Source organism: Halomonas sp. SS10-MC5 (assembly GCF_015992245.1).
GTDB classification, from domain to species: Bacteria; Pseudomonadota; Gammaproteobacteria; order Pseudomonadales; family Halomonadaceae; genus Halomonas; species Halomonas sulfidoxydans.
Genome location: NZ_CP065435.1, coordinates 1575911 through 1632857 on the forward strand (window position 1 = coordinate 1575911; position 56947 = coordinate 1632857).

The following is a 56947-nucleotide window of genomic DNA, read 5'->3' on the forward strand; positions in this document are numbered from 1 at the left end:
AAATTTCGATGACCTTGCCCATGGGCGAGGACAATCGCGTTTTTCCTGTGCCAGGCTTGAAAAACCCCTTCGCGCCCTAATCTCTTGAACTCGCTTTTTCATCCCAACGCAAGGATGTCCCATGGCCGAACCGGCGCTGTCGATCCGTGGCCTGACCAAGGTCTACGGCAACGGCTTCCACGCCCTGAAGGGCATCGATCTCGACGTCGAGCAGGGCGACTTCTTCGCCCTGCTGGGCCCCAACGGGGCCGGCAAGTCCACCACCCTGGGGGTGGTCTGTTCACTGGTGCAGAAGACCGCCGGGCAGGTCTCGATCTTCGGCATCGACATCGACCGCGACTTCGCCCGTGCGAAGTACCACCTGGGCGTGGTGCCCCAGGAGTTCAACTTCAACCAGTTCGAGAAGGTGCTCGACATCGTGCTGGCCCAGGCGGGCTACTACGGCATGCCGCGGCGCGAGGCCCTGCCGCGTGCCGAGCGGCTGCTGAAGGACCTCGGCCTGTGGGACAAGCGGGGCGGCAGCGCGCGCATGCTCTCCGGCGGCATGAAGCGCCGCTTGATGATCGCCCGCGCGCTGATGCACCGGCCCAGGCTGCTGATCCTCGACGAGCCCACCGCCGGGGTCGACATCGAGCTGCGCCGCAGCATGTGGGAGTACATGCGCCGCATCAACCGCGAGGAGGGCACCACCATCATCCTCACCACCCACTACCTCGAGGAGGCCGAGAGCCTCTGTCGCAACGTGGCGATCATCAATCACGGCGAGATCGTGCGGAACACCAGCGTGCGCGGCCTGCTCGCCGAGCTCGACACCGAGACCTTCCTGCTCGACCTGGCACACCCGGTGGAACGAGCTCCCCACGTCGAGGGCTTCGAGGTGCGCCAAGTGGAGGCCGCCCAGCTCGCCGTGGTGGTGCACCGCGGCCAGCGCTTGAACGACGTCTTCGGCGCCCTGGGCGAGCAGGGCATCGAGGTGGTCTCGATGCGCAACCGCGCCAACCGGCTGGAGGAGATGTTCGTGTCGATGGTGGAGCAGGGCAGCGAGGAGCGCCTCCAGGCCGAACAGGCGGAGGCGGGCAAATGAACGCTAGCCAGATCGCCATCGCCCTCTGGACCCTGGTGGTCAAGGAGATCAAGCGCTTCACGCGCATCTGGCCGCAGACCCTGCTGCCGCCGTCGATCACCATGGCGATGTACTTCATCATCTTCGGCAGCCTGATCGGCTCGCGCATCGGCGAGATGGACGGCTTCAGCTACATGGACTTCATCGTCCCGGGGCTGATCATGATGGCGGTGATCACCAACAGCTACTCCAACGTGGCGTCTTCCTTCTTCTCCAACAAGTTCCAGCGCAGTGTGGAGGAGATGATGGTCTCGCCGATGCCCAACTGGGTGATCCTTTCCGGGTTCGTGCTGGGCGGCATGGCGCGCGGCCTGGGCGTGGGACTGATCGTGACCCTGGTATCGCTGTTCTTCACCCGCATCAGCGTGGCGCACCCGCTGCTGACCGTCGGCGTGGTGGTGCTCACCGCGGCGCTCTTTTCCATCGGCGGCTTCATCAACGCGCTGCTGGCCAACAAGTTCGACGACGTCTCCATCGTGCCGACCTTCGTGCTGACGCCGCTGACCTACCTGGGCGGGGTGTTCTACTCGATCTCGCTGCTGCCGACCTTCTGGCAGAACGCCTCGCTGCTCAACCCGATCCTCTACATGGTCAACGTCTTCCGCCACGGTTTCCTCGGTGTCTCCGACATTCCGGTAGGCTGGGCGCTGGCCGCCATCGTCGCCTTCATCGTCGTGCTCTTCACCGTCGCCTTGTGGATGCTCGAGCGCGGCAAGGGGATACGTTCATGACACATCGCCCCGATACGCTCGAGCACGCCCCGCTGGGGCGCGAGTCGGCCTACCCGGAGCACTACAATGCCGGACTGCTCTATCCCATTCCCCGCGCCGCCAATCGCGCGCCGCTGGGTATCGAGGAGGGCAGGTTGCCCTTCGTCGGCGAGGACGAGTGGCATGCCTTCGAGGTGAGCTGGCTCAACGCTCGCGGCAAGCCGCTGGTCGCCGTGGCGCGCTTCCGCCTGCCGGCCGAGTCGCCCAACCTGATCGAGTCGAAGTCCTGGAAGCTCTATCTCAACGGCTTCAACCAGACCCGCTTCGACAGCCGCGAGCAGGTGATCGCGACCCTCGAGCGCGACCTGGCGACAGCCGCCGGCGCCCCGGTGGCCGTCGAGCTGTTCGGTGTCGACGACGAGGCGCTCGCCGTCTGCCGGCTGCCCGGCGAATGCCTCGACGACCTCGATATCGAGATCGACGCCTACACGCCCAGCGCCGAGCACCTCACGGTCGGCGAGGAGATCGTCGAGGAGACGCTCTACTCGCACCTGCTCAAGTCCAACTGTCCGGTCACCGGCCAGCCCGACTGGGGCAGCGTGCTGATTCGCTATCGCGGCCCCAGGCTCGAGCGCGAGGGCCTGCTGCGCTACCTGATCGGCTACCGCCAGCATCAGGACTTCCACGAGCACTGCGTCGAGCACATCTTCATGGACTTGATGGCCCGCGCGAAGCCCGAGCGGCTGCTGGTGCTGGCGCGCTACGTGCGCCGCGGCGGGCTCGACATCAGCCCTTGGCGCGCCACGCCGGGCGAGCGCCCGCCCGAGCCGCTGCGCCTGTCGAGACAGTAGGCCTGGCGAGCCCCTCGGCCCGGCACGACAGTAAACGGGGCAGCTGGTAGAGTTTGATCGATCTCTTTCGACGACTTGGCATGGGAAATGGTATGGACGCACTCACCCTGTTGCATCAGCGCAGTTCGATGGGCAAGTTGATGGGCCCGGCACCGAGCCCCGAGCAGATGGAGGCGATCTATCGCGCCGCGCTGCGCGCACCGGACCACAAGGAGCTGCGACCCTGGCGCTTCATCGAGTTCACCGGCGAAGGGCTCGAGCGGTTGGGCGAACTCTTCGCCGAAGCCGAGTACCGCGAGGACCCGAGCATCGAGGATGCTGCCCTGGACGCCGCCCGCAAGAAGCCGCTGCGCGCGCCGATGATCATCGCCGTGATCGCCAAAGTCACCCCCGACGTGGAGAAGGTGCCGAAGATCGAACAGGTGATCTCCGCCGGCTGCGCCGGCCACGCCATACTGCTCGCTGCACACGCCCTCGGGCTCGGCGCCATGTGGCGCAGCGGCAAGTACGCCTTCGATCCCACGGTGCGCAAGGGGCTCGGCCTGGAGGAGGAGGATGAACTGATCGCCTTCCTCTACCTCGGCCAGCTCGGCGGGCGCCACAAGCCTATCGCCGAGCACCGTATCAGCGACTTCGTCGAGCGCTGGACCTGACGCCATGCGTGAAGTCGGCGTTCCCCATCCGCGCCTGCCGCTGCCCGCCCCCGGGGAGCGAGACGACCCGCAGGCCTTTCTCGCCTGGCTCGGTGAGGCCATTCCCATGGTCGAACACCTCGGCATCCGCGAGATGCGCCAAGAAGGGGAGCGCCTGGTGTGGGAGCTCGCGCTCGTGCCCAACCTCAACGACAAGGGCACCGGCTTCGGCGGGGCGCTCACCGCCCAGACCACCCTTCTTGGCTGGTGCTGGACCACGCTATGGCTGCGTGAGCGCGGCCATGCTCGCGACGTCGTGGTGGCCGAGGCCCGCCAGCGTTTCCTGGCCCCCGTTACCGGCGACTACCGCCTGGTCTGCGAGCCCGAGGGCGAGCAGGGCCCCGGAACGCTGGCCGAACGCTTGGCGAGCCGGGGTCGCGGTCGGATCGCCTTGGTGCAGCAGCTCTGGTGCGGCGATACCCTGTGCCTCGAAGCCCACGGCGACTACGCCGTGCTGCCCATCGCATCACCCAGCGAAAGCCGAAAACCGGCTTGCAAACGCGGACTTAAGCCGTTAGACTTTGCGCCGTTCTGACGCACAAGGGCACTGCCCGGGCGATGGAACCACAATGTGGAGAGGTGTCCGAGTGGTCGAAGGAGCACGCCTGGAAAGTGTGTAAGTCGAAAGGCTTCGAGGGTTCGAATCCCTCCCTCTCCGCCACAGAACATGAAAAAGCCGCTGATCTCAGCGGTTTTTTTCTTTAATAGCTTCTTTTACCCCATCCTCCCTGCTTTTCTCTCGGCTTTCTTGGACCATATCCAAGCTAGGCCAGGCAAACCCTAGGGGCTTTGACCTTGTAAGAAATTTCTCGCATTTGTCTGTGAGATGATTAGCTCTAGCCTTGTCTATTCGCCCCTGGGACCCAGAGCACATCTTGGGCGCCATTGGCATTGGCTCTGCGCGCCGCGACGAATAATAGGTCGGAGAGGCGATTCATGTAGCGCAAAGCCTCAAGATGGGTTGGGGCTAGTTCCACCAGTTGACTAATAAGTCTCTCTGCTCTTCGGGCGATGGTGCGGGCCATATGCAAGTGAGAGGATAGCAGGGTCCCGCCAGGGAGAATAAACGAGCGCAAGCTCTTTAGGTCTGAATTGAGCTCATCAATGCGCTTTTCGAGAAACTCGACCTGTGACGAGGTGACACGCAAGGGCGGATAGGGTGGGGCATCTTGCTCGGGCGTACACAGATCGGCGCCGACATCAAACAAATCGTTCTGGATCCTGGTCAGCAGGTGTGTCATGCCCCCTTCGGCGTGACACTGCGTCAAGCCGATGGCGGCGTTGGTTTCGTCCACCGTACCGTAAGCTGCCACCCGCAGGTCATGCTTGGCGACCCGGCTGCCATCGCCGAGGCCAGTTTCTCCCTTATCGCCGGTGCGGGTATAAATCTTGGTAAGCTTTACCATCCCGGTTCCTCCTGCGAGGGCTTTATCTCTGGGTATCCCGGACGAGAGATTGAAGGATGTCGTCATAGGTCTCGGCCAGGCTCTTGGCGTCGAGCAACTGGGGCTGATGTTCCAGCAATTCGGAGACGCGACGTACGATCAGCGATTGAACGTGATAGTGGCGCCGACGCCGTATCGTTTCGCTGGCGCTGCTGTGCCCTGCCTGCCAGGCGAGGTGTTCACTAATGGCAGAGTCCAGCTTGGCCAGCCCCTCTTCGTGCTGCTGGCTGACCTCGATCACCGGGGGGCGCCACGCTGCCTGAGAGCGCTGAACGATGCCGCGGATTTCCGAGGCACTCTTCTTGGCGCCGGGGAGGTCAGCCTTGTTGATCACGTAGATATCGGCCAGTTCAAGCACCCCTGATTTCATCGCCTGGATGGCATCGCCGGCGTTGGGCTGCAGGACCATCACCAAGGTGTCCACCGAGTGGCGAATGGCGTGCTCGGCCTGGCCCACGCCTACCGTCTCCAGCAGCACTTCACGAAATCCGTAACTCTCTACGGTTTCCAGTAGATCCAGCACGTTGTCTGCCAGGCCGTCGTTGGAACTGCGGCTAGCCAGCGAGCGTATGTAGAGTTCGGGTTCGTTGGCGATGGCATCCATGCGGATGCGGTCGCCGAGAATCGAGCCGCCGGTCAGTGGGCTGGTGGGGTCGATGCCGAGGATGGCGACGCCGCCTTGGTCGCGGCAGGCGGCCAGCCGAAGCTTGGCGAGCCGACTGATCAGGGTGCTCTTGCCGGCGCCTGGTGCGCCGGTAAAACCGATACGTGCCGTCTGCATGGAAGGCTCGGGGCGCTGGTCACTGTGCGCCAGGCTTTCCGCCACCGACGCCTGGGCCAGGCGGGTCAGCTCGCGGCCGAGTGCGCGGCGCGAACGAGGGGCAAGACCACTCATGTCAGCCTCCGCTAGCGTTGTGCGAAACGTGACTCTGCCCATCCAGTTCTTCGAACTCCCCGGCATCTTCGTCGAGTAGCGGCGGGGGGCCGTAGTGAGTCGGCTGGCCCTGGAGCTTGATGGGGTTTCCCACCATACGGATCTCGCCATGTGGCGTGGGCACCGAGACGACCATCTGCCGTGAGTGCGTCAACTCAGATTCCAGGGCATCCTCCAGGCTCTGGACCCCGGCCACGACCACGCCGAGAGGGGCGAGTCGTTCGACCCAGCTGTCGGTGGAGCCCGTGGCCAGCACCGCCTGGACCTCGGCGATCACCGCCTCGCGATTCGCGGTGCGAGCGGCCATCGTGGCGTAGCGTGTATCGGTGATCCAGGCTTCGCAACCGATCTCACGGCAGAAGTCGGCCCAGAAACCGTCATGGGTGATGAACAGTGCCAAGTGGCCGTCCTGGGTAGGAAAGATCTGTGCCGGGACGATGTAGGGGTGGCCGCCGCCGGGGTAGCGCTGTGCCTTTTGCCCGGCGTTGAGGTAGCCCCCTGCCAGGTAATTGAGCTGCGATAGCATGGTGTCGTAGAGGGAAACGTCCACCTGGCCGCCCTTGCCCTCGACCAGCTTAGCGGTGAGCCCCAATGCGCCCATGATCCCGGCGGAGTTGTCGACCACGGAGTAGCCGGTCTTCACTGGCGGGCCATTCGGGTCACCGGTCATGGCCATGACGCCGGCCAGAGCCTGAATGACGTAGTCATAGGCGGGCTTCTCGGCGAAAGGGCCCTCGAGGCCGAAGCCTGTCAGTGCCAAGCAGACGATCTTGTCGTTGTGCTTGCGCAGGGCCTCATAGGTCAGTCCCAGCTTGCGGACGGCCGCGGGCCGCACATTGGTGAGCAGGGCGTGTGAATTTGCTGCCAGCTCGCCCAGGCGCTGCTGTCCCGCCTCGCTGGTCAGATCCAGGCTGATGCTGCGCTTGTTGCGGTTGAGGCTGGCGAAGTAGGCATTGTGGGGTCCGATGAAGTGAGGGCCGATCTGGCGGCCGATGTCGCCCTTGCCGGGGGCCTCGATCTTGATCACCTCGGCGCCCAGGTCGGCAAGCAACATGCCGCAGTAGGGGCCCGCCAGCATATGGCTCACCTCGAGGATGCGGATACCGCTGAGCGGGCCTGGGGGGGTGGCGGTATGGCTCATGATAGCTCCCTCTCGATGGCTCGGATGACCTCTTCCAATGGCATGTCGGCGGTGAACACGCCGCAGACTCCGGCTTCAAGCAGCGCTTCACGGTCCTTCTCGGGGATGGTGCCGCCCACGAAGATCTTGATATCGCTGGCGTCGTACTCTTCGAGGCAGCGCATGGTGTCGCTGACCAGCGCCATGTGGCTGCCGGACAGCATGCTGAGCCCCACCACGTCGACATCCTCATCCACCGCCACCTTGGCGATATATTCCGAGCTCTTACGCAGCCCGGTGTAGATGACGTCGGCACCGGCGTCGCGAAGCGCCAGGGCGATCACCTTGGCGCCCACGTCATGGCCGTCCAGGCCGGGTTTGGCGATCAGGATTCTCTTTCCTTTCAAGCTCATGGGGTGTCTCCACTGGGGATGGGTGAGGGCCGGCTCACAGTCGAATGGGTTCCTGAAACTCGCCCCACTGCGATTTGAGCGTGGCGACCATCTCGCCCACCGTGGCATAGGCGTGGCAGCAATCGATCAGGTAGGGCATGAGATTTTCGTCATCCTTTGCTGCGGCCCGCTCCAGTGCCTTCAGCGTCTGCTCCACCTTGGCCGAGTCGCGCTCGTCCAGGACGCGCCGATACTTCTCCTGCACTCGCTGCGCGGCCTGCGGGTCGACCTTGAACACCTCCCCGAAGTCGTCGCTCTGATCGTCACGGCGGAAGTAGTTTTGTCCGACGATGACGGTCTCTCCCTTGTCAACCTTCTGCTTGCGCTCATGGGCACGCTCGGCGATGCGCGCCTGCAGGTAGCCATCCTCGATTGCCTTCTCCACGCCGCCGTATTCGTCGATTTCTTCGATGACCCGGCGCGTCTCCTCTTCCATCTTGTCGGTCAGCCATTCCACATAGTGGCTGCCGCCCAAGGGGTCCACGATCTTCGAGATGCCGCTCTCGTAGGCAATGATCTGCTGGGTGCGTAGGGCAATCTCGGCGCTGAATTCGGTAGGGATCTGGAAGGCCTCGTCGTAAGCGCAGGTGAAGACCGACTGTGCGCCGCCCAGGGTGGCTGCCAGCGTCTCGATGCCCACGCGCACGATGTTGTTGTAAGGCTGGGCGGCGGTCAGCGAGGAGCCACCGCAGACCACCCCGAAGCGGAAGCGTTGCGCCTTGGGGTCGGTGATGCCGAAGCGCTCCTCCAGCAGGGCTGCCCAAAGGCGCCGTGCCGCGCGGAACTTGCAGACTTCCTCGAAGAAATCCATGTGGACGTAGAAGAAGAAGCTCAGTCGGTTGGCGAACTTGGCGGCATCGCCACCACGGCGAATCAGCTCTTCCACGTAGGCCAGGCCATTGGCCAGGGTATAGCCCAGCTCCTCTACCGCGGTGGCGCCCGCGTCGCGCACGTGGGCGCCGGCGATGCTGATCGGGTTGAAACGCGGGGTCTCGCGGTTGGAGAACAGGATCGTATCCGAGATCAGGCGCATGGAGGGGCGCACCGGGAAGATCCAGGTGCCGCGGGCCACGTACTCCTTGAGAATGTCGTTCTGGATGGTGCCGGTGAGCTTTTCGCGTGGCACGCCCTGCTTGTCAGCCACCGCACAGTACATGGCATAGACGATGGCCGCGGTACCGTTGATGGTGAAGGAGGTGGAGATACCGCCCAGGTCGATGCCATCGAAGAGAATTTCGGCTTCGGCGAGGTTGGATAACGAGACGCCTACCTTGCCGACTTCAGAGCGCGCCATGGGATCGTTGGGATCAAAGCCGCACTGGGTGGGGAGATCAAGGGCCACCGAAAGACCCGTCTGGCCGCTTTCCAGCAGGAAGCGATAGCGCTCGTTGGTGTCCTCTGCGGTGCCGAAGCCGGAGTACTGGCGGAACGTCCATAGTCGCCCGCGGTAGCCGTTGGGAAAGATGCCGCGTGTATAGGGTGGCTCGCCGGGGTTGCCCGGGTCGGGGTGGCGAAGCATGTCGGCGGTGATTCGCTCGGGAATCTCGATACCGGAGGCGGTATGCGGCGCAGGAATGGGGGGTGTGCGGTTTCCGGAATCGCTCATGGAGATTTCCTCGTATTCAGAATCTTGTCGGCGGCTTCCCAGTGATCGTCATGTGTCCAGGTGGCGACGAGATGGCGGGTCTCGATTTCGGCCAGTTCTGCTTTCGACAGACCGTCGGCATGGCTCAGCGCAAGGGCCTTGAAGCCCCGCAGGACCTGAGGTGCCTGGGCGAGCATGGGCTTGGTGAACTGCTCGACACACTGCTCGAGCGTCTGACCCTCTTCGGCCACTTGGTCGATCAAGCCGATGCGCTGTGCGGCATGGGCGTCGAGTAGTTCGGATCGGGTCAGTAGGCGCAATGCCAGCGGTGCCGGGAGACGGCTCAACAGGCGAGCGCCCCCGCCCCAGGCGGTCGTGATGTTGAGCTTGCCCTGAATGAAGCCAATGCGGCTGGTGGGCGGGGCGATGATGAAATCGCAAGCTACGGCGAGTTCTGCGCCACCGCCAATGGCATCGCCATTGAGGGCTGCGATGACGGGAACCGGAAACTGGCTCACCGCATCGAGCGCGCGCCTTGCCTCGTGGCTCATGGTGGTGGCTTGTTCTTCGCTGCGTACCTGAGCGAGATCCCGCAGATCGCCACCGGCGGCGAAGCTCTTGTCACCGGCACCGGTCAGCACGACCACTTTCCACTTGGGTTCGGCGGCGTGCTCAGTGAAGACATCGGCGAGTTCGTTGAGCACCGCCCGGGACAAGGCGTTCCGCTTCTCGGGACGATGGATGGTCACCCTCAGCAGAGGGCCTTGCGCGTCGACAAGGAGGTGTTCGGCCATGGAGGCACTCCGACGGAAGATGTTGACGTTGTTTATTTCCGCATAATGAATAAACATACTTATATGTGAATTTATCTGTCAAGTTGAGGTGCCCCTCTGCAATCCGCTCCCCGGGCTGGGCACCGAGGTGAAAGGAGGCATGACATGCCGAAGTCCCCACCACCCACCGCGCCGCTTGCTCCACCTTTGGCCTCTAGGTGGGAGGCGTGGATCGTGGTGGCGTCAACCACTTGGGTTCAGGCATTGACCAGTGCCGCCATGCTGCTGATACCTGTGTTGGCACCGCAGATCGCGGCCGATTTCGGCATCCCCACTAGTCTGGTGGGAATGCAAGTGAGCCTGCTGTATGGCATTGCCATGCTGGTGTCGTGGCAGGCGGGGTCGTTGGCGCGGCGCCTCGGTGCCTGTCGCTCCAGCCAAGTGGCCATGGCGTTGGTCATGCTGGGCTGCGCGGTGGCAGGGGGCGGTACGCCGGCCGCACTGCTGCTTACCACGCTGCTTCTCGGCGTTGCCTACGGCTTGACCAACCCCGCGGCGGCACAGCTTCTGGCGCGTTATACGCCGCTGCGCCATCGCAACCTGCTCTATTCGATCAAGCAGTCCGGTGTGCCGCTGGGTGGTGTGCTGTCGGGTTCCCTGGCGCCGTCACTTTCCCAGGCCTGGAGCTGGCATGCCGCGTTTCTCGTCTTGAGCCTGGCCGCGCTGCTCACCGCCCTGGCTTTGCAGCTGCGGCGCCGCGAGTGGGACAGTGACCGCGCGCCCACCACGCTGCTGCGGGGCTCCGGCAGCCTTGCCGTACTCTATCGGCGTCCGCCGATTCTGTGGCTGGGGATGGCTGGGTTCTGTCTGGCTGCGGCGCAGTTGTCGCTGCTGAGCTTCACCGTGGCGTTCATGGTGGAGGAGCTGCTGATTACCCTGGTTACGGCCGGGGTCATCATGTCGGTCGTGCACGCTTCTGGGGTCTTTGGCCGGGTTGGCTGGGGGATGCTGGCCGATCGCTTGGGGAAGAGCGTGCCCGTGTTGTGCGGCCTGGCCATTGCCATGTTGGTGTTGTTCGTCGCGGTCTCACTGCTAGGACCCGACACCCCGGTCTGGCTGGTAATAGGGCTACTGAGTGCAGCCGGGGGCACCGCGATAGGCTGGAACGGCGTTTACCTGTCAGAGGTGGCGCGGCGCAGCCCACAGGCCGAGGTAAGTGAGGCCACCGCCGCGGTTCTGGTACTGACCTACATGGGAGTGCTGACCGGCCCCGCGTTGTTCAGTGTCATCGTCTCGCTCGGAGGCAGCTACTCCGTCGGCTTCCTGCTTCCGGTGTTGGTATCGCTGATGGCGCTGTTCTGTCTGCGGCGCGCAGTACGAGTGTATGGGACGTCGTCTCAAAGCGAGGCAAGCCGGTCACCATGACGGATCAGGGCCTCGCGGTACCGCTCGTAGTGACGGGACATGCGTTCCATCGGCCCGGCAATGGCCAGCCCCAATGTTTCACCGAACACCGGGCGGGCGATAGCGAGCGCCATCACGTCATCGACATTCTCTCCGCGAGTGACGAAGTAGCCGCGACGCTGGCCATTGAGGATGTCATCCAGAAGCTGGTCGCGGTCGGTAATGGTGCTCGCTGTCACGCTGGGCAAGGGAAGACACTCCAGCAGACTCTGCAACCGCATGCCGCTTTCCTCGCCGAGCATGGCCTTGCCGATGGCGCTGGAGTGTAGCGGTTTAGCGTCCCCCGGGCTCGCCGCGTAGCGCACGGTATGGGTGCCTTCGATGATATCGAGATACACCACGCTGGAGTCCTGGCGCTTCCCGAGAATCACGGTTTCACCGAGTTCATCCCGAAGGTCCTGCAGCAGGGGCGAGACACTCTCGAGCAGCGGATCATGCGAGGCGATCGACTGGGCGATCTGCAGCAGCCGCTTGGTCGGGTAGACGCGCTTCTTTTGCTCCAATACATAGACGTAACCCAGGGTTTGCAGCGTCTTGACCAAGGCGTGGCAACTGCTGACCGGGGCATCGATGCGCTTGGCAAGATCCGTCAGCGCGAGGGGGGTCTGGGCTTCGGCAAAGGCTTCGAAGAGGCTCAGGGTGCGTGCCGCCGTCTTGACACTTTCGGGCCGGGAAGGGGCTTTCTGGCCAACGCCGGTGCTGACGCTAGAGGATTGCTTCATAGTGATTCGTCCATTGCTCTTGAGGTACCGCCGAACGATGCCTGGCGACTGACCGCTTCCTCGCAATCTCGCCAGGGTACTTGATGCGCGAGCGTTTACGAAATTCGGTCAGGTGGGGCTTTCATTTTATTCTGTTTGCTGAATAGTATTACACATGCGTGAAAATCTGCTAGGTTTGTACTGAGCATGACAGCCAGCCGGCATGGCCTAGAGGACATTCACTCCGCGGTCTTGCACACCGGCACACGATGACATCACGAGAAGGACGACATCTCCGAGCGAAAGCCAACGCACCATGGAAACGCCAAAGAGGACAACAACAATGCACACCAACAAGCATGGCACCTCCTTTCGACTGAACGCCTTGACTCTCAGCGCAGCAGGCATTCTTGCGCTCGGCCTAGTGCCGCTGGACACGGAAGCCCAGGCTCGTCTGGCCATGGGGGGCACCCACAGCGGTTCGGCGTTCTATTCCTACCAAGTCGCTGTCGTATCCGATTGGAACGATAACCTCGACGGCGTCAATATGAGTATCCAGGAATTGGGGGGAGCCTCTGCCTCGACCCAAGGACTGCTGAGAGGCGAAGTCGATATGGGCATCGCAGTGACCTCTTCCGATCATCAGGCCATGCAGGGTGATGGCGAGTATGGCTCGCCGGCTGAGAACCTGCGCACCCTTTATTTTTTCGCGCCTCTACCACTGAACTGGGTTGTTTCGGCTGATTCTGATATTCATTCGCTGGAAGACCTCGCCGGGCAGGATTTCAACTCCGGAGGCCGAGGAACCGCTACTGAAGGACAGACCGAGACGGTTCTCGAGATTCTGGGTATAGAACCCAATTACTATCGTGCCGGGGCTAGCGATGCGCTTGACGCCTACCAGAACCGACGCCTGGATGCTTTTGTCAAGGCCGGCTTGCATCCCGATGGCTATATTCAGCAGGCGCATTCATCACGTCCAGTTCGGTTGCTTTCCATGACACGGGAACAGGCAGAGCAAGTCGCTGGCGAACGCGCCTACTTCAGTGTCGGCGAGATCGATTCCCAGGACCATTACGGAGAACAGCAAAGCCCTCTAGTGACCATACAGACCGGCATCGGCATCAACACGACCAGCGAGTTGGATGAGGAGATCGCCTACGAAATCGTGGCGCGTGCCTTCTCCGAAGCTGGCATCAAGGCAGCGGCCGATGGTTATGCCCCTGCGGCTGATATCGATCCGCTACAACTCACGCTCAATGCCAGCGTGGCACCGTTGCATGCAGGCGTGGTGCGCTACTTGAAGGAACAGGGCCACGACGTTCCTGACCGTCTGCTTCCGCCTGAATATACCGAGTAAGTGGTGCTTGGCGGAACCTCAACAACGCGTATAAGGCGGAGAAGGAGCTACGGCTCTGCTCCGCCTGCCTAATGTGAGTTCAAGACGTCGGGGCTTCCTCTATGAGTTCAGATGAACGCGTCACGCATTTACGCCGCTTCGGCGGTGTCGCAGGCTGGCTGGTTGGAAGCCTGGCATTGGCCTGGATTCTGTTTCACGTCGTGACGGCCGGTGTGGGCACGCTTCCCAATTATCAACAGCGTGCTGTCCATCTCGGCGGGGCACTGTTCTTTGTATTTCTGCTCTACCAGGGGCGCCCCCGTTTCCCGCGCCTGCAGCTGTTCCTCATCGACCTGCCTTGTGCCTGTGCCTGTGTGGTGTTGTTGGGTTACGTGTTCGTCAATTATGACGCTATCGTCATGAGCAACTGGTACGTGAACGAGGCGATAGAAAAGGTCTTTGGTGTTTCGCTGTTCCTGCTGCTGCTCGAGGCGGTGCGGCGTACCCTGGGTTGGATGTTTGTCGGGCTGATCGCGGTGTTTTGCTGTTATGCCTACTTTGGGCCCTATCTTCCGGACCCGTTCGGGCACAGAGGTCTCTCGCTCGAGCGGATGATTTACGTCTTCTACCTGGGCAACAACGGGGTGCTGGGCACGCTCATGGGAATTTCTGCCACGGTGGTGGCACTGTTCCTGATTCTGGGGGCGCTGCTCAACGTCAGCGGGGCAGGCGACACCTTCATTCGCATTGCCATGCGCCTGGGCGGGCGTTTACGTGGCGGGGCGGGCATGGTGGCGGTTATCGGTAGTGCCTTCATGGGCATGATCAACGGCAGTACGGTGGCGAACGTGACCAGTACCGGCGTACTGACCATCCCCCTGATGCAACGGCTGGGTTTCAATCGCAACCTGGCTGGCTCCATCGAGGCTGTCGCTTCCACTGGCGGACAGATCATGCCACCCATCATGGGCCCCGGCGCCTTCTTGATGGCGGAGTTGCTGGGAATCCCCTATCTGGAGGTGGTGAAGGCCGCCCTGGTACCCTCGGTGCTGTTCTTTATTGCATTGCTATTGGGGGTCTATCTGATGGCCCGTCGTTATGGGCTGGAGGCGTTGCCGCCGCAATTGATCCCATCCCGCAGGGAGGCCTTCGAGCCATGGGCCATGGCCAACCTGGTAATACCGATCGGGATATTGCTGTTTTTCATTCTGCAACATTACACCATCCAGACGGCGGTGTTCTGGTCGCTGATGTCGATTCTCTTGTTGATGGCCGTCAGCTCGCTGCTGCCGCAACGTAAGAGTGTTACCGAAGCCAGCGATCGCTCGAGTGATCTGGTGGGGCTCGAGGCGCCAACACCACGGCCAAAGAAAGCATCGATACGAGGACGCATGGCCGAGTTACTACGTGCCACCTATGATGGGCTCTACAGCGCCTCGCTCAGCGTGGTGTACATCGCAATGATCATCGCTGCCGCCCAGGTGATGGTCTCGGTGATCAACCTGACGGGGCTCGGGGTCACGCTGTCGCAGGTGATCCTCTCCATCGGTGGCGACTACCTGATCGTCTCGCTGTTGCTGACCATGGCGTTGGCCATCGTACTCGGTATGGGAATGCCGACCCCAGCGGCTTATGCCGTAGGAGCCGCGGTTCTGGCTCCGCCCCTGTTGAATCTTGGTTTCGACCGCCTGCCGTCTCACCTTTTCCTGTACTTCTTCGCCAGTGTTTCGGCAATCACTCCGCCAGTAGCGGCAGGGATATTCGCCGCTATCGCAATCAGTGGTGGAAGCTTCCTCGGCACCGCCCGCTATGCGCTGACCCTGGCCTGCAGTCTCTTCCTGCTGCCATTCCTGTTCATTCTCAACCCTGAACTGACCCTGGCCGGTGATCCTTTGACCATTGTGCTTGCCGTGCTCAGTGCGATGCTGGGAATTGGATTCCTGTCGGTGGCCGCCATCGGTCAACTGGGGGAGAGCATGAGACTGCTACCCCGCCTCATGGTAGGCGCGGGGGCCATTGTCATGGTCACCCCCGGCCTGTGGTTTGACATGGTAGGCATGGTGGGCGTGCTGGTGGGCCTGTTGCTGCATCGCTGGTGGTCCAGCTCCGGCCAAATCGTCAAAGGACGCGATGAGCATGCTTGATGAAGCGAGGTCGATACTGGAAAAACACATCCCTCAGAGGAATTCTCTGTGGGACGTGTTTCGGGTAGCTGCCTTGTTCAAACAGTTGCTTACTCCCCTAACCCAAATGTTGACAAAACGGCGTAAGAATCAGTTATTATTTGGCAGGTGATTCACTTTTTTACGGCAGCAATGGCCGATATTTCGACCATTAATTCTGGGCTGGCCATCTTGGCCTCTACACAAGCACGCGCAGGCGCACATCCTTCGGGCACCCAGGCATCCCATACATGGTTCATCTCCTCGAACAGCGACATGTCCTTCAGGTAGACGGTGGCTGAGAGTAGATGTTGGCGACTGCTTCCCACGGATTCAAGCAGTGCATCTACCTTGGCCAGCATGGTTTCGGTTTGGCCTGTGATGTCGGCTTTCCTGTCTTCTGCGACTTGCCCGCATAGGTAAATGGTGTCGTTGTGTATGACGGCTCGACTCATGCGAGAGCCGATACCATGGCGTTCAATACGCATTTGGTAATCTCCGTGATGGTTGTTGATCAGTAGCAATATCCGCGAGCTCGCCCAGGGTGAGCGGTTTGATCGGTGGGCGGATGTGGTAGTAGCCGACAGCAGTGACGGGCTGGTTGTTATGGTCGGCCAGCACTTGAGATACAGTCAGACCGCAAAGGCGCCCCTGACATGGGCCCATGCCGGCCCTGCAGAAGGCCTTCGCCTGGTTGGGTCCCTGGCAGCCAGCATCGGCGATGTGGCGAAGCTCCCCCGCCGTGACCTCCTCGCATCGGCACACGATGGTGTCGTCATTGGGGACCAGGAAGGGCTTGGCAGGCTGGTACAGCACATCCAGGAAGGACCGGATGGCTTGTTGCGGCCCCAGACGTCGGCGAATCGGAGCGGATCTCGTATCGCGTTCCGCATCTTCGAACCGATTGAGCTGCATGGCGATCTGCAAAACTGACAGTCGCCCGGCTTCCTCCGCTGCCCGGGCGCCGACAATGCCGCTCGAGTCTCCTGCAACGAAGATGCCTGCTTTCGAAGTTTCACCCCAGGCATCGACACGGGGTGCCCAACACTGCTGGTGCTCATGCCAGCAATGTTCGATATCCAGCGCTCGGGTGAGCTGCACATTGGGTACGACCCCCTGGTGGACCAGAAGGGTGTTACAATCGAACGCGTGGTCTATTCCTATCCGGCGATAACGCACCTTGCCGAGTTGGCCATCGGAATCCGGCTCGGCACGCAGTTCCTCCACACCAGTGATGTGCGGAACTCCCGACCGCTTGAGGGCCCATAGCAGGCCGACCCCCTTGGATAGAAGCTTGAAATTGCGCAGAGCAGCTAGGCTGTGGCGTACCGCACGCCGATAGTTGTCCCGAGGGGTGGTATCCAGCACGGCTTCGATGGGCACACCAGCATGAGTCAGCTGGCTGGCGACCAGCAACAGAAGCGGGCCGCTACCGGCCAGCACCAGCGGTGCCGGCGGGACGAGGGCGCTCGTCTTGAGCAGCACCTGAGCGGCGCCGCAGGTCATGACGCCGGGCAGTGTCCAGCCCGGAAAGGGCACGGGCCTTTCCTGTGCGCCGGTCGCCACCAGCAGTTTCCGGGCATGGACCTGCCGGCTGCGACCATGACGGGAAACGTTAAGCGTCAGATCTTCATCGACCCCCCACACAGTGGTGCCGGGCAGGTAGTCGATGCGTGCTGCCTGCATGGCATCGAAGAGCATGCGACCGTGGTAGTAGTCGTCGCCCAGGATACTCTTGTCGGCCAGTGGTGACCGTCCGATGGCTCGATAGATCTGCCCACCCGCCTCTTCCTGTTCATCAATAAGCGCAGTGTTCAGCCCGAGTCTTCCCGCCTCAGCGGCCGCGGCCATTCCGGCGGGACCTGCACCAATGATGGCGAGGTCATAAAGGTGCTTTGTCTTGTCGTGGTCGCTCATGTCGTTGCCTCCCGGGGAGGCTCATGGATATCGCGGGCACCAACCTGGCGGTGAATCTGCATCCTGTCCTGGACCCTCACCAGGCAACCCTGCTGGTTGGCTACGCCGTCGATCACCAAGAGGCATTCGAAACATGCGCCCATCAGGCAGTAGGGTGCACGCTTGCTTCCGCTGGCTGGCGTAGTGCGGGACGGCATCAGGCCGGCTGCCAGCACGGCTGCGGCTGCAGTATCGTGGCTGTCGACCTCGATGGCATGCCCCTCCACGAAAACCGTTACTGGGTCAAATGATCGGGTGGGCAAGCGTTCAAAGCGTGAAGCGTTCGGCATGAAAAACCTCCATTGAAGGGTCGTGTCGATCGCCGGCAATCCAGTCGGCCAGCGGACCTTCATGGAAGGCCGCCAGGGTCACCCCGCTATGGCAGGTGACCAGGTATGCACCAGGACACTTGGTCGATGCTTGGTAGATTGGGTAGCCATCCGGTGTCATGACACGCAAGGCCCCCCAGGCGCGGACCAGCTTCACATCGCGCAGCAAGGGGAAAAGCCTGACAGCGCGTTGGGCGATCTTGGCCATGACCTCGGTGGTAGTCCCACTGTCGAAGCCTACGTCTTCCTTGGAGTCGCCGACTTGGACGGTGCCCTCGCCGGTCTGACGCACATGCCCGGTGGGATATTCCAGGAAGGGGCGAACTCTTTCCCCTACGAGCACCTGCCCCCGGTTAGGGGACAACGGTGCCGTCAGGCCAACCTGTGGGGCCAGTTCACGGTTGCCGAGGCCGGCTGCAATCACGACCTTTGCGCAGGTCCAGTCGCCATTCGGTGCGTGCAGCCGAAAACCTTTTGACAGGGGCTCGATTTTCTCGACCTTGCCGCCGTTGTCGAACGTGCCGCCCAGAGCCTTGAAGCGTTCCGTCAAGGCGCGTAGCAATAACAACGGGTTGACGTGTCCGTCTTCCGGGCCCCAGGTGGCCCCGGCAACGGTGTCTCCTACCTCGGGGATTTTTTTTCTCACTTGCTGCAGGTCGAGCGTCTCGTAGGGATAGTCCCCATTGGCTGCCTCGCGTATCCTGGCCAGCATGCTGTCGCGGGCCTCAAGCTCCTGTTCTGTCAGGCAGAGGTACAGGCCGCCACGTTGTTGCAGTTGCACATCGATGCCTGTGGCGTCCTGAAGCTGGGCAGCGAAGTTAGGCCACAACCGTGCGGACAGACGTGTGATTTCAGCATATTTCGGCAGGGTGTCTCCTTTACCCTGTACCCATACCAGGCCGAAGTTACCCCTAGAGGCTCGCAGCGCCACATCGCCTTCATCGAGCACGGCGACGCGAAGCCCGTTCCGTTGAAGCCCTAGTGCGACCGCCAGTCCGACCAGGCCGCCGCCTATCAGGCAGACATCGGCGGTACGCGTCCCTTGCGTTGCGGGTTGCGTCATGGTGAATCCCTGCATTTTTCCGTTGGGAGCATTGTGCCCGGCCGAGCGGCCGGGCCATGAAGTGGATTAACGAAGAGCTCGGTCCAGTACATCATTGGCCCAGTCGGCACCAATATCGTCGAGGATGACGGGCCATACTGTCTCGCGGACGATTTTTGCGTGTTCGGCAATCTGTTCATCCGAAACCGAAATGATGGCGGCCCCTGACTCTTCGAGAAGCTTCTCGTTGCGTGCCTGATCGGCCTCGGCGCTCTCCCAGCGATCGTTCTCGAAGCGTTTGGCCGCCTCTGACAAGGCCTCCTGCTGCGCGTCAGTCAAGCTCTCGTACCTGGGTTGATTGATCAACAGGTACCACATTTCGAAGTGGGTATTGAGGGGAAGGTAATACTCCGTCACGTCGCGGAAGGAGGCATAATACCCTTCGGCACCCGACCCCATGATGCCATCGACCACGCCGGTCTGGATGGCGGTAAAGGCATCCGAAAACGGCAGTGGGGAGCCGATATATCCTATGTTGTCCGCCATAAGCTGGAATGACTTCATCGGCGGAACGCGCAGTCGAGCGCCCTTTTCCGCAGTCGGGTCGGCGGCGTTTTCCACCTCGGTATTCAGCGCCACGCCGCCGAAATAAACCGGCCAGGCCCCCAGAACATGTATGCCCTGTTCGGCGTACAACTCCTCGACCGTCTCGCGCATGGGGGCGCCGTCCGAGAATGCGCTTTCAGCATCTTCCCAGCTCTGGACGAGGTAGGGGAGATAGGCCAGCTGAAAACGACGGTCGACTTCGGATGATGGGGGTTGCACCGCCATATCCACCGAACCGATGCTGAGCCCCTCCTGGACCGTGGTGTAGTCCCCCAAAGAACTGGCCGGGTAGAGCCGTACGTTTACCTCGCCATCGGTAGCACTTGCTACTTCATCGGCGAACGCGCGGGCGTCCTTGTCGATTGCAGTTCCCTCGGGACGCACATGCGACAATTGAAGGGTGGCTGCCTCTGCCACGGTGGCGAGGGAGGCTGACACGGCTACAGCGGCCGTCAGGAGCTTCATTGCAGGCATTTTCATTGTTGTCTCCACTCTTGCGTTGCGGGTGTTGCGATCGCATGATGCGACCGTTTAGTAGCCGAACAGTCCGGGAAGGAACTCGGACAGATCGGGCCAGGCTGAAACCAGAATCACGACCGGTATGTAGCCGAACAGGATCAAAGTCATGGCAGGCTTGACCACTTCGGTAAACTTGACCTTGCCGATACGGGCGCCGAGGTAGAGGATGCTTGCATAGGGCGGCGTCACGCCGCCCATGGCGGTATTGACGCCCATGATGGCGGCGAACTGCACCGGACTTACTCCAAGAGCCTCCATCAAGGGAAGCAGCAGCGGGCCGGTTAGAATGATGGCGGTGATATCGTTGACCACCATGCCGATACCGAACAGCATGAGGTTGATCATCAGCAACAGGAGAAACTTGTTGTCGGTAATCTGGAAGATCATCTCGACCAGGGCCTGAGGAATGCCTTCACGCACGAACAGCTGACTCAAAATCAGGCTGAACAGGATCATGATCAGAATCGCGCCGATGGAGGTAGCGGACTCCTTGCCAGATTCGAGAAGGGTGTTCCAGGTCAGGCCACGATAGATCAGGAAGCCAACGGGGAGAGCATAGATGACGGCCACTGCTGCTGCTTCGGTAGGCGTCATGATGCCACCATAAATGCCACCGAGAATTATCACAGGCATCAGCAGAGCTGGGAGCGCTTGGACAGTGCGACGCCCGGCATCGCGGATTCGCTGATCGAAGGCCATCGGCTCGTCGAGTATCAGGTCAAAATTGCGTGACATGACCAGGTTGACGATGCAGAAATTGAGCATGATCAGTAAACCCGGGCCTAAGGTGGCTAGAAAGCTCGCCAGGATAGAAGTGTCCGTCACCCAGCCATAGACGATCATCGTGACGCTGGGAGGAATCAGGAGACCGAGGATCGAGGAGTTCGCTATCAAGGCCGTGGCATAGGCACGGGGGTACCCCTTGCGCTCCATCTCGGGAATGAGGATGGGTCCGATGGCGGCAATACCAGTCAAGCCGCTACCGGAAATGGCGCCGATGATGGCGCAGCTGATCGATGCCATCACGCCGAGACCGCCGCGAATCCTTCCCACGAAGATATTGACGAACTTGAGGAGGCTCGAGGCGATGCCACTGACACTCATCAGTGTGCCGGCAAAGACGAAGAGAGGGATTGCCAACAGGATCGGGTTGGTAAGCTGACTGAACCCCCACATCATCATGCCCCGCATGGAAGATTCGCCAATCATAGTCATCACCATGAGGGCTGCACCAAAACAGTAGGGAAGGGGTACGCCAAGAGTCAGCATCAATATCAATACGGCGAACGCCAGCAGCGCTATCTCAATCATTTTTCCTACCCTTCTTGTTGTCAGTCAGCACTTTGAACTCCTGAACCTCAGTGGTTTCGGGATAATCGGGATCGGTGCCGGAGTGATCTGGAGCCTGACGTATGCCGAACAGGTAGGCGATATTGCGAAGCAAGTGCCACAGGGTAAAGATGATCATCAGAGACAGACCAACCATCAGGGCAGACTCGTAGATGATGGTCGGAATGTAGAGTGTGGGTGTGCTCTTGCCGACTCGTGAGGCATAGCTGAAATAGTCCCATGCCCAGGTGGCTAGCCAGATCGAAACCACTACGCTGATAGTATCAGCGAATGCCTGAAGCAAGGCTTTTGCCCGATCTTTCTTCAGGAAGATGTCAAGGACATTGGCTCTGATTTGAGTGTCTTCACGCGAGGCGTTGACACTCCCTAACATGTAGAGCCAGAGGGTGGGGATCAGCGTGGCCTCCTCAAGCCCCATAACAGGTATTTCGAGGAGATAACGCGTGACCACCTGAATGAACTGACTGCCTGCCACCAGAATGATCAGCAAAGTCAGGGAATAACGAAAGAAACGTTCCATAAGGCCTTCTCGCGTGTTGTGTTTGTCTGCCAGGGCCGTGAAGTAGCTTCAACGACATCTTGGAGGTCGCCACGTATAACATCAAATCATTTGTACGCATCTTTTGATAACATAGTGTTTTCAAGTTTTTGGAGAGTTCGCATGCCGAAGCTGACTTACCGGCAGATTGAAGCCTTTCGGGCCGTCATGATCAGTGGTACGACCAGCGGAGCGGCTGAGATGCTCTATGTCTCCCAGCCGGCTGTCAGCCGCCTGCTAGCTGACTTCGAGGAGACGGTCGGGGTAAGGATGTTTGAGCGCCGTCGGCGTCGACTTGTCCCCACACCGGAGGCTCGTTTCTTCTATGAAGAGGTAGAGCGGGCCTTCGTTTCGCTAGAGAAGCTCTCTCGTGCTGCGGAGGAACTCAGAGAGTTTCACCTGGGATCGTTGCGCATCGCGTCCATGCCTGCCGTGTCGGTAGAGTTTCTCCCGGCTTTGACCGAACAGTTCTGTCAAGCGCATCCCGGTGTGTCAGTCACCCTTCAGGTTCGCAGCACGCAGCAGGTAGCCGACCTAGTGGCCAGCCAGCACTTCGATCTTGGGGTGATATCGGGTATAGAACTCAGCGATCCGGGTATTGAGGCAGAGATTCTTGCCGACAGTCGTCTGGTCTGTATCTTGCCGCCTGAACATCGGCTGGCCGACTGCAGGGTCATACGACCGCGAGATCTGGAGGGGGAGATATTCGTGTCACTGGGCTCGGAGCAGAGTATTCGCCACAAGATCGACAGCGTCTTCGAGCGCGAGGGCGTCAGTCGGCAATTGATGATCGAGACCCAGTTGGGTTATGCCGCTTGCGCCTTCGTACTAGCCGGGAGCGGCGTCTCCCTAGTTGATCCCATTACTGCTTGGCACTATCGGCGACTCGGCATCATTGTGAAGCGCTTTGAACCGAGAGTACCATTCCGGTACAGCATTATCTTTCCCAAGCAAAGGGGGCAGTCCGGTCTCACAAGATCCTTCTTGGAGCTCCTCGATCACTCGCTAGTTAAACTCGAAGAAGAATCCGCGGGGATTTTCGAGAGGGAGGTGCCACCCTTGAAAACCGAGTAGGCTGGTACCAAGGGTCTATAGTAGCTTCGCTGATTTTCACACATGAAGAGTGCGAACCGAGGCCATCACGCTATTGGCATAGCCCACGGCCGGTTGCCAGTGAGCGGGCGGGGTTGATGCCAAGTGCAGTGGCCGTGTTCGCTCTTCTCAGGTGTCGTTTCGCGAGAAGTGCTGGCGCATGGTCTCTGGCCAGGGCAGGGGCCGACCGGTCGTCAGGTCGATCAGCACTACGGTTACCTGGCATGTCAGGCGGTTCTGTTCCTTGCTCGTGGCGGTGATCTCGAGCTTGAGGCTGGTTCGTCCCGCATGTAACGGGACAAGGTGGAAAGCCAGGTTTTCACCCAGCCGGCTCGGTGCATGGAACTGAGTCTCGATAGCGACCGTAGGAACGCTCCTTCCCGACGCCACAAGCTGGTTGAATCCGCTTTGCACCACCTCTTCGAACCAGTCTTCGACGGTGGCATTGATCATCTCGAAGTAGCGCGGGTAAAAGACGATGCCGGCCGGGTCGCAGTGTTCGAAGCGTACCTTGCGTTGGGTGGTGTAGGTCATGTTCTTGTTCTCACTCTCGCTCATGTTCAGCCCTCGAGATGTCGTCCCGGTTGTCACCATTTAATTCCTAGAGCTGTTTCACGGCGATGCGTGAAGTGTCGACTTCCTGGTGCATTTCCGGCTTCCATTCACCCACGCTGCGCTGCAGGGTTTCTCCCTTCTCGTCGGCCAGAGCCGCATCGCGAAGCTGGCGCAGGCGAGCGGCGGCATCCGGTTCACTGCCGAAGCGTTCGAAGGCCAGCATTACGGTGTTGAAGCTGGCCAGGCCGCGCTGATGGGTGTCGCCATAGCCTTTCACCAACCCCTGTGCCTTGATGACCTCCAAGGCCACATCCGGGGAGATGGCGAGCGCGCGATCGACCGCGGCCAGCCAGGCCGCGATGCGCTGCCACTCATCACGATAGCGTAGGGTACGCCTGCGCCAGCGCCTCAGGCTCGCCACGCTCAGCAGCAGTAGAAATCCTCTCAGCCGCTGGGGGCTGATGCGCCGCCCGTGTTGGGTCGCCTTGGCCAGTGGCCGGCGCACCCAGTTGGTACGCATCACCCAGCTCCCGAAGGCGGCCGGCAGGGTGTCACAGATCTCTTCGACACGCGGATGCATGAATTCGGCGGTGTAGACGAGCTGCTCCGGCTCGGCCTTGATCTCATTGCGCACCCGGTCTTGACGGCTGCGGCGGATCTTCAGGTCGGCGACTCGAATGGTGTCCTCGTAGCTCATCCACAGCGCCAGGTGGCGGGCCAGCTCGCGTAGAAGGGGTACACGCTGCTCTTCTGCTGCTGGCATGTGCTTTCTGCGCTCCTGAAGCAGACGCAGGTACTCTCTGGCGTATTCGAGATCCTGATAGTCGATCAGGCGCAGCGCGCCCTCGCGCACCACTTGACGCACCGATTCGGGAAAGCGACTGCCGATCTCGGCCAGCATGGCGTCGAGTTCCGAGTCGCCGGCATTGGATGAGGCTTTCGCTTCTCTGGGGGTGGTGTCGCTCGGCGCGGCATGGGGTTCTGCCCCCTGTGCCTGCTGGTAGCTTTCGTCGAAGGTGCGAAGGCTCGCCTCGACCCCGATGCCGCCGTCGCGTATCGCCTGCTCGAACGCTTCGCGAGGAAAGGGCAGCGTCTGGCTGCCGGCCAGGGCACCGAACAACACGGCACTGATCACGCTGCCCTGGCGGCGTGCCGTGGCTTCCATGTCGAACTCGATGAAGCGCCGGGCATGCCGGCGAAGCTGCTCGCGTATCGGCTCAGGGTCGAGAATGCCGTTGCCCATGGCGCTCTTCTCGGTGATGCCATAGACCCGGTGGCTGGAGGCAATCACCGTGCTGCGGTCCGGTGTCACGAGCCCGCGCTCCAGGGCACGGCCCGCCTCCATGAACTCGGCGGCCAGGACGATATCGACATCGCCCGGCGAGGGCATCAGCGCCAGTACCGGTGCCTGGCCGGCGCGTTCGGCCTCGGCTTCGGGAAAGAGTTCCAGGTAGTAGATAGTGGCCCCCGTGCGCTGGGCGACGCCGGGCACCGAGGTAGCCTGGGCCAGATAGCCATTGCTCTCGGCCAGGTGGACGATCCAGTCGGAGAGCACACCACCGCCCTGGCCGCCCATGGCCATGATGGCCAATGTGATCGGTCGTGTGGCTGCGGTCATTTCAGGCATGGGTCTCTCCGAATGATTGAGCGGCTGGAGGCAGAGGAGATAGGCGTTTCTCGTGCCATGCCTGCAGGCGTTGGATGATGCCCTGGCGCCAGCGATGCTTCAGGCGATCCCAGCGGTTGGGGTGGCTGATGACATCGGCGCGATAAAAGGAGGGGCAGAGCACGGCGGCATGTGCCGCCTCGCCACACAGGCCACAGCCCACGCAGGTATTGTCGACCTGGGCGATGGGATGCTCACGCAACGGATCGGGATTGGGCTGTATCGAGAGGGAAGGGCAGCCGGATATGCGGATGCAGGCGTGGTCTCCGGTGCAGGTATCGCTGTCGACGCCAAAGCGCTGGCGAACGGTGCGTTTGCCCTCCTTGAGGGCCTGGCGCACCTTGGGCTTTTCGCGCCGCTGCAGGTTCAGCATGCACTCCGACTGGGCGATGATCACCTTGGGACCCTTGGCCTGAGTGGTCAGCGCCTCCGTGAGCGTTTCCTTCATGCGCTGCACGTCGTAGGTGCGGTCGATGACCCGCACCCACTTGGCGCCCACCCCCTTTACCGCTTGCTCGATGGGGATATTGGTATGGCGGATGGGGTTTTCGGCGCGTGAGGAGGGCAGGTCCTGCCCGCCGGTGGCCGCCGAGTAGAAGTTGTCCACGATCAGCAGCACATCGTCGTCGCCGTTGTAGACGGCATTGGCCACACCATTGGTCAGGCCGTTGTGCCAGAAGCCGCCGTCGCCCATCACGCTGATGGCGCGCCCGCCCTTGGAACCGTGAAAGGCCGACGCCGCGGAGGCGCCCAGGCCGTAGCCCATGGTGGTATTGCCGATGTTGAAGGGGGGCAGGATCGAGAACAGGTGACAGCCGATATCGCAGCTGACGTGACGCGGCCCCAGCTCGCGTTCGACGAGCTTCATGGCGGTGAAGATGGGCCGTTCGGGACAGCCGGTGCAGAACCCGGGCGGACGGGGCGGCAGGGTGGGGGCCGCTTGGTCTGGGGCGGGAGCCGCCTCGGTGTATGGCAGCAGCTCAGGTGCGGCGGCGGTGAGGAAGCCGCGCAGGCCCTCCAGCATGACCTTGCCGGTGTATTCACCGGCCTTGGGCAAGACATCCTTGCCATGCAGCCGCGTGTCGAGATCGGCACGACGCAGGATACTGGCCAGTGCCTGCTCCAGGTAGTCGGGCTGCCCCTCCTCGATCATCAGTACGGCACGCTTGTCGGCGCAGAAGGCAGCTAGTTCACTGTCCACCAGCGGGTAGGTGACGTTGAGCACATGCAGGGGAATGCGGCTATTGCCGAAGGTGTCGGCCAGGCCCAAGCGCTCGAGCCCGCGGATAACGCTGTTGTAGAGCCCGCCCTGGAGTATCAGCCCGACCTCGGCATGCTCGCCGGGAAAGGTCTCGTTGAGGCCGTGCTCCTGTATGAACTTGATGGCGGCCGGCCAGCGTGCGTTAACCTTCTCGTGCTCGTGTTGAAAGCTGGCCGGGGGCAGCACGATGCGGCTGGTGTCGCGAACCGGATTGGCCAGGGCCTCGTCAATGGTAAAGCCGGGTGATCGGTTGTCCTGAGTCTGGAAGCGTCCGTGCACATGACAGGCACGGATACGCAGTTCCAGCATCACCGGGGTATTGCTGGCTTCCGATAGCTCGAAGCCCATCTCAACCGCCTTGACGATGGAGGGCAGGTTGGGGCGCGGATCAAGCAGCCAGATCTGACTCTTCATGGCGAAGGCATGGGTACGCTCCTGCATGATGCTCGAACCGTCGCCATAATCTTCCCCGACAATGATCAACGCGCCACCGGTCACGCCTCCCGAGGCCAGGTTGGCCAGTGCATCTGACGCGACGTTGGTACCCACCGTGGATTTCCAGGCCACGGCACCGCGCAGGGGATAGTTGACCGAGGCGGCCAGCATGGCGGCGGCGGCGGCCTCGCTGGCGTTGTTCTCGAAATGCACCCCCAGCTCTTCGAGAATCGGCTGGGCGTCATGAAGCACATCCATCAGATGAGAGATCGGTGCACCTTGGTAGCCGCCAACATAAGCGACTCCCGACTGCAGCAGCGCCTTGGTGACGGCAAGAATGCCCTCGCCGTGGAAGGTTTCGCCTTCGCCGAGGCGCAGCTTCTTGGTTTCCTCGACAAATGTTCTTTCAGCCATTGCGGAGTCCTCGTCGCTTGGGGCGCTTGGCCCTCGGCGTGAGTGTTGTCACAGGGTTCACTTCATCAGGCTTGGCAAGCCGGTAGCCAGCCAAGGCAGCGCAACCACCAGCGCCAGAACCAGCATCTGCAGAAGCAGAAAGGGAAGGGCGGCCTGGTAGACTTGGGTCAGGCGGATACCGGGTGGAGCGACGCCCTGCATCACGATCAGCAGCAGCCCGAAGGGAGGGGTCAGGAAACTGATCTCCATGGCGACGAGGAACAGTACGCCGATCCAGATCGGGTCGATGCCCAGGCTCGCGACGAGCGGCATGAAGAAGGGCAGGGTAATCATGATCATGCTGATCTGGTCGGCAAAACAACCCAGTACCAGCAGCACCAGCAGCATGCCCAGCACGACCATCAGCGGGGTCAGTTCCCAGCCGGTCACCACTTTCAGCAGTCCATTGGTGGCGCCGGAGAAGGAGAGCAACTGGGAAAACGTGGTGGAGGCCACCAGCACGAACAGAATCATGACCGAAACCTTGGCCGTCTCCATCAGCGATTTGCTCAGCGCCTCCTTGGTCAGACAGCGATAACACAGGGCCGCTAAGGTGGCCGCGACAGCGCCGAAGGCGGCGGATTCCGTCGGCTCGGCCCAACCGGCCAGCAGGCTGCCCACCACGGCCACGAAGATACCACTCAGAGGAAGGACATAGACGCAGAAGGGCTGCCAGCGCTGCCAAGCGGTGAGGCTGTGATCGCCGTCATCCGCCGGTGCCAGATCGGGATTCCTCGTGCAGCGGATCATTACATACATGAGCACGGCAGCTCCCATGAGGATGCCGGGGATGATGCCGCCAATCAGCAGTTGCCCGATGGAAATACCGGCCAGACTGCCGAGGGTCACCGCCAGTGCCGACGGCGGTATCAGCATGGCGATACCGCCCACTGCCATGATCGGTCCCATGGCAATGGAAGGGTGGTAGCCCCGCTTGAGCATATCCGGCAGCAGCGAGCTTCCCATCATGGCGGTGTTGGCGATGCTCGACCCGGAGAGGGTGGCGAAAGCGGTGCCGCCAAGTACCGAGACGATGCTCAGGCGACCGGGAACGCGCTTGATCAGCCGCTCGATGGCGGTAATCGCCTTGTAGGCGAGGCCTGTATGGAACAGAACCTCGCCCATGAGTACGAAGAGAGGGATGGGTATCAGCGAGAAGCTGGTGATGGCTTCAGCGCTATTGCGTGCCATCTGCATGATACCCATCTCGCCGCCCATGAAGACATAGGCACCGACGAGATTGATCGCGATAAAGGCGAACACCACCGGCAGTCCTAGGGCCATGAGGAGGATAAGCCCACCTACCAGCAGCAGTAGTGCTGATTGCCACTCCATGTCAGCTCTCCCGTGGCGTAATAAGGCACCAAAGGCGGCGCAGGAACTCGAGGGTCAGCAGGGCGAAGCAGGAGGTTGGCAGGATGAACGTCCACCACTCGGGAAAAACGAAGGATTTGTAGACCATCGAGCCTCGGCTCAGGTAATCGCTACCGGTAATCAGCAGGTAATGGCCAAAGCCCAGGCAGACCAGGGCGCCGAGCAGGTTGATGCCCATTTCCAGATATCTCCGGTATGCCTTTGGTAGCGCCTGCTGTAGAAGATCGACCCGCACGTGGGCCCCGTGATAAAGCACCCAGGGGGCTGCCAGAAAGGTGGCGGCAGCAATGGCATATTCGCTGCCTTCCACCGTGCCGTAGATCGAGCCGAACCCCAGGTTTCGGCTCAAGACATTGAGCACAATGACAATCGACACAACGCCGATAATGATACCTGCGGCGAGGCCGCAGGTTTGCATGATGTAATGATACGCCTTCGACAACGGTGAACGTGCGACTGGCTTATCGACAAGAGTGGTGTCATTCACTGTCCAGAATCTCTCTCAAGCGCTCGGCGTTCCCGGCATGTTCTTCTGCCAGCCGTTCCCACTGCACTCGATAGGCCATCTCCAGGTAACGCTCGCGCTCCTCGCCCTCGAATTCGATGGTCTCGATGCCGGCTTCGGCCTGACGACGCTCCTCCTCTGCGTTGATCTCTTCGTTGAGAGCGTTCTGCTCCTCCAGCCAGATCGCCTTTTCGGTGAGGTAGTTACGCTGTTCGTCGGTGAGGTTGTCCCAGGTGTCCTGGTTCACCAGAACGCCGACCTCCACGTGATAGAAACCGGGGTCGACGCGGTAGCGGGTGTGCTCCTGCCAGCCGAGGTCGAAGATGCCCTGGATGGGCCAGCCATAGCCATCCACCGTGCCCCGCTCCAGCGCGGTATAGACCTCGCCGGGCGGAGTCTGGGCGGCTTCGCCTCCCATTTCCTCCACGAAAGCGCGATACACCGGCGTGATGCGCATGCGCAGACCGTTGAGCTCCGGGCTGCTGATCGGCTCGTTGAGGTACAGGTGGTAGCGATTGCCATAGTTGGTATAGGCCAGGTAATGCACGTTCATCTGCTCGCGCCACATCTCTTGTAACTGCTCGAAACGGCCCGTTTCCCGTAACTCTTCGGGGGAGTAGCGCGTCAGGTTGAGCGCATGGGCGGCCGGCAGTGAACTGGTGTAGAACGCCGAGGTAACAAACGCCATGTCCACCACGCCGTTGCTCACCGCGTTGCCTACTTGAAAGGGGGGCATGGTCTCGGGGCCACCGATGAAGTCGATGTCGATCGGTGCCTCGGTATCGTTCTCGATCTCCTCGAGAAACATCTCGAAGGTGTGCGGGATGGCTGTGCCGGGAGTGAAGGCACTGACGGTGCGCAGGGTTGCCGTCTCGGCCGAAGCCTGACTCATCAGTCCCAGAGAGACCAAGGCGGTGCCGAAGGTAATAGGCCAGCGGATGTTGCGCTTCATTGTGTATCTCCGTTGTTATTGTCGTGAGGGGTTCGCGATGTCAGTCGCGTGTCGGTGTACCGATGGCAACGGGTCTGACCGGTGCCTGTGCGGCTCCCTTCGTCACGGGAGGAAGAATCATGGTGCACGAGGTCCAGACTCGATCCGCGGCCAACTCGTCCAGCCGCGCATTTTGAATTTGATAGATGCCTGATTGCGTCAGGTTGTAATGGTGGATGGCAAAGGGCAGCCCATCCGGAACCCCTTCAGGGATTGCCTCGCCCGTCAGCATTCCTTCCGGGGCGGGGTCGGTGAAGGGGTTGTCCAGGGCGACCAGCACAATGGCCTGTTCCTCCAGCCACTCCACGGTATCGAAAGCCAGCCCAGGACCCTGGGCATAGTAACGCTCGTCGTCGTTGTTCCAGAGCTTGCCCCAGCCGGTATGGATGTAGAGCACATCGCCGGGCTGCAGGCCGCGCCAGGCGAGTCCCTGGGCTTCGATCATGCCTTGGAGGTCGTCACGAGTGATCAAGTCGCCGGCTGCGAGTGGCTCGCCCTCGTTGAGGTAGGCCGCGGCATCCAGCAACACGGCAGAGGTAACGATAGGTGGCAGATTCTCGAGTCCGAGTCGATCCAGGGGGGCCTCGGGGGCCGGTTTCACCTCTTCCTGGGTGAAGCCGCCGTAGTAACGCAGCGCCTCGGAGGGAAATTGCCCTTCACCGTTCCAGGGCTCTGGAAGATGAGCGAAATGGCCGAGCCCGTCGATCTGGGTGCCCTGCCCGCCGATGTTGCCGTTGATCGATTCGGTATTGAATCCGTGACGAGTCCCCGGAATGCCGCTGGAAGGGTCGAAGCGGTTACTTTCCGGTTCGGCGAAAGGAGATTGCGGCATCGACGCGCTGCGGGGATAGGCCAGCTCGTATGCCTGTGCTTCGGGCTGCATGAGGTGACTGGCACAACGCTGCCAAGTGCTCGGACCTTGGGTATTCGCCATGCCGGCTTCATCACCATCCTGCCAGGGAGGCAAAGGCACCTGTTGAGCAGCGTTCTCTCCTTGATTCTGCTGCTCGTTTGGCTCAGCCGCCAAAGGCAGGGAGGCAGACAGTACTGCCATACAGATGGCCGAAGGAACTGCTGACAAGCGGGCTTTCATTGTCATTGTTACCTAGCTTGTTGTTTTTTAAAAAATTACCTTACCTGTCTCGTCACACTTTGCAGCGAGATGGCCATCTCAGACTAGAAAGGAATTCGTGATAGTTCAAGGTTAAAGTTTCAAGCTTGAAGATTTTCTTGTTAATAAAACCTGCAAGTCTTTGCTCATGTCTGGGGCGCGTAGCCGAGCGCTCCACACTGCTCAGCTAGCGGCCAGGGCGAACATCGCCACCCCCAGCGCCAGGCCGGCGCCGATGGCGGCAAAGCGGCGGGTGCGGCGGCGATCCTGGCGCGACGAACCGGCAGTGTAGTCGAAGCGCTCATAGAGGATGCGCCGCATCGGCATGCCCACGTCGAGAAGCGCGTCCGAGACCGCCGTGACCATCCCGCCGGGGCCGCACATGAGCACGACAGAGCGTGCCAGGTCGAGCCCTTCGAGAAGCGTTGTCAGCCGTTGCCGATCGAGCCGGCCGACCTCGCCGCGGTAGTCGGGGGGGGAGCTCTCGGAGAGCAGGAGCACGTGAAGGTCGAGACGCGTGCGGGCCGCCTCGATCTCGTCGAGGCAGGCGAAGTTCGCCGGGGCGCCGACGGCGTAGGCGAGCCGCACGGGACGTCGCTCGCCCCGCGCCAGTATGTCGCGCAGCAGGCCCATGATCGGCGCGATGCCGACCCCGCCCGCGATCAGGATCACGGCCTCGGCGTCGCTGCCCTCCAGCACGAACTCGCCGTAGGGCCCGTCGAGCCCGATCGGCGTACCGGGCACCAACGCGCCCACCGTGCTCGTGAAGTCCCCCACCTCCTTGATGATCAGCCTGGTACCGGGATCGAGGGGGCTGTCGGAAAGCGAGAAGGGGTGATCCAGGAGCGGAAACCGTCGCCGCCCGACGGTCAGCCAGACGAACTGGCCGGCGCGGTAGATCAGGGGTGGCGTGCCGGGGGCGGGCTCGACATGCAGCTGCCACATCCGGTCGGCGACCCGCGAGACGCTGGCGAGCCTCCACGGGTGCCGGTGCAGCTTGAACCAGCGCCAGCCATAGAGCACCCCGACCACCGCTGCGACAGCGACGCCGGTGGCGAGCCAGATCGGCGGCAGCGGCGAGGCGGAGGTGAACCGGCCGGCCGCGAAGGCATGGTGCAGGCTGCCCGCTACCGCCAGGACCCCGAGTGGCAGGTGCGTGGCCCGCCAGGTCTCGTAGCGCCACGGTAGTTTCTCGCGAAGCAGCGAGGTGGCGAGCAGCAGCGCGAAGGCGGCCCAGGCCACGACCCCGCTGCGGTAGTGGGGCGAAGTCAGGTAAACCGCGAGTCGCTCGCGCCCCAGCGCCGGTGCGTCGAGCCAGGTGGGCAGCACGTAGAACAGCGGATGCAGCACCACCGCGACCAGTACCCACCACGCCGCGATCTTGTGGAACGCCATGATCTTGTCGATGCCGAGATGGCGCGAGACGCGATCGAAGCGGCCCGAGGTCACGAACTGCACCGCCATCGCGACGACCGCAACCATGCCGAGGGCCGCCGCCGCGTGCTCCCACGGGTCGGCCGGCGCGGCGCGGCCGAACAGCGCCACCGCGAGCGGCAGCAGGACGACGCCGAGGTAGAGGGCTGCAAGCGCGGGCCCCGGCAGGCGAACCGCATGGCGGCCGGTCTCATGGGAGGTGCTGTCTTTGGGGTCTGTCATTGTGTTTCCGAATGTAAGCCCCTCGTCTATGATCGAAGATAGACCAAACCCGGACGACACGGGCCTCGGGCGTCCGTGGCAACAGGTCGCAGTGCAACAGGAAGGGGACCCTATGTTCAGCCAGTGTATCCGTCGTATTGCCGTCATTGCGACGCTCGCCTTGGCATCTCCTGCCCTGGCGCAGAATGATGACGCCGCGCTCTCCGCGATCGTCGAGGCGTGGCTCGCGGCGCCGCACGGCGACTACCGGTCGCCGGCGTTCACGTACTGGAATGCGGAAGGCGAGGTACCGACGAACTGTGCGGCCTGCCATTCCCAGCCGGGTTTTATCGACTTTTTGGGCGCAGATGGCAGCACGGCGGGCGTCGTCGATGCCCCGGCGGCAATCAATGCGCCCATCGGATGCGCCTCCTGCCATACCACCGCCGCGCATGAGCTCGACGCGGTGACGTTTCCATCGGGCGTCAGTGTCGCGGCGTTGGGCGGGTCGGCGGTCTGCACGGCCTGCCATCAGGGGCGTGCGTCCAGCGACACGGTCGCCGCACGGGTCGAGGGCCTCGACGAGGACGCGGTCGTCTCCGAGCTCGGCTTCATCAACGTGCACTATGCTGTCGCGGCGGCGACGCTGCACGGCGCGCACGTTCGCGGCGGCTACCAGTATGCCGGGCGCGACTATGTAGGGCGCTTCCCGCACGTGCCGAGCGCGAGCAACTGTACCTCCTGCCATGATCCCCACACGACCCGGGTCGCCACCGAGACGTGCCTGAGCTGTCACCGCGGCGTCGACGAGATCACCGCGATCCGCACACGCCACGGCGACTTCGACGGCGACGGTAACACCGCCGAAGGCATTCACGGCGAAATCGAGACCCTGCGCACCCGCCTCGGCGAAGCGATCGTCCGCTATGCCGAAGAGGTCTCAGAAAAGCCGATCGGCTACGCCGCGGATACCTTCCCCTATTTCTTCGCCGACAGCGACGGAAATGGCGACATCAGCCCCGACGAGGCCATCTTCCCCAACCGCTACCAGAGCTGGACGCCGCGCCTGCTGAAGGCGGCCTACAACTACCAGTTCGCGAAGAAGGACCCCGGCGCCTACGTTCACAACCCCGGCTATGTATTGCAACTGCTTCACGACAGCCTCGCCAGCCTGGCGGAGCGCATCGAGGTGGAGGTGCCGGCGCAACGGCGCCAATGACGGGCACCTGGTTACCTCTCGATATGGTGATAGGCCTCACCCGCGTCGCGCAAGACAAGCGCCCGGCGCGCCTGGCGAATCAGCCACAGCCCGAACAGCGAGATTCCTCCCAGCAGGGCGAAGAGCGGGGTGTAGCGTCCGACCAGGCCGTGCAGCAGGGTGACCAGCGGTAACCCCAGCAGGACACCGCTGTAGGTGAACACCAGGCAGCCGCCGGCGGCGTCGGCGATGCGTTCGGGTGGGGCCAAATGGGCGATCTCGGCCATGAAGACACCGTTCCAGCCCAATGAAGAAAGGCTCAGCAGACACAGCAGCGTGACCACCAGCCACTGCGGCCAGGCCGGCGTCATCAAGGCCACGAGCAAGGCGCCTGCGGTGGTCGTGCAGGCAATGATGGCGAGCGTGATCAGACGGTCGCCCAGGCGATCGCCGACCCAGCCCCAGCCGATGCGCCCCACCACACCGCTGACCTGCACCGCCGACATCACCAGGCCTGCTTGCACCAGGCCGAAGGCGAGATCCTCGACCAACAGGGCCACGGTGAAGGCCGAGACCGATAGCTGGATAGCCGAGAAGCACAGGCTGAACAGGGCGACATGGCGCAGCGCGCGCTGCCGCCATACCAGCAGTAGGCCGGCAAAGGGGGTGACGAGCAGTTGGGTACGCGGTTCTCGCTGGTCGTCCCACGCTTGCCGTGTGCGCTGAAGGGCGAGAATTCCCCCCGCTGCCAGCGCCGTGAGCGTGAGCAGGCCGGCCTGCCAGCCCACCGTCAGGGCAAGTGCCGGGGCGCTGGCACCGGCCAACACCCCGCCGAGCGGCACGCCGGCCTGCTTGAGCGAGAAGATCAGCCCGCGATGCTCGGCTGGGGTGAAGCGCACCAGCAGCACCGAGGCGGAAGGATTGGTCATGCCGTAACCCAGCCCGGCAATCAAGGAAGACAACGCGAAGACCGGCAGCGATGGAATGGCCAGCAGGGCGGCCGCGCTGCCCAACAGGCCCAGCGAGAGCTGACTGGTACGGCACGGGCCCAGGCGTCGGGTCAACGGCCCGCCGATCATCGCTGACAGCATGGCGCCGGCGAAGATCAGGCTGACCTGCAGGCCCACCGTGGCCGAGGAGACCCCCAGCGCTGCTGCCAGTTCCGGGGCGATGGCGGCAGGAAACAGGGCCACCAGCGAGGAGAAGGCCAGCACCAGGGTGGTGGCCAGCAGGACGATCAACGGCACGATGTCAGTCAACCTTCTCGCGGGGGACCTGGCGCAGGTGGCTGGCGGTCTGGCCGCCGGGCAGCGCGGCGATCAGGTCGGCGGCCTGGAGCAGTGCCGGCAGGTCGATGCCGGTGGCGACCCCGCCGCCGTGCAGGGCATAAAGCAGGTCCTCGGTGGCGGTGTTGCCGGTGGCGCCGGGGGCGAAGGGGCAGCCGCCCAGGCCCGAGCAGGCGGTGTCCACCGCCGTGGCGCCGTGGTGGATGGCGAACAGCGCATTGGCCACGCCCATGCCGTAGGTGTCGTGGCCATGGAAGGCCCACCCCAGCCCCGGCTGAGCGTGACGCTCACGCAGGCGGGAGAAGTGGTCGGCCACCTGGTAGGGGCTGGCGCGGCCGGTGGTGTCGCACAGGGCCACCTCCAGCGGCAGATCGCCGGCCAATTCGAGCGCCCTGCCGAGCACGCGATCGACCTGCTGCCAGGAGACGGTGCCCTCGAAGGGGCAGTCGAAGCTGGTGCCCAGGTCGAGGCGCAAGCGGGTGCCTTCGCTCTGGCGCAGGCAAGCGATGACCCGGCCCAGATCCTCTAGCGACTCGTCGGGGCTGCGCCGCACGTTGCTCTGGTTGTGCGATTCCGATATCGAGACCACGTAGACCACCTCGCGGATGCCATGGGCGAGTGCCAGTTCGGCGCCCTTGAGATTGGGCACCAGCGCCGAGAGGCGCACGTCAGGTCGGTCGGCGAAGGCCGCCACCAGTTCGCCGGTGTCGGCCATCTGCGGAATCGCCTTGGGGCTGACGAAGGAGCCGATCTCCAGGCGCGCCACCCCGGCGTCGAGCAGCGCCTCGATGCAGCGCCGCTTGTCGATGGTAGGCAGCGGGTCGCGGATCGACTGGAAGCCGTCGCGGGGGGCGACCTCGACGATTTCCACGTGTGGCGGTGGCTTGAGTGCCGTCATGACACGCTCTCCTTGGTAGACGAGATACCGCGTTCCCGCAGCCAGTTGATCACACCGCCGGCGGTGAGAATGGCCACCTGGCGCGGGCTTAGCTCATGCACGAGCTCGAGCGGAGCGCCGTCGAGCGTGGCCTGGATGCGCCTCCCGGCGGCCAGTTGGCGCGTCAGGTCGTCGATGGCCAGGGTCTGCCCCTGCTCGATCCGGTCGTAATCCGTCGGGTCGGCGAAGGTCAGCGGCAACACCCCGAAGCAGGGCAGATTCTGCCAGTGGATCCGCGCAATGCTTTTGGCGATCACCACCTGCAGGCCGAGCAATCGTGGCACCAGCGCGGCGTTCTCGCGACTCGAGCCCTGCCCGTAGTTGCTGCCGCCGATGATGGCGTGCCCCGCATCGCCACGCTCCCTGGCGCGCGCCACGTAATCCGGGGCCAGCGCCTCGAAGGTGTGCTCGGCCGAAGCATGGACGTTGCTCCACAGCGGCAGCACGCGTGCGCCGGCGGGCATGATGTCGTCGGTGGAGACGTTGTCGCCGGTCTTGAGCAGGATGGGAACCTCGATGCGGTCGGGCGGCGGGTTCAGCACCGGCAGCGGCGGCGTGTTGTCGGTGGCGAGCAGCGACACGTGCCGTGCGCGCTCGGGAGGCAGCGGCGGCACGAACCAGTCGTCGCTGAGCGTCATGCGCGCCGGCTCGCGCACGTGCGGGTAGGGCATGGCGAGGGTGCGCGGGTCGGTGATCGTGCCCGTCAGAGCCGAGGCCGCCGCGGTTTCCGGGCTGCACAGGAAGACGCTGTCCTCCCGGGTACCGGAGCGGCCCGGGAAGTTGCGCGGCACGGTGCGCAGGCTGTTGCGCCCGGCGGCGGGGGCCTGACCCATACCGATGCAGCCGTTGCAGCCCGGCTGGTGCAGGCGCGCACCGGCTTCGACCAGGGCCGCGAGGTGGCCTTCGGCGATCAGCGCGGACAGCACCTGGCGAGTCGAGGGGTTGATGTCCAGCGAGACCTCGCTGGACACGCGGCGCCCCTTGACGACTTCGGCCACCACTGCGAAATCGCGATAGCCGGGATTGCCGGAGGAGCCGATATAGGCCTGATGCAGCGGTTCTCCCGCGACCTGGGCAACAGGGACCACCTTGTCGGGGCTGGAAGGCAGCGCGATCAGCGGCTCCAGCGCCGCCAGGTCGATATGCTCGTCGCGGTCATAGCGACAGCCCGCGTCGGCGGTCAGCGGTTGCCAGTCGGCCCCCCGATCCCGCGCGCGCAGAAAGTCTCGCGTCACCTCGTCGCTGGGAAAGACGCTGGCGGTGGCGCCCATTTCGGTTCCCATGTTGGCCAGCACATGGCGATCCATGGCGTCTAGGGTGGCCAGGCCGGGGCCGTAGTACTCGAGAATGCAGTTCCTGGCTCCGGCGACTCCGTGGCGGCGCAGCAGCTCGAGAATGACATCCTTGGCACTGACCCAGTCGGGCAGCTCGCCCTCCAGGCGGACGCCGATGACTTCGGGCATCGGCAGGTAGAGCGGCTCGCCGGCCATGGCCATGGCCACTTCGATGCCACCGGCACCGATGGCCAGCATGCCCAGGGCGCCGGCGGCGGTGGTGTGGCTGTCACAGCCCACCAGACTCTGGCCGGGCACGCCGAATCGCTCCATGTGCACGGGGTGGCTGATGCCGTTCCCCGGCCCGCTGTACCACACGCCAAGGCGTTCGCAGGCGCTCTTCAGGAAGAGATGGGCATCGGCGTTGATATTGTCCGGCTGCAGCAGGGTGTGGTCGATGTATTGCACGCTGGGGGTGGTGTGTACTCGTTTCAGGCCCATGGCATCGAGCTCAAGCATGACCAGGGTGCCGAGAATGTCCTGCAGCAGCGCCTGGTCCATGCGCAGGGCAATCTCCTGGCCTGGAACCATCTCGCCACCCACCAGGTGGGCCCGGATCAGCTTGTGACTCAGGGTGTCAGCCATGGGGTACCTCCTCGTCGAGACCGTGGCGCAGACGGGGCAGGGCGCGGGCGGCATCCATCAGGAACTGCAGGCCGAGCGTGGCAAAGCCGATGGGCAGCAGGGCGTAGGGAAAGACCATCGGCGTGCCCAGCGAACTCGAGACGCGCTCGCTGTATTCGTAGGCCTGCAGCGCCATGATGCCGCCTCGCCACACCAGGATGGCGCAGAACACCACGCCGAGCAGGCCGGTGACGATGTCGATCGCGGCGCGGCTGCGCGGCGGCAGCTTGTCCTTGAAGAAGGTGATGCGGATATGCGCATCGTGGCGCTGGGCTTCGGCGGCGCCGATCACGGCCAGATAGACCAGCAGAAAGGAGTTGATCTCCAGGCTCCAGCTGGTCGGGGCCGCGAAGGCGTAGCGCATGATGGCGTCGTAGCAGATCGACACCATCATGAACACCAGCACCGCCATCGAGGTCCAGCGCAGGACGGGCATCAGGCCGTCCCAGCTGCGCGTGGCAGAAGCGGTCATGGGCGCTCTCCTTATGCCTCGCCCAGGGCCAGCGCAATGGCACGGCTGCCGACCTCTTCGCCGACCTCGCCCTTCCAGTGGTCCCAGACGTCCTGGACGCCGGCATTGAAGGTCTCGAGGTCCTCCTCCGTGGGCTCGATGATCTCGATGCCGGCGTCCTCCACTTGCGGCCAGTACTCGTTGGGATAGATATCGTTGTTGCAGTATTCGATGAAGTTCTCGTCGTACCAGTCGTCGGCCTGCTGCAGCACGCCACGCACGTCGTCGTCGAGGTTGTCCCAGGTGTCGCGCAGCATGAACGGCGCCACCGAGAAGCCGGTGATCGGCAGCTTGTAGCAGTACTTGAGCTGCTCCTGCAGGCTGCGTCCGATGATCGTCGAGATGTTGAAGATGCCGGCATCCACGGTGCCGCGTTGCAGCGCCATGTAGGTTTCCGACGAGGGGATGCGGGCCGCCCCCACGTTGTAGGGTTCGAAGGCCTGGGTGGCCTCGAAGCCGACGATGCGTATCTTCTTGCCGCGTACCTCGTCGAGGCTGCGAATCGGGCTCTTCTCGGTGCTCCACAGGTACTCGGGTTCGAGGATGCCGCCGCCGGAAGTGAGCAGGTAGAGATTATCCTCGGCGAGCACTTCGTTGATCAGCTCCATCAGCGGACTGCCCTGGCGCAGGCGCTCCGGGTGGCGATAGAGCTCGCCCACGACCCCGGGCAGACCGGTCACGCCGAGGATGGGGATCGAGCGGGTGATGTACGAGAAGGTGTGGAACATGAAATCGATGCTGCGCGAGCGCAGCGCGGGCAACTGCTCGTCCACCTTGAGCAGCTGGCCGGAATCGTAGAACTCCACCGTCAGCGCATCGCCGCCGCTCTCCTGGAGCATTTCCACGAAGCGATTGGAGCCGTAGGTCAACGCCTTGTAGGAGTCGGGCAGGTAGGTGACTCCGGTGAGGGTGGTGGCGGCGTGGCTGTGGGGAGCGAGCAGGCTCTGGGTACCGAACAGGGTGGCGCCGGCAGTGGCGAAGGTGCCGTACTTGAGTATTTGGCGACGGGACAAGGTCATGGTGAGTCTCCCTTTGTTGTTGTAGCGGTTCATTTCACTGACGTTGCTACGCCGGGGCTACATCAGCCCCGGTAACCACAGGCTGAGGCTGGGCACGAACACGAACAGCATCAGCACGAGGAACTGCACGGCGACGAAGGGCAGGGCGCTCTTGATGATTTCCTCCACCGAGAGTTCGGGGCAGACCCCGCGCAGGGCGTAGAGGTTGAGCCCCACCGGAGGCGTGACCACGGCGATCTCCAGGTTGAGCACCATGACGATGCCGAACCACAGCGGGTCGTAGCCCAGGGCGATGACCAGCGGCAGCAGCACCGGCGTGGTCACCACGATCAGCGACACCGCGTCGACGATCATGCCCAGCAGGATCAGCAGCAGCATCACCGCCAGCAGGATCGCCCAGGCGGGCAGCCCGGTAGCGGTGAGTGCCTCGGTGAGCATCTGGGGCACCCGCACCATGTTGAGGTAGTCGCCGAAGATCTTGGCGCAGCCGATGATCAGCAGAATGGCGCCGCTGATGCGGGCGGTGGTGCCGAGGATCTCGAGGAACTTGGCCCAGCTGAGGCTACGGAACACCAGGGTGGCGATCAGAAAGGCGCCGGCCGCGCCGATGCCGGCGGCCTCGCTCGGGGTGGCCAGGCCCGAGTAGATGGAGCCCAGCACGGCGACCACCAGCAGGGCGGCGTGCCAGATGTTGGCCAGGCTTGCCCAGCGCTGCCTCCAGGTGAAGCGCTCTTTGCTGGCCGGCGCCTCGGCCGGGTTCAGCCGCACACGAAGGTAGATGAACAGCGACAGGGCCAATGCCAGCACGATGCCGGGCACGATACCGCCGATGAACAGGTCGGCCACCGAGACGCTGGACACCGCCCCGTAGATGATGAACGGCACGCTGGGGGGAATCAGCATGGCCAGCGCGCCGGCGCTGACCACGGCACCGGCCGCCAGCGAGCGGCTGTAGCCGCGCTGGAGCATCTGCGGCACGGCGATGGAGCCCACCGCGGCGACGCCGGCGAGGCTCACCCCCGAAACGGCGCCGAACATCGCCGAGGCACCCACCGAGGAGATCGCCAGGCTGCCGCGCAGCCAGTTGAGCCAGCGCACCGCGGCGGTGAACAGGCTCGAACCCACCGGTGTCGCCCCGAGGAAATTGCCCATCAGGATGAACAGCGGCAGGGCGATCAGCTCGAAGGCGTTGAGCTGGCCGAACAACGACGACGGGGCGAAGAAGAACGCCAGCGAGCCGCGGGCCATGTAGAGGCCGATCAGCCCCGACAGCCCCAGGGCGAGGAAGATCGGAAAGCCGATCACGATCAGCCCCACGAGGACGACCAGAACGATGATGGGCTCCATGGCGGCCTCCTCAGATCACACCGTCGGCGCGCAAGGCCTCGATGGCCTCGGCGGTGAGTCCGAGCCAGTCGGAGAGCACGGCCGCGGTGTGCTCGCCCAGGGCCGGACCTACGTGGCGCACCCGCCCCGGCGTCTCGCTGAGGCGCGGGAACACGTTCTGCATGGGCAGCGGTCGGCCCCGGCGATCGGGGACCTCGACGATCGATTCGCGGGCCTGGAAGTGGGGGTCGTCGAGCATGTCGGGGGCGCGGTAGACGAGGCCTGCCGGTACCCCGGCATCGGCCAGGATATCGACGACGTGCTGGGCATCGTGCTGCTGTGTCCAGGCGGCGATCAGGTCGTCGATGGCCTGCTGGTTGTCGCCGCGGGCCCGGTGGGTGGCGTAGTCGGGATGGTCGGCCAGGCGCGGCTGGCCCATCGCCTCGCACAGCCGGCGGAACACGGTGTCCTGGTTGGCGCCGATGATAATGTCGCGTCCGTCGCGGGCCGGATAGGCGTTGGAGGGCGCGATCTTGGGCAGGAAGCTGCCGCTGCGCTCGCGTACCTTGCCGGCGCGGGCATATTCGGGGATCAGGTTCTCCATCATCGCCAGCACCGACTCGAAGATCGAGCTGTCGACTACCTGTCCGTGGCCGGTACGATCGCGCTGATGCAGCGCCATCATGGTGCCCAGTGCGGCGTGCAGCCCGGCCAGGGTGTCGCCCAGTGAGATGCCGACGCGCACCGGCGGACGGTCCGGATAGCCGCTCAGGTAGCGCAGCCCGCCCATGGCCTCGCACACCGAGGCGAAGCCGGCGCGCGAAGCGTAGGGGCCATCCTGGCCGAAGCCGGTGACCCGTACCATCACCAGCCCGGGGTTGTCGCGGGAGAGTGTGTCGTAGCCCAGCCCCCAGCGCTCCATGGTGCCGGGGCGAAAGTTCTCGACCAGCACGTCGGCCTGACCAGCCAGCTCGCGCAGCAGTTCCTGGCCCCGCGGCTGCCGAAGGTCGAGGGTCACCGACTGCTTGTTGCGGGCGATGACGTTCCACCACAGGGGCTCGCCGTTCGCAGGGTCCGCCTCGCCCCACTGGCGCATGGCGTCGCCCTTTCCGGGTGGCTCGACCTTGGTCACCTGGGCGCCGAAGTCGGCGAGCACCTGGCCGCAGTACGGGCCGGCGATCAACTGACCAAGCTCGAGAACCTTGATGTCGTCGAGGGGGAGCGGGGGAGTGGTGTCGTGTGTCGTCATTGTTGTTGTGCTGCCTCTCGCTGGGGCTGGATCAGCCGGGAAGTGCCTGTGGGTCGTCAGGCGCGTCGGGGAATCGCACGTGCAGGGCCTGAGCGGCCAGCAGATGGGAGCGCATCACGCTCTCGGCCCAGGTGGGGCTGCCGGCGGCGATCGCCTCGAGGATCTCACGATGGTGGCGCATGCTGCGGCGCAGGTTGGCCAGGTCGTAGTTACCGAAGTTGCGCCGGATCACCGAGGTCCGCACCACGCCGTCGAGCACCGCTGCCAGGCGCTGGTTGTCGCTCGCGGCGATCAGCTCTCGGTGAAACTCGTGGTTGAGCCGTGCGATCTCGTTGCGCATTTCCGGTTCCCGCTCGATGCGCTCGACGAGGGCTTCCATGCGGTTGGCCAGTGTTTCGAGATACACCAGGCGGGTTCGTTCCATCCGCTCGCTGGCCAGCCTCACGGCCATGGGCTCGAGCACCAGGCGCAGTTCGAAGACCTCGCGAGCGTCCCGCTCGGTCCAGGCCACAACCCGTGCACCGTGGTGCGGAATCGCCTCCAGCCAACCCTCGGATACCAGCTCGCGTAGCGCCTCGCGTACCGGGGTGCGGCTCACGCCGAGCTCTCGTGCGACGCTGGCCTCGCGCACGTACTCCCTGGCTCGGTAGTGGCCGTCGAGGATTCGTTGCTTGACCACGTTGTGGACCTCGGCGGTGGCGGTTCGCACCGCACGAGGTGTTTCGGCAATGGCAGGTTGCGTCATCGTCGTCTCACAGATTGCATGCAATCTAGACTATAGAAACGAATTCCTCGGGCCATTAACGCGACATTGGTCGAAGATTGCATGCAATTCGGATGGGGGTGACACGGAACGTGCTTCTGGGCCTCATTGCCGGCGTCTCGGTGTGGGGTGACATTCAGCATGCAGGGGGCGGCCGGAGGAAGGCGCCAATCTTCAGGCATGAGGTAAAGGCTCATGCTCCTGTTGTAGGTATTTTTCCTACACCGCTTGTCGGTTATTTCCTACAAGAGAACTTATCTCAGGTTAACGGTGTTTTGCTGGAAGGCTGCCATGCTGTCGATAAGGGCAAGGAAGCTCCGCAAGGAAGCCGGGTCAGGAAGACGCCACCCCAAGGATGCCCGGTGAGGATGACCGGGAGAGCGGCAAGGACGCAAGGGTTCGCCCGGCCGCAAGGCCGGGCTCTCTACCTATTCCTACCTTTAGACAGATCCTCTTTGCTTTGGCTCGCTATCGTAACGCTTACGTTCCCCCAAGCCTGAAAAAGCCGCCATCCAGGCGCTGATTCTTTGCTTTCGCTTCATTGCCCGCGGGGTGATGATGGAGAGTCGGCTGCCATGGGAGCGAAGGGGCGGCGCCGTAGAGCAGAGCGGGTCGGCGAAAGCGAGCGCATCGCTAGCGTTGATCAGTTATTTTAGAATGATCTGCTATAACCATGCGTATCCTTTCAACGGGTGACGGGATGTCCAATTCAGACTGGCGAGCCAGGGCTCGTCGATTCACGCTCGCCGGGCTGCCGGCCGGCCTGCCGTCGGTGGCGTTCGCCTCGGCGGGGCTGGGGGCCATGCCGGCCGTCGGCTGGAGCGTGGCGGCGCTGGTCGTGGCGCCGGTTCTGGCACTGGCCGGTCTGGCATACCGCCGCAGATTGCTGAGTGAAGTCGAGCGGCTGCGGGTCAGCCGCGAAGAGCTGACCACCATTCTCGACAGCCTCGACGCCTGCATCTACGTCAAGTCGAGCGATTTCCGCTACCAATACGTCAATCGCAAGGGCTGCGAGCTCGTCGGACTGCCGGCCGAGTCGGTCCTGGGCAAGACCGACCGTGATCTCTTCGATTCGGTCACGGCGGCGGAGCTGCACTTCAATGACCGGCGGGTCATCGAGCAGGGCGAGAAAGTCGTCACCTTCCTGTCGATCAAGCTGCCGTTGCGCCGGGCCGATGGCTCGATTCATGCACTCTGCGGGATCTCCACCGACGTCACCGAGTATCGCGAGATCCAGGAGAGCAAGCACCGGCTGACCTTCTACGATTCGCTGACCGGGCTGCCCAACCGGCGCCTGCTGCTCGATCGCCTGGAGATGGTGGTCAAGGGCACACGTCGCAGCGAGCGCTACGCGGCCCTGCTGTTCATCGATCTGGACGACTTCAAGGTCATCAACGAGACCCAGGGGTTGCAGCGGGGCGACCGCTTCCTGCGCCGGGTGGCGCAGAAGCTGGAAGAGGTCGTGCGCGAGAGCGACACCCTGGCGCGGCTGGGGGCCGATGAGTTCGTGCTGCTCATTCACGACCTCGGCCTCGACGTGGAGCAGGCGGCCCATGCCGCCGAACGCGTGGCCGAGAAGTTGCTGGGCCAGATCACGAGCGCCCAGGCCGACGACGAACAGGTACTGGCCCTGCCGATCTCGGCGAGCATTGGCATCACCTTGTTTGCCAACGGCCAGGCCAACGTCGACAGCGCCATGCGCCAGGCCGACATGGCCCTGCAGCAGGCCAAGTTGGCGGGCGGCAATACCCTGCGTTTCTTCAACGCCGACATGCAGGCCGACGTGATGGAGCGGGTCCATCTCGAGGCCGACCTGCACCAGGCGCTGGCCCGCGACGAGCTGCGCCTGCACTACCAGGTCCAGGTGGACGACCGCGCCAGGGTGACCGGCGTCGAGGCGCTGATTCGCTGGGAGCACCCGCGCCGTGGCCTGGTCCCCCCCGGCCTATTTATTCCGCTGGCGGAGAAGAACCGGCTGATACTGCCGATCGGCTACTGGGTGCTGGAGACCGCTTGCCGTCAACTGGCCGCCTGGTCGCATGAGCGCGGCAAGGAAGCGCTGACGATCTCGGTCAACGTCAGCTCGGTGCAGTTTCACCAGCCCGACTTCGTCGCCCGCGTGCAGCACACCCTGGAGGGAACGGGGGCCAATCCCGCGCGCCTGGTCCTCGAGGTCACCGAGAGCCTGCTGATGGAAGAGCCGGAGCGGGTGCGCAACATCATGCTGCGCCTCAGCAAGCTCGGCATCCGCTTCTCCCTCGACGATTTCGGCACCGGCTATTCGTCGCTGAACTACCTGAAGCGGCTCCCCCTGGACGAGCTCAAGATCGACAAGTCGTTCATCGACGGCGTGCTCGACGATCCGGTCGATGCCGCCATCGTCACCACTACCATCACCCTGGCGAACAGCCTCGGGCTCGAGGTCACGGCCGAGGGCGTCGAGACGGAGGCGCAGCACCGCTGGCTGCTGGAGCATGGCTGCGAGGCCTTCCAGGGCTATCTGTTCGGCCGCCCGCTGGCGCTGGAGGAGCTGGCCCTGGGCGAGCAGGCCAGCGCCACGCTCCCCTGAGCCAAGTCAGGCACGAGTCGCGTTTCCTCCTCTTCCTGCGGCCGCTGGGGTAAGCTGGGCGTGTCGAGTCGCAGAGAAGCGTGCTTCTTCACCACGATCATTCACAACGGAGACCTTTCATGTCCTTTAGACCCTTGCTTGCCGCCGCCGTGCTGATCCTGCCGCTCACGGCCATGGCCGAGTCACCCAACATCGTGCCGGGTCAGTGGCAGTTTTCCAGCACGACGACCGTCAAGGGCGACGTGCCGATTCCCGACCAGACCGACAGCCACCAGGAATGCATCGCCCAGGGCGACCTGGACGACGCCGATTTCCAGTTCCTCGAAGTGGAGGAGGGCTGTGAGCTGCTCGAGCACAACGTCTCGGCGGATGGGGTTGACTACAAGATGATCTGCCGCGCCGACGGTGGCGAGGCCAATATCGACGGCCGCATGGATTTCCTGGGCGAGCGCGTCGAGGGCAGCGTGAACATCGACACCGAATCGCCCATGGGGCAGATGCTGCTGGAGACCAGCATCGAGGGCGAGCGACTCGGCGACTGTTGAGGGCATGGCCGAGCCGGATCATGACGGGGCCACCCTTGGGGTGGCCCTTTGCATGCGCATCAGGCTGGAAGTCATGCCGATTCTTTCTTGCCGCTTCCGTCCGCAACGGGACGAATGAACGCCACCAGGCCGCTCGTCATGTCACGTTGACCATCCCGAATCCTCTGGCTATAGCTCTAGTGTCTTTCATGGAAGGAATGTGCCGGGAGTCCGAAGCCGAGCACTGTCGATGCTATCGGAGGGCAGCTATGAGTGAACTGGTCAGCGACTTCATCATCAGCCGTCTGGGCGAGTGGGGCGTCAAGCGCATCTACGGGTATCCAGGCGACGGCAGCAACGGGATCATGGGGGCTCTGAACCGAGCGGGCGACCGCTTCGAGTTCATCCAGACGCGCCACGAGGAAATGGCGGCGTTCATGGCTTGCGCTCATGCCAAGTTCACCGGCGAGGTCGGGGTCTGTACAGCGACATCCGGACCGGGGGCCATCCATCTGCTCAATGGGCTCTACGACGCCAAGAAGGATCACCAGCCCGTGGTTGCGGTCGTCGGCCAGCAGGCGAGGGCCGCGCTGGGGGGCGAGTACCATCAGGAGGTGGATCTCGTCTCGCTGTTCAAGGATGTTGCCCACGAATTCGTCTACATGGCGACCAGTCCCGCCCAGGTCCGTCATCTGATCGACCGCGCGATGCGTATCGCGCTGTCGGAGCGCACCGTGACCGCCATCGTCATACCCAACGACCTGCAGTCTCAGCCGGCAGTACAAACGCCAGCGCATGCCCACGGCACCGTCCACTCGGGGGTCGGCTATGCGCGGCCGCGCGTGGTGCCTCATGAAGAGGAGCTGCGGCGCGCCGCCGCCGTGCTCAACGAGGGCGAGCGAGTCGCCATCCTGGTGGGTGCCGGGGCGCTGGGCGCCGTCGACGAGGTGATTCAGGTGGCGGAGCGGCTCGGCGCCGGGGTCGCCAAGGCGCTACTCGGACGCGCGGCGCTGCCCGACGACTTGCCCTTCGTGACAGGCTCGATCGGATTGCTGGGAACCAACGCCAGCTGGGAGCTGATGGCCAACTGCGACACGCTGCTGATGATCGGCTCGGGGTTTCCCTATTCCGAATTCCTGCCCGAGGAGGGGCAGGCGCGCGGCGTACAGATCGACATCGATCCGCGCATGCTGAGCATTCGATACCCGATGGAAGTGAATCTGGTCGGCGACAGTGCGGGTACGCTGCAGGCCTTGCTACCGCATCTCGAGCAAAAGACCGACCGCGACTGGCGCGAGCATATCGAGAAGAGCGTTGCCCAGTGGTGGGAGGTGCTCGAGCAGCGTGCCATGGCCGAAGCCGACCCGGTCAACCCACAGCGCGTTTTCTGGGAACTGTCGCCGAAGCTGCCCGACAACTGCATCCTGACCAGCGATTCCGGCTCCGCGGCGAACTGGTATGCGCGTGACCTCAAGCTGCGCCGCGGCATGATGGCCTCGCTCTCCGGTGGCCTGGCCTCCATGGGCAATGGCGTGCCTTATGCCATTGCCGCCAAGTTTGCCTACCCGGATCGCGTCGCCATCGCCTTGGTCGGCGATGGGGCGATGCAGATGAACGGCTGTGCGGAGCTTGTCACCGTTGCCAAGTACTGGCAGCGGTGGGCCGATCCACGCCTGATCGTCATGGTCCTCAATAATCAGGACCTCAACCAGGTGACCTGGGAAATGCGCGTGATGGAGGGCGACCCGAAGTACGAGGCGTCGCAGAACATCCCCGACTTCCCTTATGCCGAGTATGCCGACCTGATCGGTCTCAAGGGGATCAAGGTCACCGAGCCCGAGGCCCTGGCCGGTGCCTGGGATCGCGCCCTGACGGCCGACCGCCCGGTGGTGCTGGAGGTCGTCACCGACCCCAACATTCCGCCGATTCCGCCCCATATCAAGCGTGAGCAGGCCCAGGCCTACATGTCGGCGCTGCTGCACGGCGATCCGGAGGCGCTGGGTACCGTCAAGGCCTCGTTCAAGCAGTTTGCGCGGCAGTTCGTGCCCAAGGTGCGCCGGCATTGACTGAGCGGGGCCGGCGCGCTCGTGGCCCCGGCGCTCGCCATATCGGGTTACGGGTTCGGCGCGCGTGCCATCTCTTCTTCCAGGCGCTGGCGGATCACGCCGGGCGAACCGGTGCGGCGGGCCAGCAGGTCGTAGGCCACCGGCACCACGAACAGGGTGAAGAAGGTGGCGGCCGCCACGCCTGCCATGATGACGGTGCCGATCACCATGCGCGCCTCGGAGCCCGCACCGCTGGAGACGATCAGCGGAATGGCGCCGGCCATGGTGGTCACGGCGGTCATCAGGATCGGCCGCAGGCGGGTCACCGAGGCATCGAGCAGGGCGTCGCGGAAGGCGAGGCCCTGGTCGCGCAGCTGGTTGGCGAACTCCACGATCAGGATGCCGTTCTTGGCCGCCAGCCCGATCAGCATCACCAGGCCCACCTGGCTGTAGATATTGAGCGACTGGCCGGTGAGCAGCAGGCCGAGCAGGGCGCCGCTCATCGCCAGCGGCACGGTGAGCATGATCACGAAGGGATGGACGAAGCTCTCGAACTGCGCCGCCAGCACCAGGAACACCACCAGCGCGCCCAGCACCAGCAGGAAGGTGGTGGCGCCGCTGGCCTCGCGGTAATCCCGCGAGGGGCCGGCCACGTTGGTCTGGGCTTCCGGCGGGAGGATCTCGGCGGCCGTCCGCTCCAGGTACTCGAGGGCCTCGCCCAGCGGATAGCCGCCCTCCAGGTTGGCCTCGATGGTGATGGCGCGGATCCGGTTGAAGCGGTTGAGCGTGCTGGCGCCGGCGAAGTCGGTCAGTGTCACCAGGCTCGCCAGGGGAATCAGCTCGCCCGAGCGGGCCGAGCGCACCTGGATGTTGTCCAGCGCGCGCGGGCTGTTCTGCCTGGCGCGGTCGCCCTCGACGATGACGTCGTACTCTTCGCCGTTGTCGACGTAGCGGGTCACGTTGCGCCCGCCCAGCATGACCTCCAGGGTGCGCCCGATCTCGCTTACCGTGACCCCGAGCGATGCTGCGCGCTCGTAGTCGATGTCCACCCGCAGCTGCGGCTGGGTTTCGCGGTAGTCGCTCTCCAGGTCTGACAGGCGCGGGTTGTGTTCGCGAATGTGCTCGAGCATCAGGTCGCGCCACTCGGCGAGCTGTTCGTAGGTGCCGCCGCCGAGCACGAACTGCACCGGCTTCTGCACGCGCTGGCCGAAGCCTTGGCGCATCACCGGGATGGCCTGGATGCCGGGCAGGTCTGCCAGGCGCCGGCGCACGTCGTCCATGATCTCCCAGGCGCTGCGTCGCTCCCCCCACTCGGCCAGGTTGATGATGGCGAAGCCGCCGTTGAAGTTCTCGATGTTGCCGAAGCCGCGCGGGGCGCGCACCACCACGCGCTCGAGCTCGCCCGTATCCACCAGCGGCTGCAGGCGCAGTTCGATCTCGTCCATGTAGTCCATCATGTAGTCGAAGGTGGCGCCCTCCGGCCCGTTGATCAGGATGAAGAAGTTGCCGCGATCCTCGCGCGGGGTGTACTCGTTGGGCAGCCGCTCGGCCATCCACAGGGTGGCGACCACCAGCGCGACGAACACCGCCAGCACGGCCAGGCGCGCCTTGAGCACCGCTTCGAGCAGCGTACGGTAGAGGCGCTGCGAGCGCTCGAGCAGCCACTGCACGCCACGCGCTGCCAGGCTGTCGTCCATGCCCGGCTTCAGGATCTTCGAGGCCATCATCGGCGTGAGGGTCAGCGCCAGCAGGCTGGAGATGGCCACTGCCGCGGCCATGGTCAGGGCGAACTCGGAAAACAGGCGGCCCACGTTGCCCTGCAGGAAGCTGAGCGGCACGAACACCGCGATCAGTACCAGGGTGGTGGCGATCACGGCGAAGGCGATCTGGCGGGTGCCGCGGAAGGCCGCCACCAGCGGCGTCTCGCCGTAGTCGTGCATGCGGCGGTTGATGTTCTCCAGCACCACGATGGCGTCGTCGACGATCAGCCCGATGGCCAGCACCAGTGCCAGCAGCGTGAGCAGGTTGATCGAGAACCCCATCACCGCCAGCGCGATGAACGAACCGACAATGGCGATGGGCACCGTCACCGCGGGGACCAGGGTGGTACGCACGTTGCCGAGGAACATGAAGATCACCACCACCACCAGCCCCATGGCGATGAACAGCGTCAGCACCACCTGTTCGATGGCACCTGCCACGAACACCGAGGCGTCGAAGTTGAGGCTCAGCTCCATGCCCTCGGGCAGGGTGACCTGCAGCCGCTGCATCTCCGCCTGGACGCCCTGGGAGAGTTCCAGCACGTTGGCAGTGGACTGCATCATCATGCCGAGCCCCACCATCGGCACGCCGTTGGCGCGGAAGATCGAGCGATCGTCCACCGAGCCGACCTCGACCCGGGCCACGTCGCCCAGGCGGATCAGATAGCCATCGCTGCCCTGGCCGATGGCCAGGCGCTGGAAATCTTCCGCTACGGCGAAGGCGCGTGGCAGGCGCACGATGAACTGGCGCTCGCGGGATTCGATCGCGCCGGCGGGCAGCTCGACGTTTTCGGCGCGCAGTGCGATTTCCACGTCGCCGGCGGTGAGGTCTCGCGCGGCCAGGGCGTTGCGGTCGATCCATACGCGCATGGCGTAGTCGCTGCCGCCGCCCACGCGCACCCGGGCCACGCCGGGCTGCACCGAGAGGCGATCGGCGAGGTAGCGGTTGGCGTAGTCGGTCAGCTCCGGTATGGAGTAGCCCTCGCCGGAGAGGCTCAGCCACAGCACGACATCCTCGCTGGAGTCGGTCTTCTGCACTTCGGGTGGCTCGGCGTCGTCAGGCAGGTTGCGCTGGGCGCCACTGATGCGGTCGCGCACGTCGTTGGCCGCGGCATCGATGTCCATCTCGAGGCCGAATTCGATATTGATCCGCGAGTGGCCGTCCTCGCTCGACGAGGTCACCACCTCGATCCCCTCGATGCCGGCGATGCGGTCCTCCAGCACCTGGGTGATGCGCGACTCGACCACGTTGGCCGCGGCGCCGGGGTAGCGGGTGTCGATGCTGATCACCGGCGGGTCGATGGAGGGATACTCCTGCAGCGAGAGCCGCTGCAGCGAGAGCAGGCCGAAGGCGACGATCAGCAGCGCCAGTACCGTCGCCAGCACCGGCCGCTGGACGGAAACGTCGGACAGGCGCATCAGGCCTCTCCCTCACCGCGATTCGCCTCGAGAATCTCGCGGATCGAACTCTCCTCGCTGGCGATGCCCAGCAGCCGCACCCGATCGCCCTCGCGGGCGCGCTGTACCCCGTGGGAGACCACCAGTTCGTCGGGCTCGAGCCCCTCGAGGATCTCGGCCTGGCCGGTGCGGCGCTCGCCGACCTGCACCTCGCGGCGCTCCAGGCGATTCTCGTCGGCCTCGTCGATCACCAGCACGTACTGACGGTCGCCGCTGGGGATCAGCGCCGACTCGGGCACCACCACGGCCTGGCGCGGGCGGCGCTGCAGCACGACCTCCATCAGCATGCCCGGGCGCAGGCGCAGCTCGGGGTTGTCGAGCTCGGCGCGCACCGTGACGCTGCGGCTGACGGGGTCGACCCGGGAGCCGACGCTGGCCACCTCGCCCTCGAAGATCTCGTCGGGAAAGGCCACGCTGCGTGCGCTGAGCGGCAGCCCCGGCGCGAGGATCGCCAGGTAGACTTCCGGCACGCTGAAGTCGAGCTTCATCACGTCGAGCTTGTCCAGCGTGACCAGCTCGGTGCCGGGAGTGACCAGGCTGCCCAGGCTGATGTTGCGAAAGCCCACCACGCCGTCGAAGGGCGCGCGCAGACGGTAGTTGGTCAACCGCGCCTCCAGCGCCTGGATCTCGGCTTCCACCTGGCGCAGGCGCGCCTGGCTGTCTTCCACGTCGGCCCGCGGCGCCATGTTGCGGCTCTGCAGCTGGCTCAAGCGGTCGACCGCGCCGCGGCGCTCGTCGCGCAGGGCCTGGGCGACGCGCAGCTGGGCGCGCTCCTCGCTATCTTCCAGCCGGATCAGCAGCTGGCCGGCCTCCACTGCTTCACCATCGGTGAAGTTCAGCTCGGCGACGATCTCGGTCACCGTGGCCGAGAGCGTCACGCTCTCGTCGGCGCGCAGGGTGCCGAGCGCCTCCAGCGGGTCGGACCAGGGCTGCAGCTCGGCGCGGGCGCCGATCACCGCGGTGCGCTCCTGGGCCGCCGCGGGCAGCGGGGCGGCCAGGGCGAGGCTGGCGGCCAGCCACGCCAGGCCGGCCAGCGAGGCCAGCCGCCGGGAAACAAAGAGAAGAGGGCGCGATGTGTTCATGGGGGCTCTTGTGATGATTCGGCAGTCGCAGGGGGCGCATCCGTCGCCTTTCCTTACCAGCCTACTCGTTCTGGCGGCAGCGAATGTGACAACAAATTCACAACGATGGTTCTACCTTGTGCTTTTGATCGTATAAGCCTTGTACATTTTTCTCAAGGAATGCGTCTCCTGTGCCCTTTCGCGCACCTTTTTTCCCGCCTGCGCAAGATTCTTTCACTGCTCGCAAGGATTCTCCAAGCGTAACTGGTTTGTAACGACGATGCTCAATCACGTGGGCGCTCGGAAGGCCCGACGCTCCCGAACGAAACCATGCATGAATCTCGCAAGGTTACTGACGCAATCAGAAGGAGAAAGTCATGAACAAGCTGATGCAAGGGATCGAGCGTTTCTGGAAGGAAGAAGAGGGAACAGAGGTGGTGGAGTGGGCCTTGGTGGGTGGTCTAATAGTGGCCGTTGGAGCTGCGCTTTTTGCTTTGATTGGAGATGAAGTTAAATTTCATCTAAATGCAATACTTACGGAACTAAAGAAGCGTCCCACCACAACCTAAATCATAAGAAAAGATGTCGCGCCGATAAGGATGTTGGCGCTTATTTGGAGGAAGATAAATGCCTAATACTTCTGCGCTGGGAATGCTTTGGTTTTTGGTTGTAGTCGCTGGGTTTATCGATCTACGTGTCCATCGCATTCCTAACCGCCTTATTCTGGCCGGGGCCGCCATGGGGATTCTGCTGCAAGGATGGGCAGTGGGAGCCGGTGGTGTCCTGGCCGCCATCTACGGTCTACTAGTGGGATTGGCCATTTTGATGCCGGGCTATCTGATGGGCTTTACCGGTGCTGGCGACGTCAAGCTGATGGCCTCTATCGGCACGTTCCTGGGTCCATTGGGTGTCTTGCAGGTGGGTCTCACCAGCATCGTGGTGGGTGGAATCGTCGCGCTGATGTTTGCCGTATCGGCATTATTAAATCGCACGGCTTTATCCCCTTGGAACCGCTACGGCTTGATGATGAAGACGCTATTCGTCACGGGAAGGCCGCTCTATATCGCGCCGAAAGAAGGCGAGGTGATGGGCAAGAAGTTTCCCTTTGCGATATCGATTGCACTGGGTACGACGGGATGGATGCTCTGGCAATGGCCGCTGGTTGGATAGGGATGTGTCGCCGAGAAGCCATAACAAACGACCAGTGGCCATTGCCAGGTCATCGAAGGAATAACACGCTTTGTAAACCAATGTGAGGCTCGCCATGCTCCAGCCAGCGCCGATGTTGCACCCCGCCGATGCTGAGGGCTCGGCAGCCCGACGGGCACCGCGCCCCGGCACGGTGGCGGAGACCGGGCTGTCGCTGCTCTACCTGGGCGACCTGCTGGTCAAGCAGCTGTTCGAGCAGGGCGTGATGGATCTGCATCAGCTCAGCCACGAGAGTGCGCTCGCCGGCAGCGTGGTGGAGGAGGTGTGCCGCTTCCTGCGCGAGGAGGGGCGGGTGGAGGTGCGCGGCCAGGGCGAGGCGGGGGCGCTGCGCTTCGGCCTCACCGACCGCGGCCGCGCCTCGGCGCTGGAGGCGTTCGCCCGCGATGGCTACAGCGGCAAGGCCCCGGTCACCCTGGAGCAGTACAGTGCACACGTACGTGAGCAGGCGCTCAGCGAGGTGGGCATCCAGCGCGACACGGTGCGAGAGGCCTTTGCCGATACCGTGATCGACCCCGCCCTGCTCGACCAGTTGGCGCCGGGGCTGCACTCCGGCCGCGCCATGTTCATTCATGGCCATGCCGGTACTGGCAAGAGCTATATCGCCCGCCGCCTGGTAAGGCTGCTGGAGGGCGAGGTGCTGGTGCCCCACGCCATCCTGGTGGGCGGCAAGGCGGTGCGCTGCTTCGACCCCGCTGTGCACCAGGCGCTGGAAGACCCGGCCGAGACCTCGTCCACGGCCCGGCTCTACCTGCAGCATGGCCACGACCCCCGCTACGTGCGCTGCCACCGCCCCTGTATCGTCACCGGCGGCGAGCTGACCATGGAGCGGCTCGAGGTGCAGTACGACGCCGCTACCCGCATCCACCAGGCACCGGTCCAGCTGCTGGCCAACAATGGCATGCTGGTCATCGACGACCTGGGCCGCCAGCGCATGAGCCCTACCGAGCTCTTCAACCGCTGGATCGTTCCGCTCGAGGAGCGTCGCGATTTCCTGGCGCTGGCCAACGGCTACCACTTCAGCGTGCCTTTCGACGTGGCGCTGGTGTTCTCCACCAACCTCGACCCGCTGTCGCTGGCCGATGCCGCCTTCCTGCGCCGCATCGGCTACAAGATTCGCTTCGCACCGCTGGACCCGGACGCCTACCGGCGGGTCTGGGCGCAGCAGTGCCGCGAGAGCGGCATTCCCTTCGACTCGGCTCTGGTCGATTTCGTGATCTTCGAGCTGCATGCGCGCCTCGGCGTGCCGCTGCTGGCCTGCCATCCGCGCGATCTGCTGGGGCTGGCGGTCGATCACCTGCGCTACTGGGGCGGCGAGGCACCCGACCGGGAGGTACTCGCCTGGGCCTGGCAGACCTATTTCGGCGATTTCTCTGACTCCGACGCCGGAGACGGGGAAACCGCCCTCAACCGGAGGGATGCACCATGAAACGCAAGGGTATCTTCGCCATGTTCTCGCTTTCGCTGGTCATGGCGCTGGGGGCCGCCGGGGTGGCCATGAACTGGATGCAGACGCAGTCCGGCGACGAAGGCGATCCCGATGTCACCCAGGTGGTGGTGGCCGCCCTGCAGGTGCCGTTCGGCAGCAAGGTCGAGGCCTCCGATCTCAAGATGGTGAACATGCCCAGGGACGTGGTGCCTCCCAACAGCTTCCACGACATCGAGCAGGTCGTCGGCCGGGTCAGCAACCAGGTGATCTACCCCGGCGAGGTGGTGCTGGCGGGCAGGGTCTCCGAGCACATGGGCGGCAGCGCGCTGGCCGCGCTGCTCGATCCCGGCATGCGCGCCATGAGCGTACGCGTCGACGACGTGGTCGGCGTGGCCGGCTTCCTGCTGCCGGGCAATCGCGTCGACGTGGTGTCGAGCAAGCGCAACGGCAGCCGCGACAGCGTCGAGTCGAAGACGGTGCTGCGCAATCTCAAGGTGCTGGCGGTGGACCAGATCGCCAGCCAGGAGCGCGACGGCCCGGTCATCGTGCGAGCCGTCACCCTCGAAGTCTCGACCCAGGACGCCGAGACGCTGGTCAAGGCGACCCAGGAGGGCAAGGTGCAGCTGACCCTGCGCAATCCGCTGGAACAGGAGGAGACACCCGACCTGCTGGCCTCCCAGCGCGAGCTGCTCAACGTCGAGCCGCCCCGCGAGCGCAGCGCGCCGCCGCCACCGCGCACCACCGTGGCCCAGGCACCGCGCCAGGTGACGGTGATACGCGGAACCCAATCGAGCACCGTGAGCGTGCGGAACTGAAAGCCGCCTGAGAAGCGGCAGAAGACCCGGCGGTAGTGCCGCCAGGATAAGAAAGACGGCGATATCCGGTGGCGCCGCGACTAACGAACAGGCAGGGAGAATCGACATGGTCATTCGAAACGAGGTGTGGAGAGGGTATTTATGGACACTGGTGGCAGCCATCATCCTGGGGTGGGCCATCGATATTGAGGCGCAGGAGCGCCCGCGCAGCGTGGCCATGCCGGTGGAGGGGCGATCGGTATCGGTGGCGGTGGAGCTGAACAAGGCCCAGGTGCTGCAGTTCCCGCGGGCGGTGCGGGTGGTCTCGGTAGGCAATCCCGAGATCGCCGATCTGGTGGTGATGGGGTCGCGCCAGCTGTACGTGCTGGGCAAGTCCACCGGGACCACCAACGTGGTGCTGTGGGACCAGTCGGAGAACATCCAGGGTACGCTCAACGTCACCGTGACCCATGATCTCGAGGCGCTCAAGAGTCACCTGCACGTGCTGCTGCCCGATGAGAGCATTCAGGTGCGCTCGTCTCAGGACGGTATCGTGCTCAGTGGCTCGGTATCCAGTGCCCAGCGGCTGGAAACCGCCCTGCAGCTTGCCCAGCGCTTTGCCGGCGGCGAGGAAGGGACGGTGCTCAACCTGATGCAGGTCGGCGGTGCCCAGCAGGTGATGCTCGACGTCAAGGTGGCGGAGGTGTCGCGCTCGCTGGTCAAGCGGCTCGAGGCCAACTTCAACGTCTTCAATGTCGGCTCGTCAGCGTTCCGCGGCGGGGCTGTCAGCGGTGGGGCCACCTTCCCCGATGCCGTCTTCGAGGGGGCCGAGGGCCTGGGGGGCCGGGTGCCAGTGTTTGGTGGCGGAACGCCGATCGGCCCTGTTGTCGATGAGTTTGCCCCTGCGACCGCGACCATTGAGGATACCGGCATCTTCGCCAGCTATCTGCGCGGCGACTATCTGCTCAACCTGGTGCTCGATGCGGCCAGCCGCGAAGGGGTGGCCAAGATTCTTGCCGAGCCCAACCTGACCACCCTGACCGGCGAGCCGGCACGCTTCCTCGCCGGCGGTGAGTTTCCCATCC

Annotated in this window: 50 protein-coding genes and 1 tRNA gene (1 of these 51 only partly in view); 19 read left to right on the plus strand and 32 right to left on the minus strand. The window is 63.7% G+C overall.

The features are described 5' to 3' along the window. Positions 1-121 precede the first annotated feature (121 nt). The 6 genes from I4484_RS07480 (at position 122) to I4484_RS07505 (ending at position 4037) form a co-directional block, all read left to right on the plus strand. Complete coding sequence (locus tag I4484_RS07480; RefSeq protein WP_197450334.1) at positions 122-1084, plus strand: ABC transporter ATP-binding protein; 963 nt, start codon at positions 122-124, stop codon at positions 1082-1084. Next, entirely contained in the window at positions 1081-1854 is a 774-nt protein-coding gene (locus tag I4484_RS07485) for an ABC transporter permease (RefSeq protein WP_197450335.1), read from the plus strand. The genes I4484_RS07480 and I4484_RS07485 overlap by 4 nt, the downstream gene beginning before the upstream one ends. Beyond that, positions 1851-2684 (plus strand): NADPH-dependent 7-cyano-7-deazaguanine reductase QueF, encoded by an 834-nt coding sequence (gene queF, locus I4484_RS07490; RefSeq protein WP_197450336.1) that lies wholly within the window; start codon positions 1851-1853, stop codon positions 2682-2684. The genes I4484_RS07485 and queF overlap by 4 nt, the downstream gene beginning before the upstream one ends. A gap of 92 nt (positions 2685-2776) precedes the next feature. Then, on the plus strand, positions 2777-3337 hold the full coding sequence (locus I4484_RS07495) for a nitroreductase family protein (RefSeq protein WP_197450337.1): 561 nt from the start codon (positions 2777-2779) through the stop codon (positions 3335-3337). Positions 3338-3341: 4 nt separating this feature from the next. After that, positions 3342-3911 (plus strand): YiiD C-terminal domain-containing protein, encoded by a 570-nt coding sequence (locus tag I4484_RS07500; protein WP_197450338.1) that lies wholly within the window; start codon positions 3342-3344, stop codon positions 3909-3911. A 38-nt stretch (positions 3912-3949) separates the two neighbouring features. Then, positions 3950-4037: transfer RNA gene (locus I4484_RS07505), tRNA-Ser, on the plus strand. Positions 4038-4212: 175 nt separating this feature from the next. On the opposite strand, the gene I4484_RS07510 is transcribed toward I4484_RS07505, so the two are convergent. From I4484_RS07510 to I4484_RS07535, 6 genes are read right to left on the minus strand one after another with little or no spacing between them, the layout of a single operon-like run. Then, positions 4213-4782: a cob(I)yrinic acid a,c-diamide adenosyltransferase gene (locus tag I4484_RS07510; protein ID WP_197450339.1), complete on the minus strand. Its 570-nt coding sequence runs from the start codon at positions 4780-4782 to the stop codon at positions 4213-4215. A gap of 22 nt (positions 4783-4804) precedes the next feature. Next, on the minus strand, positions 4805-5716 hold the full coding sequence (locus tag I4484_RS07515) for an ArgK/MeaB family GTPase (protein WP_197450340.1): 912 nt from the start codon (positions 5714-5716) through the stop codon (positions 4805-4807). 1 nt (position 5717) lies between these two features. After that, complete coding sequence (locus tag I4484_RS07520) at positions 5718-6896, minus strand: CaiB/BaiF CoA-transferase family protein (RefSeq protein ID WP_197450341.1); 1179 nt, start codon at positions 6894-6896, stop codon at positions 5718-5720. Beyond that, a complete protein-coding gene (locus I4484_RS07525; RefSeq protein WP_197450342.1) occupies positions 6893-7288 on the minus strand; it encodes a cobalamin-dependent protein in 396 nt (131 codons plus the stop codon). The genes I4484_RS07520 and I4484_RS07525 overlap by 4 nt, the downstream gene beginning before the upstream one ends. 34 nt (positions 7289-7322) lie before the next feature. After that, positions 7323-8933: a methylmalonyl-CoA mutase gene (locus tag I4484_RS07530; protein WP_197450343.1), complete on the minus strand. Its 1611-nt coding sequence runs from the start codon at positions 8931-8933 to the stop codon at positions 7323-7325. Then, positions 8930-9706: an enoyl-CoA hydratase/isomerase family protein gene (locus tag I4484_RS07535; protein ID WP_197450344.1), complete on the minus strand. Its 777-nt coding sequence runs from the start codon at positions 9704-9706 to the stop codon at positions 8930-8932. The genes I4484_RS07530 and I4484_RS07535 overlap by 4 nt, the downstream gene beginning before the upstream one ends. A 144-nt stretch (positions 9707-9850) precedes the next feature. Here I4484_RS07535 and I4484_RS07540 point away from each other — a divergent pair, with 144 nt between their 5' ends. Continuing rightward, positions 9851-11110, plus strand: a complete 1260-nt coding sequence (locus I4484_RS07540; protein ID WP_197450345.1) for an MFS transporter — start codon at positions 9851-9853, stop codon at positions 11108-11110. Here the strand turns inward: I4484_RS07540 and I4484_RS07545 are convergent. Next, on the minus strand, positions 11083-11871 hold the full coding sequence (locus I4484_RS07545; protein WP_197450346.1) for an IclR family transcriptional regulator: 789 nt from the start codon (positions 11869-11871) through the stop codon (positions 11083-11085). The genes I4484_RS07540 and I4484_RS07545 overlap by 28 nt on opposite strands. 322 nt (positions 11872-12193) lie before the next feature. On the opposite strand from I4484_RS07545, the gene I4484_RS07550 reads away from it, so the two are divergent. Both I4484_RS07550 and I4484_RS07555 read left to right on the plus strand, forming a co-directional pair. Then, a complete protein-coding gene (locus I4484_RS07550) occupies positions 12194-13210 on the plus strand; it encodes a TAXI family TRAP transporter solute-binding subunit (RefSeq protein WP_197450347.1) in 1017 nt (338 codons plus the stop codon). A 101-nt stretch (positions 13211-13311) separates the two neighbouring features. After that, on the plus strand, positions 13312-15333 hold the full coding sequence (locus I4484_RS07555) for a TRAP transporter fused permease subunit (protein ID WP_197450348.1): 2022 nt from the start codon (positions 13312-13314) through the stop codon (positions 15331-15333). A gap of 152 nt (positions 15334-15485) precedes the next feature. On the opposite strand, the gene I4484_RS07560 is transcribed toward I4484_RS07555, so the two are convergent. From I4484_RS07560 to I4484_RS07590, 7 genes are all read right to left on the minus strand, one after another. Beyond that, the gene (locus I4484_RS07560) at positions 15486-15839 is read right to left on the minus strand and encodes a RidA family protein (protein ID WP_197450349.1); all 354 of its coding nucleotides are present in this window, start codon (positions 15837-15839) and stop codon (positions 15486-15488) included. Beyond that, positions 15829-17268: an NAD(P)/FAD-dependent oxidoreductase gene (locus I4484_RS07565; protein WP_197450350.1), complete on the minus strand. Its 1440-nt coding sequence runs from the start codon at positions 17266-17268 to the stop codon at positions 15829-15831. Before I4484_RS07565 ends, I4484_RS07560 begins: the two co-directional genes overlap by 11 nt. Further along, a complete protein-coding gene (locus I4484_RS07570; RefSeq protein ID WP_197450351.1) occupies positions 17265-17597 on the minus strand; it encodes a (2Fe-2S)-binding protein in 333 nt (110 codons plus the stop codon). The genes I4484_RS07565 and I4484_RS07570 overlap by 4 nt, the downstream gene beginning before the upstream one ends. After that, a complete protein-coding gene (locus I4484_RS07575; protein WP_197450352.1) occupies positions 17575-18699 on the minus strand; it encodes an FAD-binding oxidoreductase in 1125 nt (374 codons plus the stop codon). Before I4484_RS07575 ends, I4484_RS07570 begins: the two co-directional genes overlap by 23 nt. 66 nt (positions 18700-18765) lie before the next feature. Then, positions 18766-19764 carry a TRAP transporter substrate-binding protein DctP gene (gene dctP / locus I4484_RS07580; protein ID WP_197450353.1) on the minus strand — a complete coding sequence of 333 codons (999 nt, stop codon included), beginning with the start codon at positions 19762-19764 and terminating at the stop codon, positions 18766-18768. Positions 19765-19815: 51 nt separating this feature from the next. Continuing rightward, positions 19816-21114, minus strand: a complete 1299-nt coding sequence (locus I4484_RS07585) for a TRAP transporter large permease (protein WP_197450354.1) — start codon at positions 21112-21114, stop codon at positions 19816-19818. Further along, positions 21107-21673, minus strand: a complete 567-nt coding sequence (locus tag I4484_RS07590; RefSeq protein WP_197450355.1) for a TRAP transporter small permease — start codon at positions 21671-21673, stop codon at positions 21107-21109. Before I4484_RS07590 ends, I4484_RS07585 begins: the two co-directional genes overlap by 8 nt. A 141-nt stretch (positions 21674-21814) precedes the next feature. On the opposite strand from I4484_RS07590, the gene I4484_RS07595 reads away from it, so the two are divergent. After that, the gene (locus I4484_RS07595) at positions 21815-22765 is read left to right on the plus strand and encodes a LysR substrate-binding domain-containing protein (RefSeq protein WP_197450356.1); all 951 of its coding nucleotides are present in this window, start codon (positions 21815-21817) and stop codon (positions 22763-22765) included. Positions 22766-22912: 147 nt separating this feature from the next. On the opposite strand, the gene I4484_RS07600 is transcribed toward I4484_RS07595, so the two are convergent. The 8 genes from I4484_RS07600 to I4484_RS07635 all read right to left on the minus strand — a co-directional run bounded on the left by I4484_RS07600 (position 22913) and on the right by I4484_RS07635 (position 32790). Beyond that, entirely contained in the window at positions 22913-23341 is a 429-nt protein-coding gene (locus I4484_RS07600; RefSeq protein WP_234283520.1) for a thioesterase family protein, read from the minus strand. Positions 23342-23384: 43 nt separating this feature from the next. Further along, positions 23385-24965 (minus strand): indolepyruvate oxidoreductase subunit beta family protein, encoded by a 1581-nt coding sequence (locus I4484_RS07605; RefSeq protein WP_197450357.1) that lies wholly within the window; start codon positions 24963-24965, stop codon positions 23385-23387. Beyond that, entirely contained in the window at positions 24958-27114 is a 2157-nt protein-coding gene (locus tag I4484_RS07610; RefSeq protein ID WP_197450358.1) for an indolepyruvate ferredoxin oxidoreductase subunit alpha, read from the minus strand. The genes I4484_RS07605 and I4484_RS07610 overlap by 8 nt, the downstream gene beginning before the upstream one ends. 57 nt (positions 27115-27171) lie before the next feature. Beyond that, complete coding sequence (locus I4484_RS07615) at positions 27172-28488, minus strand: TRAP transporter large permease (protein WP_197450359.1); 1317 nt, start codon at positions 28486-28488, stop codon at positions 27172-27174. Position 28489: 1 nt separating this feature from the next. After that, on the minus strand, positions 28490-29014 hold the full coding sequence (locus tag I4484_RS07620) for a TRAP transporter small permease (protein ID WP_197450360.1): 525 nt from the start codon (positions 29012-29014) through the stop codon (positions 28490-28492). Continuing rightward, positions 29007-29984, minus strand: a complete 978-nt coding sequence (dctP, locus tag I4484_RS07625; protein WP_197450361.1) for a TRAP transporter substrate-binding protein DctP — start codon at positions 29982-29984, stop codon at positions 29007-29009. The genes I4484_RS07620 and dctP (I4484_RS07625) overlap by 8 nt, the downstream gene beginning before the upstream one ends. Positions 29985-30024: 40 nt before the next feature. Further along, entirely contained in the window at positions 30025-31116 is a 1092-nt protein-coding gene (locus I4484_RS07630) for a cyclase family protein (RefSeq protein ID WP_197450362.1), read from the minus strand. A 201-nt stretch (positions 31117-31317) separates the two neighbouring features. Then, on the minus strand, positions 31318-32790 hold the full coding sequence (locus tag I4484_RS07635; protein ID WP_197450363.1) for a ferric reductase-like transmembrane domain-containing protein: 1473 nt from the start codon (positions 32788-32790) through the stop codon (positions 31318-31320). 112 nt (positions 32791-32902) lie between these two features. Between I4484_RS07635 and I4484_RS07640 the strand changes: the two genes are divergently transcribed. Beyond that, the gene (locus tag I4484_RS07640) at positions 32903-33988 is read left to right on the plus strand and encodes a hypothetical protein (RefSeq protein WP_197450364.1); all 1086 of its coding nucleotides are present in this window, start codon (positions 32903-32905) and stop codon (positions 33986-33988) included. 11 nt (positions 33989-33999) lie between these two features. Here I4484_RS07640 and I4484_RS07645 read toward each other — a convergent pair whose 3' ends face one another. The 8 genes from I4484_RS07645 to I4484_RS07680 are packed head-to-tail and all read right to left on the minus strand — an operon-like array spanning position 34000 to position 42998. Then, positions 34000-35214, minus strand: a complete 1215-nt coding sequence (locus tag I4484_RS07645) for an MFS transporter (RefSeq protein ID WP_197450365.1) — start codon at positions 35212-35214, stop codon at positions 34000-34002. Between the two features lie 4 nt (positions 35215-35218). Next, entirely contained in the window at positions 35219-36151 is a 933-nt protein-coding gene (locus I4484_RS07650) for a hydroxymethylglutaryl-CoA lyase (RefSeq protein WP_197450366.1), read from the minus strand. Continuing rightward, positions 36148-38109: an aconitate hydratase gene (locus I4484_RS07655; RefSeq protein WP_197450367.1), complete on the minus strand. Its 1962-nt coding sequence runs from the start codon at positions 38107-38109 to the stop codon at positions 36148-36150. The genes I4484_RS07650 and I4484_RS07655 overlap by 4 nt, the downstream gene beginning before the upstream one ends. Beyond that, positions 38102-38620, minus strand: coding sequence for a TRAP transporter small permease (locus I4484_RS07660; RefSeq protein ID WP_197450368.1), 519 nt, complete (start codon positions 38618-38620; stop codon positions 38102-38104). Before I4484_RS07660 ends, I4484_RS07655 begins: the two co-directional genes overlap by 8 nt. Before the next feature lie 11 nt (positions 38621-38631). Continuing rightward, positions 38632-39678, minus strand: a complete 1047-nt coding sequence (locus I4484_RS07665; protein WP_197450369.1) for a TRAP transporter substrate-binding protein — start codon at positions 39676-39678, stop codon at positions 38632-38634. A gap of 57 nt (positions 39679-39735) precedes the next feature. Beyond that, the gene (locus I4484_RS07670) at positions 39736-41025 is read right to left on the minus strand and encodes a TRAP transporter large permease (RefSeq protein WP_197450370.1); all 1290 of its coding nucleotides are present in this window, start codon (positions 41023-41025) and stop codon (positions 39736-39738) included. Between the two features lie 10 nt (positions 41026-41035). Beyond that, a complete protein-coding gene (locus tag I4484_RS07675) occupies positions 41036-42253 on the minus strand; it encodes a CaiB/BaiF CoA-transferase family protein (protein ID WP_197450371.1) in 1218 nt (405 codons plus the stop codon). A 31-nt stretch (positions 42254-42284) separates the two neighbouring features. Continuing rightward, on the minus strand, positions 42285-42998 hold the full coding sequence (locus tag I4484_RS07680) for a GntR family transcriptional regulator (protein WP_197450372.1): 714 nt from the start codon (positions 42996-42998) through the stop codon (positions 42285-42287). A 718-nt stretch (positions 42999-43716) separates the two neighbouring features. Between I4484_RS07680 and I4484_RS07685 the strand changes: the two genes are divergently transcribed. The 3 genes from I4484_RS07685 to I4484_RS07695 all read left to right on the plus strand — a co-directional run bounded on the left by I4484_RS07685 (position 43717) and on the right by I4484_RS07695 (position 48175). Next, entirely contained in the window at positions 43717-45585 is a 1869-nt protein-coding gene (locus tag I4484_RS07685; protein WP_234283519.1) for a bifunctional diguanylate cyclase/phosphodiesterase, read from the plus strand. Between the two features lie 119 nt (positions 45586-45704). Then, positions 45705-46130, plus strand: coding sequence for a DUF3617 family protein (locus I4484_RS07690; protein WP_197450373.1), 426 nt, complete (start codon positions 45705-45707; stop codon positions 46128-46130). Between the two features lie 248 nt (positions 46131-46378). Next, a complete protein-coding gene (locus I4484_RS07695; RefSeq protein WP_197450374.1) occupies positions 46379-48175 on the plus strand; it encodes a thiamine pyrophosphate-requiring protein in 1797 nt (598 codons plus the stop codon). A 47-nt stretch (positions 48176-48222) separates the two neighbouring features. Here the strand turns inward: I4484_RS07695 and I4484_RS07700 are convergent, their stop codons facing one another. After that, positions 48223-51333 carry an efflux RND transporter permease subunit gene (locus I4484_RS07700; protein WP_197450375.1) on the minus strand — a complete coding sequence of 1037 codons (3111 nt, stop codon included), beginning with the start codon at positions 51331-51333 and terminating at the stop codon, positions 48223-48225. After that, the gene (locus I4484_RS07705) at positions 51333-52454 is read right to left on the minus strand and encodes an efflux RND transporter periplasmic adaptor subunit (protein WP_197450376.1); all 1122 of its coding nucleotides are present in this window, start codon (positions 52452-52454) and stop codon (positions 51333-51335) included. Before I4484_RS07705 ends, I4484_RS07700 begins: the two co-directional genes overlap by 1 nt. 356 nt (positions 52455-52810) lie before the next feature. Here I4484_RS07705 and I4484_RS07710 point away from each other — a divergent pair, with 356 nt between their 5' ends. The 5 genes from I4484_RS07710 to I4484_RS07730 all read left to right on the plus strand — a co-directional run. Next, positions 52811-53002 carry a Flp family type IVb pilin gene (locus tag I4484_RS07710; protein ID WP_197450377.1) on the plus strand — a complete coding sequence of 64 codons (192 nt, stop codon included), beginning with the start codon at positions 52811-52813 and terminating at the stop codon, positions 53000-53002. A 58-nt stretch (positions 53003-53060) separates the two neighbouring features. Then, the gene (locus tag I4484_RS07715) at positions 53061-53603 is read left to right on the plus strand and encodes a prepilin peptidase (protein ID WP_234283518.1); all 543 of its coding nucleotides are present in this window, start codon (positions 53061-53063) and stop codon (positions 53601-53603) included. Positions 53604-53697: 94 nt separating this feature from the next. Next, positions 53698-55068, plus strand: a complete 1371-nt coding sequence (locus I4484_RS07720; RefSeq protein ID WP_197450378.1) for an AAA family ATPase — start codon at positions 53698-53700, stop codon at positions 55066-55068. After that, a complete protein-coding gene (gene cpaB, locus I4484_RS07725) occupies positions 55065-55883 on the plus strand; it encodes a Flp pilus assembly protein CpaB (protein WP_197450379.1) in 819 nt (272 codons plus the stop codon). The genes I4484_RS07720 and cpaB overlap by 4 nt, the downstream gene beginning before the upstream one ends. Positions 55884-56034: 151 nt before the next feature. Continuing rightward, on the plus strand, positions 56035-56947 hold the 5' portion of the coding sequence (locus I4484_RS07730) for a type II and III secretion system protein family protein (RefSeq protein ID WP_254799128.1). The gene runs 602 nt beyond the window's last position; the window shows 913 of its 1515 coding nt (coding positions 1-913); the start codon lies at positions 56035-56037; its stop codon lies off the right edge, out of view.

Coding starts and splice junctions, on each gene's coding strand:
- I4484_RS07585 (WP_197450354.1), bottom strand. CDS start 21,114: ATGATTGAGATAGCGCTGCTGGCGTTCGCCGTATTGATATTGATGCTG.
- I4484_RS07540 (WP_197450345.1), top strand. CDS start 9,851: ATGCCGAAGTCCCCACCACCCACCGCGCCGCTTGCTCCACCTTTGGCC.
- I4484_RS07615 (WP_197450359.1), bottom strand. CDS start 28,488: ATGGAGTGGCAATCAGCACTACTGCTGCTGGTAGGTGGGCTTATCCTC.
- I4484_RS07715 (WP_234283518.1), top strand. CDS start 53,061: ATGCCTAATACTTCTGCGCTGGGAATGCTTTGGTTTTTGGTTGTAGTC.
- I4484_RS07670 (WP_197450370.1), bottom strand. CDS start 41,025: ATGGAGCCCATCATCGTTCTGGTCGTCCTCGTGGGGCTGATCGTGATC.
- I4484_RS07530 (WP_197450343.1), bottom strand. CDS start 8,933: ATGAGCGATTCCGGAAACCGCACACCCCCCATTCCTGCGCCGCATACC.
- I4484_RS07655 (WP_197450367.1), bottom strand. CDS start 38,109: ATGGCTGACACCCTGAGTCACAAGCTGATCCGGGCCCACCTGGTGGGT.
- I4484_RS07510 (WP_197450339.1), bottom strand. CDS start 4,782: ATGGTAAAGCTTACCAAGATTTATACCCGCACCGGCGATAAGGGAGAA.
- I4484_RS07520 (WP_197450341.1), bottom strand. CDS start 6,896: ATGAGCCATACCGCCACCCCCCCAGGCCCGCTCAGCGGTATCCGCATC.
- cpaB (WP_197450379.1), top strand. CDS start 55,065: ATGAAACGCAAGGGTATCTTCGCCATGTTCTCGCTTTCGCTGGTCATG.
- dctP (WP_197450361.1), bottom strand. CDS start 29,984: ATGAAGCGCAACATCCGCTGGCCTATTACCTTCGGCACCGCCTTGGTC.
- I4484_RS07630 (WP_197450362.1), bottom strand. CDS start 31,116: ATGAAAGCCCGCTTGTCAGCAGTTCCTTCGGCCATCTGTATGGCAGTA.
- I4484_RS07690 (WP_197450373.1), top strand. CDS start 45,705: ATGTCCTTTAGACCCTTGCTTGCCGCCGCCGTGCTGATCCTGCCGCTC.
- I4484_RS07720 (WP_197450378.1), top strand. CDS start 53,698: ATGCTCCAGCCAGCGCCGATGTTGCACCCCGCCGATGCTGAGGGCTCG.
- I4484_RS07635 (WP_197450363.1), bottom strand. CDS start 32,790: ATGACAGACCCCAAAGACAGCACCTCCCATGAGACCGGCCGCCATGCG.
- I4484_RS07700 (WP_197450375.1), bottom strand. CDS start 51,333: ATGCGCCTGTCCGACGTTTCCGTCCAGCGGCCGGTGCTGGCGACGGTA.
- I4484_RS07710 (WP_197450377.1), top strand. CDS start 52,811: ATGAACAAGCTGATGCAAGGGATCGAGCGTTTCTGGAAGGAAGAAGAG.
- I4484_RS07525 (WP_197450342.1), bottom strand. CDS start 7,288: ATGAGCTTGAAAGGAAAGAGAATCCTGATCGCCAAACCCGGCCTGGAC.
- I4484_RS07535 (WP_197450344.1), bottom strand. CDS start 9,706: ATGGCCGAACACCTCCTTGTCGACGCGCAAGGCCCTCTGCTGAGGGTG.
- I4484_RS07695 (WP_197450374.1), top strand. CDS start 46,379: ATGAGTGAACTGGTCAGCGACTTCATCATCAGCCGTCTGGGCGAGTGG.
- I4484_RS07570 (WP_197450351.1), bottom strand. CDS start 17,597: ATGCCGAACGCTTCACGCTTTGAACGCTTGCCCACCCGATCATTTGAC.
- I4484_RS07705 (WP_197450376.1), bottom strand. CDS start 52,454: ATGAACACATCGCGCCCTCTTCTCTTTGTTTCCCGGCGGCTGGCCTCG.
- dctP (WP_197450353.1), bottom strand. CDS start 19,764: ATGAAAATGCCTGCAATGAAGCTCCTGACGGCCGCTGTAGCCGTGTCA.
- I4484_RS07595 (WP_197450356.1), top strand. CDS start 21,815: ATGCCGAAGCTGACTTACCGGCAGATTGAAGCCTTTCGGGCCGTCATG.
- I4484_RS07610 (WP_197450358.1), bottom strand. CDS start 27,114: ATGGCTGAAAGAACATTTGTCGAGGAAACCAAGAAGCTGCGCCTCGGC.
- I4484_RS07500 (WP_197450338.1), top strand. CDS start 3,342: ATGCGTGAAGTCGGCGTTCCCCATCCGCGCCTGCCGCTGCCCGCCCCC.
- I4484_RS07590 (WP_197450355.1), bottom strand. CDS start 21,673: ATGGAACGTTTCTTTCGTTATTCCCTGACTTTGCTGATCATTCTGGTG.
- I4484_RS07480 (WP_197450334.1), top strand. CDS start 122: ATGGCCGAACCGGCGCTGTCGATCCGTGGCCTGACCAAGGTCTACGGC.
- I4484_RS07640 (WP_197450364.1), top strand. CDS start 32,903: ATGTTCAGCCAGTGTATCCGTCGTATTGCCGTCATTGCGACGCTCGCC.
- I4484_RS07560 (WP_197450349.1), bottom strand. CDS start 15,839: ATGCGTATTGAACGCCATGGTATCGGCTCTCGCATGAGTCGAGCCGTC.
- I4484_RS07515 (WP_197450340.1), bottom strand. CDS start 5,716: ATGAGTGGTCTTGCCCCTCGTTCGCGCCGCGCACTCGGCCGCGAGCTG.
- I4484_RS07675 (WP_197450371.1), bottom strand. CDS start 42,253: ATGACGACACACGACACCACTCCCCCGCTCCCCCTCGACGACATCAAG.
- I4484_RS07555 (WP_197450348.1), top strand. CDS start 13,312: ATGAGTTCAGATGAACGCGTCACGCATTTACGCCGCTTCGGCGGTGTC.
- I4484_RS07605 (WP_197450357.1), bottom strand. CDS start 24,965: ATGCCTGAAATGACCGCAGCCACACGACCGATCACATTGGCCATCATG.
- I4484_RS07495 (WP_197450337.1), top strand. CDS start 2,777: ATGGACGCACTCACCCTGTTGCATCAGCGCAGTTCGATGGGCAAGTTG.
- I4484_RS07660 (WP_197450368.1), bottom strand. CDS start 38,620: ATGACCGCTTCTGCCACGCGCAGCTGGGACGGCCTGATGCCCGTCCTG.
- queF (WP_197450336.1), top strand. CDS start 1,851: ATGACACATCGCCCCGATACGCTCGAGCACGCCCCGCTGGGGCGCGAG.
- I4484_RS07575 (WP_197450352.1), bottom strand. CDS start 18,699: ATGACGCAACCCGCAACGCAAGGGACGCGTACCGCCGATGTCTGCCTG.
- I4484_RS07685 (WP_234283519.1), top strand. CDS start 43,717: ATGTCCAATTCAGACTGGCGAGCCAGGGCTCGTCGATTCACGCTCGCC.
- I4484_RS07485 (WP_197450335.1), top strand. CDS start 1,081: ATGAACGCTAGCCAGATCGCCATCGCCCTCTGGACCCTGGTGGTCAAG.
- I4484_RS07650 (WP_197450366.1), bottom strand. CDS start 36,151: ATGACGGCACTCAAGCCACCGCCACACGTGGAAATCGTCGAGGTCGCC.
- I4484_RS07665 (WP_197450369.1), bottom strand. CDS start 39,678: ATGACCTTGTCCCGTCGCCAAATACTCAAGTACGGCACCTTCGCCACT.
- I4484_RS07545 (WP_197450346.1), bottom strand. CDS start 11,871: ATGAAGCAATCCTCTAGCGTCAGCACCGGCGTTGGCCAGAAAGCCCCT.
- I4484_RS07550 (WP_197450347.1), top strand. CDS start 12,194: ATGCACACCAACAAGCATGGCACCTCCTTTCGACTGAACGCCTTGACT.
- I4484_RS07565 (WP_197450350.1), bottom strand. CDS start 17,268: ATGAGCGACCACGACAAGACAAAGCACCTTTATGACCTCGCCATCATT.
- I4484_RS07600 (WP_234283520.1), bottom strand. CDS start 23,341: ATGAGCGAGAGTGAGAACAAGAACATGACCTACACCACCCAACGCAAG.
- I4484_RS07680 (WP_197450372.1), bottom strand. CDS start 42,998: ATGACGCAACCTGCCATTGCCGAAACACCTCGTGCGGTGCGAACCGCC.